We start from the raw sequence: 56,670 nt of genomic DNA, 5'->3' as shown, positions 1-56,670 counted from the left end.
CGCTCCTACTCGTCCTCGAGTTGGTCGCCGCCGAACTCGTGATCGCTCTGGATTCGGGAGGCTTGCGGGCCGGCCTGATCCTGGTACTTCGAGCCGCGCTCGCTGCCGTAGGGACGTTCGGCCTCGGTTTTGAGCTCCGTGAAAGTCAGCTGCGAGATCCGCATGCCGGGCGTCAACGCGACGGGAGCGGTGCCGAGATTCGACAGCTCGAGGGTAATCTGGCCTCTGTATCCGGGATCGCAAAGACCTGCTGTGGCATGGACTACCACGGCAAGACGCCCCAAAGAAGAGCGGCCCTCAACGTGAGCGATCAGGTCCGCCGGAATCTCGACGCGCTCGTGAGTCGTTCCGAGGACGAAGTCTCCCGGATGCAAGATGAAGTCGTCGTCTCCGTCGACTATCGTCTCGGTGACGTAGTCGTCGACCTCCTGTTCCGAGTTCGGATGGATGCAGGGAATGTTCGTTCGCTGGAACTCGAGGAACTCCCGGCCCAGCCGGAGATCGACGCTCGCGGGCTGGATCTGTAGCTCCGGTTCGTCCAAAGGATCGACGACGAGGTCGCCGTCCTCGAGGCGTGCGAGGATGTCCGCGTCGGAGAGGATCATATCGAAGACGAGCGCGCCACGGGGTCCTAAATCGTCCGATCCGGATTCGGAGTTCGGACTCGAGCCACGACGGATCCGGACGGCAGATGAGGGTCACCGGGATGACGGCGAATTTCGCGTCCGGCCCGAACCGATTTGTACGCTGTCGGTCGAAAGGCATTGTATGGCACGGCAGCAGGAACGGTTCCACGGCGATGCGGGCGTGTTGCACCAGCGGGCGGTCAGAATTCCGCTGCCCGACGAGGACGCCGAGCGGCTCTTCCACAAGAACGTCACGACGATCGTGGCATCACAGGAACGGAAGGCGGACCTGCTTGCCGATCCCGACGTCCCGCTGTTGACGGCCTACGAAGAAGGGCTCGACTACGCAGTCGAGAGCTTCGAACGGCGTCTCAGACAGATCGCGGGCGAAGACTACGAGGAGGTCGCGATGGCGTACTTCCGCGGCGAACGAGAGGACTCGATCGCCGAGGTCACCGCGTACTTCCTCGAGGGGATCTGGCGCATCCAGCAGTGGGCCACCGTCACGGAGATGGTGTACGCACCGTTGTTGGTTCGCTACCCCGACAGCTTCACGCTGAACATTCGCTTCGCGAGCGGGTTCACCGCACCCGGAGCCGTCCACTACGAGTCGCCCGAACACTGCGACGAGGAACTCCCCGACGCGTACCTCGAGCGGTATCACCAGGAGAGCCAGTACTCACAGCGCCGCGCAGCGGAGTATCTGCGATCGGAGACGGAACTCGCTCGCGAGGAGTTTCCCCACCCCGACGAAACGACCTTCGAGGAGCGCAAGTACGGCGGCATACTCACGGCGGGCGGACGGCGCGGCTCGACGTTTTCGGCCCTGTTCGAATCCGTCGACCCCGATCCGGATCGGTTCTCGGAGCCGGCAACCGAGCCGACCCTCGTCGAGGCGGGGCCGGAGGCCAGGCGAACGGAGCGACGGCTCGGACTCGAGAGCGAGATCGTCCACTGAAGCTGTTGTGGCGGTATGACGGCGATACGGCGTCTGACGTGCCGTCGCGCCTCGATCGAATCGACCCCTTCCGTCCCGTTACTCGAGGGCGTCCTCGATCGGCGCGGCGACCTGCTCGAAGGAGAGTTCCTGGAGGGTCACCTGTTCGCCGTCGACGAAAACGGTCGGTGTCCCCTCGACGCCTTCCGACTCCGCGTAGGACCGGTCGTCTTCGATCGTCGACTCGTGTGCCTCGTCTTCGGCGGCCTCGCGAACTGCCGAGCCGTCCGCGCCGACGTCGTCGGCCACCTGCTCGATTACGTCGTAGGAGTAGGCATCGAGGTGTTCGTAGATCTCGGTGGTGAACGTCCAGAAGTCGTCGCTACCCGACTCTTCGAAGACGTCGCGGGCCGCGTTGGCGACCGGCAGCGACCAGTTATCGACCGGAACCGGAAAGTTCCGGTGTTCGTAGCGGATCGTCTCCGGTTCGAGGTACGCCTCCTCGAGTTGCGGCACGATGTCGAGTTTAAAGTCACGACAGTACGGACAGGAGAAGTCTTCGTAGACGGTGACAGTCACGTCCGCGTCCGGATCGCCGGCGACCGGGGCCTCCGGGGGATCGCCACTGCCAAGACAGCCAGCGACGGTACCGAGTCCGGCGACTGCCGCCGTTCCCAGTACCGCGCGTCGCGTGTATCGCATACCGTCGGCTAACGACGCCCGATGCAAATACGTATCGTCCGCGGAACGCGGGCCGATTCATACGGTCTGCTGTAACGATTTACCGGAGCGACCACGCGCCCTCCTGCGGTCGCTCCGTCAATGACTTACAGCAGTCCGTATCAGACGGCGGCGAACACCGGCTGTGTAACTCGCTCTGACGGATCGCCGCCGCTTTATCGATCGGACTCGAGTGTCGGCGTATGAAACAGGCCATCGTCGCGCGAACCGACGTCGGAATGGGACAGGGGAAACTCGCCGCACAGGTCGCACACGCCTCGCTATCGGCCTACGAGAAGGCCGACGACCAGCTCCGCAGCCAGTGGAAACAGGGCGGCCAGAAGAAGGTCGTCCTCAAAGGTGAGAGCGAGCGCCAACTCCACGAACTCTCGGCGATCGCCGACAGCAAGGGAATCCCGAACGCGGTCGTCAAAGACGCCGGTCACACGCAACTCGAGCCCGGCACGGTTACCGCGCTGGCTGTCGGACCAGCGAGCGACGACCGGGTGGACAGCGTAACGGGCGAACTCTCCCTGTTCTGAGACGTACCGGGCCGAACGTCGACAGTCAGCCGACGGTCCCGGATCGCCGGAGTATCGCAAACAGTTATTTGTCTGTGATATCCTACAGTAGAATACAATGACCGTACTCTCCGAGACCGACGAAGGGAAGTTTCTGATGGACGTCCGCGGCGAACAGATCGGAATCGTCACCGAAATCGATCCCATCGAGCAGGTCGCGTACGTTGACCCCGAGCCGAGTCTCACAAACGCGTGGCTCCAGAGCCTCGGCCGCGGCAGCGCGGGCGAAGACGACCTCGAGATTCCGAGCGAGAACGTCGTGACGGTGACGGATTCGGAACTGCGCGTCGACGCCGACCTGAGCAGCGAGGCCGACGAGGACGAAAGCGAGGACCGCTCAGACGAGTAAGAGCGCCGCGCCGACGAGAACGGCCGAGACGACGATCGCACCGACTTTTCCAGCCCGTTCGTTCAGCGGCCCGTCGATACGCGAGAGCGCGAGCACCACGAGCGGCGCGAGGAGGAGTCCGAAGAGGAAACTCGAGTCCGGCAGGTCGCCGGTAGCGAGCGCGACGAGCGCGAGACCGACGGTGAAGCCGATCGCGAGACCGATGGCCTGTCGGATCGCTGTGACGTCCATACCTGACCGTTCGCACGATGCTCAATACGGATTTCGGTAGCGGTTCCGCTCGGACGATCCGAAGCCGACGATCAGCGCCGCCGAACCCGAATCTCCCGATCCGTCACCGCCTCGACGTCGTCGGTATCGAGGACGTACGTCTCCTCGTCCGCATCTCCCCAGCCGAGCGCCGTTTTGATACTATCCGTCACGTCGGGGTTGGGGTTGACGTAGGGCGTCCCCGCATCGACCGATTCAACGATACCGATCCGCTCGCCGTTGGCGTTGACGACCTGTTTTCCCTCGTCGTCGTCCGTGAAGCGCGCGCACATGGACTGACACCGACTGGACAAACGGTCTGAATCACCGTAACTTCGACACATGCGCCTGCGTGCCGCGGGGCTCGCTCGAGTGGCGTCTGTGTCGCGTTCGCCCCTCCGTCGCGTCTGCGTCCCTCTCGTCTCTCGGTCGCACCAGCCTCGAGTCGCCCGGTCGCCCGCGAGAACGAACCGATTTATTCCCGGCGGTCCAACCGCCGGTATCTACATGCGCCCGGCACACCCCACCGAGCAGGCCGTCGGCATGGACCACTACGTCACCGACGCCGACGGCGTCGGCGGCCACCTGCGCGAGGACGACGAGCACTTCCGCGTGCGCGAACTCGAGCGCTTCGACACCGAACCCGTCGACGCGACCACGGACGCCTACCCACATCTCGTCTTTCGGGCGACGCTGTCGGGCTGGGACACGAACGACTTCGCGAGTCGGCTTTCGGACGCGCTCGGCTGCTCTCGAGAGCGGGTCAACTGGGCCGGTACGAAGGACAAGTACGCGGTGACGACGCAGCTGTTCTCGGTCTACGGCGCCGATCCCGGAGACCTGCCGGACGTCGACGGCGCCGACCTCGAGGTGCTCGGTCGCGCCGGCCGATCCCTCGAGTTCGGCGATCTGGCGGGCAACGAGTTCGAACTGGTCGTCAGCGACCCCGACGCGCCCGAAAACGCCCGCGAGATCACGGACGAACTGCACGCGTTCGGCGGGCTCGACTCCGATTCGGACTCGGATGGAGTCTCCGTCGGCGTCCCCAACTTCTTCGGTCAGCAGCGCTTCGGCAGCCGTCGCCCGGTCACTCACGAGGTCGGCCTCGAGATCGTCCGCGGCGACTGGAAGGGCGCGGTGATGGCCTACCTCGGCAACCCGACCGACGCGGAACCCGAGAGCACGCAGGACGCCCGCGAGTTCGTCGAGGAGACCGAAGACTGGCAGGAAGCCATCGAGCGTTTCCCCAACCGGCTCCGGTACGAGCGCTCGCTCTGTCACGGGATGGCCGAAGTCGACGGCGAGCCCGAGCCCGCGGACTTCCGGGCCGCGCTCGAGCGACTCCCCTCGAACCTCCAGCGGCTGTTCGTCCACGCCGCCCAGTCGTACGCGTTCAACCTGATGCTCTCCCGGCGCCTCGAACGGGGGCTGCCGTTCGACGAACCCGTCGAGGGCGACGTCGCCTGTTTTTCCGACACCGACGCACCGGGCGACCTCGAGTTGCCCGACACCGACCGTCTCCAGCGGGTCGACGAGCGCCGGGTGCGGTCGGTCCGGCGCCACTGCGAGCGCGGCCGGGCGTTCGTCACCGCGCCGCTCGTCGGCACCGAGACCGATCTCGCCGACGGCGAACAGGGCGAGATCGAGCGCGAAGTACTCGAGGAACTGGGACTCGAGCAGTCGGACTTCGACCTGCCCGGCGAGTTCCACTCGACCGGCACGCGACGCGCGATCCTCGTCCGGACGCATCTCGGCCTCGAGACGGAGCCGTTGACGCTCGAGTTCGCGCTTCCGAAGGGGTCGTACGCGACGGTGCTCCTGCGAGAGTATCTGAAAGTCGATCCGGTCGACCTTGGCTAACGAGGTATGCGTTTCGCGTGCGATACGTTCACAATAGCTCGTCGAATAGGGGCTGTCGAATGGGGGCCGCGATGAATGGACGCACGACGACTCGTCCACAACGATGATCGGCACGAACGACGACCGCAGTCTCGTCGACTGGCGAAAACGCACGGTCGACGGCGAGACGGTGTACGAACTCGAGTACGACGAACCGATTTCGGAGCCGGCGGGACCCTCCCCGTGGCTGTTCGGCGCCAGCTCCGGCGGGACCGTTCCGGAACGGGAACAGGAGATCTGCCTCCCCGACGGCGAGCGTATTCCGGCGAGCGACGCCGTCTTCGAGGCCGACGGGACGACGCTTCGGATCCGTCGCGAGTCGTCGCTACGGGCTCGAGTGGGGCGGTATCTGCCGTTTTTCTAGCTGTGTTACCGGTTGTCCGAGTCGAGACTCTCATACGGTTTGCTGTCCGTCAGTTCCGGCGCACCCGCGACCCGGGCGGCGGTTGCGCCGATACATCGGGACAGCAATCCGTATCAGCCGGCGTAGTCCCGGATCACCGCACCGAAGCCCGCGGCGCCGATACACAGCGAGAGCAGGCCGCCGATCCCGGTCAGCGCGAGCGCGCCGCTGATCGTGGCGGCGACGAGCAGTGCCGGGAGCCAGCTGCCCGTCCGACCGATCAGCCGGTCGGCGATCGCGAGGTACGCGATTGCAGCGCCGATCGCCCACAACAGGTACGCCAGCAACATCAGCGGTAGGACGACCAGAATGCCGACGATCGTGATGACGAGCGCGAGGATCAAGAGGCCGAGGCCGAACAGCGAGACGATCCCGTAACCGAAAGACTCGACGGGCTCGGCAGCGATAGCCGCCATCAGCCGCTCGACGTAGTCGGGCGCGAGCGCGATCATGATGGCACCGACGACCAGCACGGTCGCGAACGAGCCGATAGCACCGCCGAAAAGGCCATCGCCGGTACTGACGTCGATATCCACGCCGGGATCAGTCTGTGCGACCGCTGTCAGCAGGCCGAACGATGCCGGGTCGACAGCGGTTGCGAGTTCGAGCACTGGCGGGCGGTACACCACCGGGAGCCAAACCGCTATCTCCGGGGAGCGACGCTCCGAAGTGAACCGGGTGCCCCGATCGTCGCGGTGGTGTTCGGTGATTGAGTCGATCGCTTCCGGGCGGATCGTCTCGAGTCAGACAGTTTAAGCGGCCTGACTGCTGACTTTTGGTCTCTCGAGTACTAATCGCCGCATGCGAAGTACGGATCTGCAACGACGAATCGACGACCTCGTGGCCGAGGGCTGGACGATCGAAGACGAGGACCGCGACCGCGTAGTGATGGTCGACCGCGAGTTCGGCTCCGTCGGATCGCACGTCCTCGTCGCGCTACTTACGATCTGGTGGACGATGGGGATCGGCAACCTCCTCTGGGCCGCCTACAACTACGTCTCGAACTCGCGGCGGACGGTGCTCTGGGAGGACCTGGCCGTCTGTCCGTCCTGTGGCGCCGACGTCAACGACGCGGCCGACTACTGTCACGTTTGTGGCGACGACCTCGAGGGGACGTCTCGAGGGACGTCGGTCGGCACCGGGAGCGACGCGATCGCCTGTCCCGAGTGCGAGGCCGTCGTCTCCGAGGGGTCGCGGTACTGTCGCGCCTGTGGAGCGAAACTGGCCGAAGCGATACCGACGTGAGCGAGTAAGCGTCATGCAGAATACATTCAGAATAGATACTCGTATCCACCGCGAGCCCTAACCCTGCTGGTATGCACGCGGACGATCAGCCAGAAATCCTCCTGACGAACGACGACGGGATCGACGCGCCGGGCATTCGGGCGCTGTACGACGCGCTCACCGAGGTCGCTTCGGTCACCGTTATCGCCCCCGACAGCAATCAGAGCGCGGTCGGGCGCTCGCTCTCTTACGGGCGCACGGTCTCGGAGGGCGACGACCTCGAACTGACGACCAGCATGGCCGACGGGATGTTCACCTCGCCGGTTCCCCACGTCGACCACGAACTGGGCTACGCCGTCCGCGGCACCCCCTGTGACTGCGCCATCGTCGGCGTCAACGCCCTCGAGACCGATCCCGACCTCGTCGTCTCGGGCTGTAACGCCGGCGCGAACCTCGGCGCCTACGTCTTCTCGCGCTCGGGGACCGTCAGCGCCGCCATGGAGGCCGCCTTCCTCGACACGCCGTCGATCGCCGTTTCGATGGACACGCTCGGCCTCGAGGGCGACCTCGAGCCGGCAGACTTCGAGCGCGCGGGCGAGGTCGCCGCCGAACTCGTCCGGGAGACGCCAGACACCGGCCTCTTCGATCGGATCGACTACCTGAACGTCAACGTCCCTCGACCGGACGTCGAGGCCGTCGGCTACGAGCTCACCCGCCCGACGGAGGTCTACGAGATGGACGCCGCGATGGAAGACGGCGGCTTCCAGCTGACCAACCGCCTCTGGCAGCAGATGGCCAACCGGGACATCCCCGACCCCGAGGATACGGACCGTCACGCCCTGCTCGAGGGCAACGTCTCGATTTCGCCGATGCGCGTGCCCTACGAGGTCGTCCAGACCGAGGCCGTCGAGACGATTCTCGAGAAGGTTTTCTGACGGACTCGAGGGTTTCGACGCCGAGTCCGACGACGCGAACGACCTCGAGGGTCCGAGGAGCGGTCGCGGTTCGCAACTCGGGGCGCCACCCACCGTCCGAAAACGCGCGGGTTTTACACCTCCCCCGACAATCACGGTCTAGGCTATGGAGTGTCGTCACTGCGCCTCGCCGCTCGAGAAACCCGGCGACTTCTGTCTCGTCTGCCGGGAGTCGAACACGGCGGCGATCGTCCTCGAGGCGGGGCGCGAGCGGGCGACGATTACGATGCTCGCGCCCGAGCCGGAAGACGGCGAGGCGCCCGCGGCGGCCGCCCGAGACGACGACCCCGTGCTCGGGCGGACGACGATCACGACGACGCCCGAGGAGGGTGAGAACGAACCCGTCGAACTCCGGAACTTTGCGGGGCTGATCGGCGACGAGATCCGACGCAAGCGCCCCGAGGAAGTCTACGCCGGCGGCGAGCGCGTCGTCATTCAGGCCGTCCGCGACGACGTCCACCACCCCTTCTACCGCGTCGCCGACGAGGAGCCCGTCGAGGACGTCCTCGAGCGCCGCGGCAACCGCGCTCTCGAGGTGGTCGAGACGCCGCCCGCGGAGAAGATCGGCGGCAGCCACACCACCCTCATCGGCGGCCGAACGGGAATGCGGGCGATCCACACCGTCGCGGACCACCCTCACGTCAAGAAGGTCATTCCGGGCCCCATCGACGCCGGCGGCAAGGGATCCCAATCCGGCCTCCGGGCGAAGGTCACCCGTGCCGACGACGGCGGCAACGTTCGCATGCTCCTCCGGGACGGCTCGAGCGTCCAGGAGAACCGCGTCGTGACGACGGCCTACGATCGCGAGATGGGCGAGCGCATCCGTGAGGACCTGAACGACGTATTGTCCAACGCGGAGTTCCAGTAACGGTCGGTTCGCCGGATCGGATCGCCGTCGCTCTCGACCACTTCCCCGCAAGTATTGTCTCCGACCGATGGAAGTGACACTGCCTGCTGGTTGTCAGCCCCTTATCCGACCGGAGGTAATGAGATATAATTAGCCATGCTCGAGCGAGCCGACGCCGTCCTGGCTGCGATTCCGATGCTCGCGCTCAGTGGGCTCGTCCTCCGAACGGCCATCGCAGCGACGGGAATCGGCACGGGGCTACTCGCCGCTCCGCTGGCTCCCGCCGGCCCGGTCGCTGCGCTCGCGTTCGTCTTCCGAGAACTCCTGACCGGCCCGGTCGCCGAACGGGCCGAGCGGGTCGACGACGAAGCGACGTAACTCAACAGGTTTAAGAATCCGCTAGCGATAGTTAGCCCTACTATGGCCGATAAAGGAAAAGTCGGTAGCGCGGGCCGCTTCGGCGCTCGCTACGGTCGCGTTGCCCGACGCCGCGTCAGTGAGATCGAAGACGACATGCAAAACGCCGAGGTCGACGGCGACTCCGTCACCCGCGTCGGCACCGGCATCTGGAAGAACGAAGAGACCGGCGAGGTCTTCACCGGCGGCGCCTACCGCCCACAGACTCCCGCCGGCCGCACCGTCACGCGCTCGATTCGCGCCGCCCTCTCCGAGGACGAGGACGAATAACACCCCTTTCGATCCAGTATGAGTTACAAGTGCTCTCGCTGTAAACGCGACGTCCAGCTCGACGAGTACGGTGGCGTCCGCTGTCCCTACTGCGGCCACCGCGTCCTCCTGAAAGAGCGCAGCCGCGACGTCAAGGAAGTCGGCGTCAACTAAGCCCGCGCGTGTCTTCTCACGACGCGACTCTCGAGTTCGACTACGAGACGCCGTCTCGAGCTCGACTCGTCGCCGACAGCGTCACCCGCGAGATCGGCGAGATCGACGACGAGCGCTCGCGGACGACGATCGACCGCGAGGGTGCGTCCGTCCGGATCGAGATCGACGCCGCGGACGTGATCGCGCTGCGAGCGGCACTGAACACGTGGGTTACGCTGATCGACGTCGCCGAACGAACGGCCGAGGCTGGCGACGCAACACTCGAGTTTTGAGGGCGCCGGTGCAGTCGCCGGTTCGTGACTTTTGACGCTCGCCGTCTTCGAATCCGTATGGCGACGAGGACCGACGCGCGGAACCGACTCCTGCTCGCGGCCGGGACGATCGGCTTCGGCTTCGGCGCGGTCATCGACACCGTGATCTTTCACCTGACGCTCCAGACGCATCACCTCTTGTCGGGATTCTACGATCCCTACAGCCTCGATGGACACCAGACGAACGTCATGTTCGACGGGCTGTTTCTGCTGGCCATGCTCACCGTCATGGCCGTCGGCTTCGGGCTGCTCTGGCGGCTCGTCAACGGCACCGACCGTCGGTTCTCGACGACGTATCTCGTCGGCGCCATCGTCGTCGGAATGGGCGTCTTCAACGTCATCGACGGCGTCGTCAGCCACTACGTGCTCGACCTGCACAACGTGGTCCACGGCACCGAGGCGTGGAATCCACACTGGCTCGTCGTGAGCGTCCTCATGCTCGCTCTGGGGCTGTGGATCCTGCGCGCAGCCGACGGATACACGTCGATGTGAGACGTCGCCGACTGTCGACTACCACCTGCCACCCGCCGACCGTCGAGCGATCCGACTCAGAACGCTTCGAGTCCGATCGTCACGCTATCCGCCTCGAGAAAGGCCGTCTCGTACCCCTCGTGACGCGAGAGCTGTGGCGGCGTCTCGAGGTCGATTCGCAGTTCGTCGCCGCGCTCGAGGAGGGTCGGCTCGACGGGGGTTCGGTAGTGGTGACCGACCCGGGGACCGACCGTCTCGGAGAGCGATCCGCCGGCGATTCGCTCACCCGCTCGAGAGACCGTCGCTGAGAGGGAGGCGAACGGAAGCGGATACCGATTGTAGGCGGTGCGCGCCGTCACGACGAGCGCAGGGTCGGAGTCGTCGCCAATTTCGGCCGTTTCGGCGTTGCCGTCGGTCGCTTCGAAACGCACCGCGGTGTAGTCGACGTCGCCGCTCGTCGCGGATCCGACTCGAGTCGCGGCGTCGTGCTCGTGGTCCGACTCGTTCGATTCGGGGCCGTGGTCGTCGTGCTCGCCGTGGTCGTCGTGCTCGCCGTGGTCTCCGTGCTCGTACCCCATCGGCTCGAGCGCCCTACGTTCGCCGCGACCCTCGTCTTCGTCGAACAGCCGCCGCCCGAGCCCCTCGATTTCGGCGGCTTCGAACTCGAACTCGAGTTCGACGGTCGCCGATTCCGAGAGTTCGCCAGCGCTCGGGCCGCGTACGTCCGCGCTCGCCGCGCCGACGTCGATCGTCGCTCCGTACGTGCCGTCGCCGTCGAGCGGGACGTTGTCGCCGTAGTGGGCGCCCATCGGCTGCGAGAGCATCGGCCAGAGCGTCCGCTCGTCGGCCCAGTCGCCCTCGCGAACCTCGAGCGTCGTCGTGACCGGTGCCGGGAGAAACGCCCCCGTTTCGGCGTCGCGGACGTCGACCATCAGATGGACCGCGTGTGGCGATCGGACGCCCGCTCGCGTTCGCTCGCCGTCGGCGACGACCCAGAAGGAGTGCGGACGCGTCGCCATCAGCGACAGTTCGCGGCCGGCTGCGGTCGCCGTTCCGTACGCCACCATCTCGTCGGCGTGAGACGGGATGTAGACGCCGCCGGGTGGGTCGACGACGAGTTCGCGCCAGGCGTCGTCCCGGCGAAGGCTCTCGAGGTCGAGACAGCCGGCCGACAATCCCGCGAGCGCCGAGCCGCCGACGGCCAGCGCCGTCCGCCGTCGCATACCCCTGCCCACGCGGTCGGCGTCGAAAGCCGTCCGGGCTGCGCTCGCCGGCCGCCTGATCGACGACAAAGCTTGGCTTTATCAGTCCGGAGGGCGACGGTCGAGATATGCAGGGTAATCTGCCGCCGGAAGCACAAGAGAAAATCGAACAGCTTCAGGATCTTCAGGAGACGGCCCAGCAGGTCGCCGTCCAGAAACAGGAGGCCGAATCGAGCCTGACCGAAGCCGAGAACGCCCTCGAGGAACTCGAGGAGATCGACGAGGACACCCAGATGTACCGCAAGGTCGGCGAACTTCTCGTCGAGACCGGGTACGATCAGGCCGAGGAAGACCTAGACGACAAGGTCGACTCGCTCGAGATCCGACTCGAGACGCTCGAGAAGCAGGAAGACCGCGTGCAGGATCAGTTCGAGAGCCTGCAGGGCGAACTCGAGGACCTGCTCGGCGGCGGTGGCGGCATGGGCGGTCCAGCCGGCCCAGGCGGTCCGGGCGCCGGCGGCGCGTAAATGCCGACCGACGAACCGACTGACGACGAGGTCGTACAGACGGCCTCGGACGCCGCGGAAGGGCTGATCTTCTCGCGGTACAAGCAGTCGGACGTTCGCGACTGCGACGTTACCGTCACCTTCGAGGAGGGCGTCCTCGAGGTCGACGTCTATCTGAACGTCCCCGACGCCGAGGACGGTCCCGGCCCCGGTCCGGAGGAGGTCGCCGACGCCGCCGCGCGAACCGCACGCGAGGCGGTCGACGAACTGTTCGAGGAGCGGGCGTAGTCACCACGGATCCACGGGACGGATCCCACGGCGGACGGTTCTTCACGTCGTTTCCGCGTCGAACAGCCGGCAGCTCGCCGACCGAGACGACGGCCGCCTCCTCCGCTTGCTCTTCTTTTCCCACCTCGCTTCGTCGTCGGAGTCAACGACGCCACGTACGCTTCTGTCAGTCGGAGTTGCCTCCCTCGAGAGTGATCGTCGCCAGATAGGCGTCGAGTTGGTCCCGAACCGCGGCCATCCACTCGCGATCGGCCGACGTCCTTCCGAGCAGCGACGCTCCCTCGAGGACGACGTACAGCGTCGCGGCGACGGCGGCGGGGTCGACGTCCCTGAACGTGCCCTCGTCGATCCCCTCGCGGACCAGCGCTGCGAGGCGCTCTCTGATCATCGCGTCGAGTTGCTGGAAGCGGGTCCGATACCGCGGGTCGGTGAGGGCCCGCGACCGCATCTCGAGGTAGACACGATCGACGTCGGTCGCGTCGTCGCCGTCCGAATCCGATCGTTCGCCGTCGACGTCGCCGAACAACGCGAGGTCGAGGAGCCGTTCGACCGCCGTTAGCGCGTCGTCGGTCTCGCCACCGACGAGCGAAACGTACCGCTCGAGGTAGGCAATCGTCAGTTCCGAGGCGAACTCGAGTGCGAGTTCGTCTTTGTTCTCGAAGTGGTGGTAGATGGTCGACTTGCTCAGGTCGGCCTCGTCGGCGATCCGCTTGATCGACAACGCGGCGTAGCCGTCCTCGTAAACGACGCGATACGTTGCCCGGAAAATGGCGTCTCGGCCGTCAGCCGACCCGTCGAACGGCGTTGCGGGCGCGTCCATACCGACCGAACGTTCGATCGGTCCGTATAGCTGCTGCCGGCGATTGCGTCCGTCGTTCGGGCGGTCCGACTCGTCCCGTCTCGAGCGAGTTCATCCACTTACCGCTCGGGTGCTATCATCTCGATCGGGTGAGGAACGTCTCGCTCGAGCAGACCCTCGAGCTGGTCGCCACAGGAGGTTCCGGAGGCGACGACCGTCTCGGCGTCTTCGAACTCCGTCGCCAGGCGCTCGCCGACGTCGACGCTCAACTCGTAGTACTCGCGCTTGTAGCCGAACGAGCCCGCCATGCCACAGCACTCGGCGGTCGACGTCCGCAGTTCGTAGCCACAGCGCTCGAGAAGGGCCGTCGTCGGCGCCTCGAGGCCGAGCGTGCGCTGCTGGCAGTGTGAGTGGTAGGCGATGGGATCGCCGCGATCGCCGCGGTCGTCGCTCTCAGCCAGCGCGGCGGACGTCGACAGCGCGGTCGGATCGCCGCCGTTCTCGAGCAGTCCGTAGACGTACTCGCAGACCTCGTAGCTGTGCTCTCGCAGTCGTTCGAAGGAGCGTTCGGGCAGGAACCGTTCGTACTCCCGCTGGAACGCCGCCAGATCGGAGGGCTCGATCACGACCAGATCGCGGCCGGCGTCGAGATCCTCCGCGACGGCGCCGTAGAGCGCGCTCGCGCGCTCGTCGGCCGTCGCGACCATCCCCTGGGACAGCGGCGCCCGACCGCTCTCGGGGAGGTCGGGAACGCGAACCGGGATTCCGAGGGCCTCGAGCGTCCGGACAGCGGCTTTCCCGCGGTCCGTATCGACGTAGTTCGTGTAGACGTCCGGGTAGAGAACGGCCTCGCGGTCGACGTCGGCGGCGTCGCCGCGACTCGCGGCCCGGTCGGCTCGGCGTCTCGAAGCAGCCTCGCCGCCTCGCTTCTCGAACCAGTCGACGAGGCACTCGCGCTGGAAGGTCGGCAGGTCGCGGCGGCGGTCGATGCCGAGAGTGCGCTCGAGCAGGTCGCGCACGGGGCCGGCGTCGGCGAGCCAGTTCGAGACGGGCGCCGTCGCGCTGCCGAGCTTTGCGACGGTGCCGATGTTGCCGAAGAACCGCTTTCCGGGGTCGAGGCCGCCGGTTTCGGCGTTCGGCGTGAGCCCGTCGACGAGGGCGTCGTACGCTTCTGGTTCGGCGTCGCGGTTGATGCGATCCCTGACGACGGTGTTGATCCACGGAATGTCGATCTTTACCGGACAGGCGTCGACGCAGCGGCTACAGCCGGTACAGAGGTCGTTAAACTCGGCCGCGGAATCCTGTCCGTGGACGCCGGCCTCCCAGCCCGTGGCGATACCCCCGGAGTAGGTTTCGCCGCCGAACCCGTGGCCGCCGACGGACTGGAAGTTCGCACACGAGTTCGAGCACGCGCCACAGCGGATGCAGTACAGCGTCTCACGTAACTGGTCGTCCTCGCGCATCGCCGTTCGACCGTTGTCGAGCAAGACGAGGTGGAACTCGCGGTCGTCCCCGTCCTCGTCTTCGTCCTCGAGTTCGGCGATCGGCTCGTCGGACGCAAAGTCGAGCGTCGGCGACTCGACGGGCGGCGTCAGCAGTGTCACGTACTGCGAGATCGGTTGGCCCGTTGCGCTCTTGGCGATGAGGTCGACGAACGGCTCGAGGTCCCGGACGGTCGGGAGCAACTTCTCGACGCCGGCGACCGTGACGTGGGTGTCAGGGGTCACCGCGCACTTGCGGGCGTTCCCCTCGTTCGTGATCAGCGTGAGCGTCCCGCTCTCGGCGACGACGAAGTTCGCGCCGGTGATCCCGATGTCGGCCTCGCGGATGCGCTCGCCGAGGTAGTCGCGGGCGAAGCGGGTCAACTCCTCGGCCGTCTCGAACGGCTCGTCGGGGTCGAATCGCTCGGTGAACAGGTCCGCGATCTCCGCCCGGCTCAGGTGCATCGCCGGGCCGACGATGTGGGAGGGGGTGTCGTCGGCGACCTGCAGAACCCACTCGCCGAGGTCGGTCTCGTAGACGTCGGCGCCCTCGCGTTCCAGAGTGTCGTTGAGATCGATCTCCTCCGTAGTCATCGACTTCGATTTGACGACCGTCGGCCCGCTCGCGCCGGTTGCGTCGGTCGCGTCGCTCGTGGCCTCGGTGGTTCCGCCGGCGCTTTCGCCGCCAGCATCCTCGACCACGTTCGCGACGTACTCGTTTGCGTCCGCAGCGTCCTCGGCGACGTAGACCGTCCCGCCGTTTGCCTCGACCGCCTCGCGGACGGTCTCGATCAGCTCCGGAAGCCGTTCGATCGCGTCCTCCTTGATCGCCCGCGCTTTCGTTCGCAGTTCCTCGAGGTCGTCGGTCTCCTCGTAGACCTGCGCCCGTCGGACGTTCGAGACGCTCGCCTGGGCGTGAACGGCTTCGCCCTCGGTCTCGAGGAGGTGTCGGATGCGCGCGGCAGCCTCCTCGCGGTCGCGGTCCCGGGTGCGCGGTTGCGTTCGCGATGCGTGTGGATCTGAGTGTGAGTTGGCTCGCTCTGCCATCGCGATCACCGGTCCTCCAGAACGATCACGTGTACCGCTCCGGGGCCGTGGACGCCGTGTACGAGGTCGCCCATGTCCGCGGTCGCGCTGCGGCCGGTTGCGAAGACGAGGCTCTTCGCGCCGCGGAGGTGACCCTCGAGGCGTTCGAATGCAGCCCCGAGATCCGGGACGACGTCGCTGGCGGCGACGACGGCGACGTGGAAGTCCGGATAGAGCGCGACCGGTTCGTCGCCGTCGGGTCGGGATTCGATCGCGACGGTTCCGTACTCGGCGATGCCGAAACTGGCCGGCGTGACGCCCGTTTCCGCGGCCGCGAGTTCGGCCGCCGTCGGCTCGGTGGTCACCCCATCGGGCTGTGAGACGCCGTCGTAGGGAAGTTCGGTGCCGACGGCGGGCGCTTCGAGTATCGATGCGATCCGCTCGCTCGCATCGGCCGCAGCGACGCGCTCGAATCCGACCTCGAGGTCGGAGAGCGCGCGTTCGAATCGGCCGACCGTATCGGTTGCCATTGACACACGCATCTATGTGGACGGTGAATACTCTGGTGGTCAGACGTGACGGTGAGACCGCGGCGTGGCCGAGTCGGCAGCCGAACGTTGCGGCGAAAGATAACGATTGGCGGTGCGCGTCTCTGTCGCGAGACCTACTGTTCGCAGATCTCGAGGAAGTTCTCGAAGATCTCCTCGCCTTCCTCGGTGTGGGCGACCTCGGGGTGCCACTGGACGCCGTAGAGGTCGCGGTCGGTGTCGCTCATCGCCTCGACGTCGCAGACGTCGCTGCTGGCCGTCAACTCGAAGCCCTCGGGGAGCTCTTTGACCTCGTCGGCGTGGCTCGCCCAGACGCGGGTTTCCGGGTGGAGCGAGCCGGTCAGCGGGTCGTTTTCGTCTTCGATTTCGACCGTCACGTCGGCGTAGCCGCCGTAGTCGCCGCCGCCGACGCGCCCGCCCAGTTCGTCGGCGATCAGTTGCATCCCGAGGCAGATGCCGAGGACCGGAACGCCGGCCTCGAGGTAGTCGGCGGAGTGTCCAATTCGGTCCATGTCGGGGCCGCCGGAGAGGACGACGCCGTCCGCGTCGACCTCCTCGGGCGGTGTCTCGTTGTCGATCAACTCGGTGTCGACGCCGAGGTCGCGAAGCGCCCGGCGTTCGAGGTGGGTGAACTGTCCGTGGTTGTCCACCACGACGATTTTCGTCATTGACGGTGCCTAGCCAGTCACTCGGTAAAAACGGTCCGGAAACCGTACTCCAGGCGAGTCGCCTCGAGTCCCGTACAGACCGATGGGTCTCGTCGAGCGACAGACCTGTCTCAGGAGAACGTTTACATTCTGGAAGAAAAACGAGTTTAACTCCAATATGTAGAAGACATGGGCGAATAGTACCAAGTGTTCAATTACGGGATTGGGTAGAAACGAAACGTTCATACATGCGGCGAATCTATCGACAAATATGACACTCGAGGCCAATGCGGTCGGGAGTCAGTTGGCGGCCGACGCCGACGTCGTCGCGGCCGTCGACGAGATCGACGGGCAGTCACACCTCGTCATCGCCGATATCGGGCGAGACGACGTCTGGCTCTCGATGCCCGAGCGGGACGCGATCTCACTCGAGGCGTGGCAGTAACGGCCCACTTTGGCGGTGATGCCGCCGGTTGCGTTTGGCACGGGACGGTAACCGTCCACTCCGACTCGAGTAATTTTGGGTCCGGTCATCTGTCACACGTTCCGGTACGTTTATACTCGTCTCACCGGACGGTACGCGTATGGCAGTTGATCTCAGCGAGTTCGACCATCCGTCGTGGATCACCGCGGCCGGCACCGGCATCGGGTACCTGTTGATTCTGGCCGTCTTGACGGTCGCGCTCTTTATCGTGCCGTGGCTGATCTTCGCGGCGCTGTAACGTACGGCCCGTCACACGCGAATCCGAACTCGTTTCTCGAGCGATGCGATACTGACGCTGCGGTAGTTCGTCGGTTCGGCTTGCCCATTCCAACTGACGCTGGGGACGACCGACCGCTGCGTCGCCGCTATCGTGAGTTGCCACTATCGTGTGTTCACTGCTGTCAGTCGGTGCGTTCCGTGTGACCTCGAGTGAGTTGGCTTGCGTTCCTCGCAAATCGTAATCGAAACTCGTAACTCAAAACTCGTAACTCGTAACTCGAAGTGTCTTCTCGAGTGAAAGATCGAAGAGAACGAAAACGGCAGGAAAGACGTTGCTGCGACTCAGGCGAAGGTCTTCGAGACCTCGTCGGTCTCGTCGGAGTCGGCCTGAACCTTGTCCCAGGCGCTGCGGAAGTCCTCCGTCTTGATCTCCGTGCGGTCGTCGCGAATCGCGAACATGCCGGCCTCGGTACAGATCGCCTTGACGTCGGCGCCGGAGGCCGCCTCGGCTTCCTCGGCCAGTTCGGCGAAATCGACCTCGTCGGCGACGTTCATGTCGCGGGTGTGGATCTGGAAGATGAGCTCCCGGCCCTCGGCGTCGGGTTTCGGGACCTCGATGAGGCGGTCGAACCGGCCCGGGCGCAAGATCGCGCGATCGAGCATGTCGAAGCGGTTCGTCGCCGCGATGATGCGGATCTCGCCTCGTTCTTCGAAGCCGTCCATCTCGGAGAGCAGCTGCATCATCGTCCGCTGAACCTCGGCGTCGCCGGAGGTCTTCGACTCCGTTCGCTTGGCGGCGATGGCGTCGATCTCGTCGATGAAGATGACGGCGGGTTCGTGTTCGCGGGCGACGTCGAAGAGGTCGCGGACGAGTTTCGCTCCTTCACCGATGAACTTGTGGACCAGCTCGGAGCCGGCCATCTTGATGAAGGTAGCGTTGGTCTCGTTGGCGACGGCCTTCGCGAGCATCGTCTTGCCCGTTCCTGGCGGTCCGTAGAGGAGGACGCCGCTTGGCGGATCGATCCCGACGTCGTCGAACATGTCGGGCTTCTCGAGGGGCATCTCGACCGTCTCGCGGACTTCCTGCATCTGTTCTTCGAGGCCGCCGATATCCTCGTAGCTGACCTCGGGGCTTTCGGTGACCTCCATCACGCGGGCGCGAACGTCAGTCTCGTTCGAGAGCGATTTGACGATCGACAGCGAGTTGTTGACCGCGACGCGGTCGTCGGGGTCGAGTTCCTCGCGCATCTCCTCGGTGACTTCGGTGAGGGCCTCCTGATTGTTCCCGTGTTGCTTGATGATGACGCCCTCGTCCGTGACTTCCTGGACCGTGGCGACGAACAGCGGGGACTGCTTGAGCTTCTTGTTCTCGTGGGTCAGCCGCTCGAGTTTCTGCTGGTACTTGTTGTTCTCGGCGTTGGCATCGAGGAGCTTGTCACGCATCTCCTCGTTTTGCGTCTCGAGGACCTCCAGCCGTTCCTCGAGCGCCTGGATCTTCTCCTGTTGGGACGCCTCGTCCTCGTCGTATGGGAGGTCGACGTCGTCCACAGTGTCGCTCATCACCCGTTCTTTGGGTGTTGCCTCTTAAGAGACTTCGGGTAGGTGCATCCGTCACACGGTATAACTGGGAGGCATTTTAGCAAACAGAAAATATTATCACCCCGTATTCGGAATGGTGGGGTAATGAGTGCTCCAGAAGCGGTCCACCGAGAGTCAGAATCGCGGGGAACGTGGGACGACGTCCGCGACCTCCCGCCAAGCGCCAAACTCGTCGCGAAGGTCCTCGAGTACAACGACACGATGACCCAACAGCAGATCGCCGACGAGACGCTGCTGCCCGCCCGCACCGTCCGCTACGGACTGAACCGACTCGAAGAAGAGAACGTGATCGACTCGCGATTTTCCTTCTCCGACGCCCGGAAGCGACTCTACAGCCTCGAGATCGCCGACTGATCGCCGGTCCGTTTCGAGCCGCACCGATCTTCCGACGCGACTATCGATTCGACGCATTCTGTCGGCTGGGTCGGCGTCAGTTCGAGCCCCTCGAGCGCGTCGTGTGCTCCGCGTTTCGACCGTGATCTCCGCGTCTCGAGTCGAACACGCTGGTTTTCACCTAGTTGGTCAAGCCATCCGTATCCGCGACCGCCAGGGTAGTTTGCCGCGGCTCGAGCCGTCGAAGACGTGTTTTGCCGAGGAACACGGCGGCCAGTGTGACGGCCTGTGCCGGAAACGCGAGACCGGCGACGAACCGGTCGACCACCGTCGCTGTCGCGTCACTCGAGGCCAGTACGCCGCTCGAGTGTGAGCGATCGTTGAATCAACAATATCTGGCAGCCGACATTCACGCGGTGGCGCGCGCTGAGCCGCGGCGAGCGCCCAGCGAGTCGCGGGTCGACACCGTGCGAGGGATGAGCGAACGACTGAAGGGAGTGAGTGAGTCGGCTGGGGAGGACGTGGAAACCCTAGTTGCCAGTGTGAGTCGCTGTCGACGGCCTCGAGGTCGAGCCGTTCGAGGATCACCGATTCTCGTGAACCGATTCTCGTGATCACGGAGATCGGAGATTTCCAGACGACCCTCTGGTATCCGCCTCGAGTAGCGTAAAGTACCGCGGGCACGGTAGCCCGAGGCTCTCTGCCTGCTACTAACGTAGACGAGCGTCTTGCTCCCGTGGACACTATAGTAGCCACTGAAAGTCAATGCACACCTGATCGCAGTATGGCGTTGCGATCAGTGTGTAAATCGTTTCAGTGGCTACTATAGGACTTCCACGTCCTCCCCAACCGATTCGTTCAGTCGCTTCGCTTCTTCACTCATCCCTCGCACGGTGGATCGGCCTCCCTCACTATCGTTCGGACGGCCGATGGCGCGCGCCACCGCACGAGAAACGCTCACGCTACCAGCTGAACGCTACCGGGCGATCGACGCTATCCGCTGCTCCTGTGTCCGCTACCGTATAGCCGGCAACTATCGCGACCCGTCGTTTCACTTTCACGTCGCTCACGGAACCCCTTTAGGGAGCGCTTCCCAACGGGGTGACAATGACGCGGGTTATCCACACGGGCGATACCCACATCGGGTATCAACAATACAACTCCCCCGAGCGACGCCGGGACTTCCTCGAGGCGTTTCGCTCGGTCGTCGCGGACGCGGTCGAAGACGACGTCGACGCCGTCGTCCACGCCGGCGACCTCTTTCACGACCGCCGGCCGGGGCTGATCGACCTCCAGGGAACCGTCGAGATCCTCCGAACGCTGTCCGACGCCGACATCCCCTTCCTGGCCGTCGTCGGCAATCACGAATCCAAACGCGACGCCCAGTGGCTCGACCTCTTCGCCGACCTCGGGCTCGCGACGCGACTCGGCGCCGACCCCGTTCTCGTCGGCGACGCGGCCTTCTACGGACTCGACTTCGTCCCCCGCTCGAGACGCGACGACCTCGAGTACGACTTCGCCCCCCTGCCGGACGACGCCGACCGCGCGGCGCTCGTGACACACGGTCTCTTCGAGCCCTTCGCCCACGCCGACTGGGACACCGAACGCCTGCTCGAGGAGTCGACGGTCGAGTTCGACGCCGTCCTGCTCGGCGACAACCACAAGCCCGACACCGCCGAGGTGCTCGACACCTGGGTCACCTACTGCGGGTCGACCGAGCGGGCGAGCGCCAGCGAGCGCGAGGACCGCGGCTACAACCTCGTCGATTTCGGCGACGACGCGGTCGGGATCAGCCGCCGCGGACTTCCCGACACCCGCGAGTTCGTCTTCGTCGACGTCGACCTCGAGGAGGGCGAAGGCGTCGACCGCATCCAGGAACGTGTCCGACAGCACGACCTCGAGGACGCGGTCGTCATCGTCACGATCGAAGGCGACGGAAAGCCGATCACGCCCGCGACGATCGAGGAGGCGGCCATCGACCGCGGCGCGCTCGTCGCGCGCGTCAACGACCGTCGTGAGCTCCCCGACGAGGCCGAGGAGGTCTCCGTCAGTTTCGCCGACCCCGACGCTGCGGTCCGCGAACGCGTCCGTGACCTGGGGCTGAGCGACGCCGCCCGAAGCATCGACGAGACCGTTCGCAACGGCGACCTGCCGGACTCGAACGTCCGCGAAAGCGTCGAGAATCGGGTTCGTGACCTGCTCGAGGACGACGCCGACGCGTTCGCCCCCGCGCCGGAGCGCAGTCCCGACGACGAGGACGTGACGACGGTGGCCGACGAACTCGCCGTCGACGCCGACGAAGCCGACGGCGCAGACGGTACCGACGAGACGAACGCCGAAGCCGACGCTGCGGTTGCAAACGGCGGCGACGCTGCATCGACTGCCTCGAGCGCCGACCGAACCGAGACGGCCGCCTCGAGCGACGGCGACGATCCGGAGCCACCGATCGCCACGGCCGAAGACGACGACGGCGGGACGGGTGGAACGAACGGAGACGACGACTCCGCGGAGAGCGACGACGACCCCGCAGAACCCGACGATGACCCCGCAGAACCCGACGACGACCACGCAGAATCGGACGACGAACCCGCAGAGACCGACACCGCCTCGCTGGGTGATTTCGCGTGAAAGTCGACCGACTCCGCCTGCTGAACTTCAAGTGCTACGGCGAGAGCGAACTGGGACTCGAGCGCGGCGTGACCGTCGTCCACGGCGTCAACGGTAGCGGAAAGTCGACGCTGCTCGAGGCCGTCTTCTTCGCACTGTACGGCTCGAAGGCTCTCGACGACCGCACGCTCGACGACGTGATCACGACCGGCGAGGAAGACTGCGAGGTCGAACTCCGGTTCACCCACGACGGCCGGAGCTACCGCGTCGAGCGCCACCTCAAACTTCGCGGCGACCGCGCGACGACGACGAAGTGCGTCCTCGAGACGCCGACGGAGACGATCGAGGGCGCTCGCGACGTCCGCCGTGAGATTACGGAGCTCCTGCGGATGGACGCCGAGGCGTTCGTCAACTGCGCCTACGTCCGCCAGGGCGAGGTCAACAAGCTCATCCACGCCTCGCCGAGCGACCGCCAGGACATGATCGACGACCTCCTGCAACTGGGTGCCCTCGAGGAGTACCGCGAGCGAGCTAGCGACGCCCGCCTCGGCGTCAAAACGGTCCTCGACGGCCAGCGCGAGGTCGTCGAGAACGTTCGAGAGCAGGTCGAACAGAAGGAAGAAAAAGACCTCCACGAACGGCTCAACGGCCTCGAGTCCCGCCGCGCCGACGTCGTAGAGAAGATCGATCACTACGAAACCCAGCGCGAGCAGGCCCGGGAGACGCTCCAGGCTGCGGAAGACGTCCTCGAGCGCCACGAGGAGACCCGCGAGGAGATCGACCGACTCGAGGGGGAGATCGACGACCTGCGCTCGAAAATCTCCGAGACCGAGGCCGATCGCGAGGACGCGAAAGCGCGAATCAGAGAACTCGAGGAGCGACGGGCGGAACTCGCGACCGAGCGCGACGAACTCGTCGCCGAAGTCGACCTCGAGGGCGACGCGGATGAGCCGGGCAGCGCAGGCGACGAAACCGACGCGGACGCCATCGCGGAACGGATCGAGACCCTCGAGGCCCGCAAGGAGGAGCTTCGCGACGAACTGGAGGCGGTCAAGGTCGCGATCACCGAGAGCAATGGCGAAATCGAGCGCCTGCGAGAGGAGGCCGACGACCTCGAGGGGCAGGCCGAGCAGGCTCGGGCCGACGCCGACGAGCTCGCGTCCGCGCTCGAGGCCGACGAAGAGTCCATCGAGAACCGGGAGACGAACCTCGAGGAACTCGACTCCGAGATCGAATCGGAGCGAGAGCGATTCGTCGACGCACCGATCGAGTTCGGTGACGCGGCCGCTCACCTCGAGGAACTCGAGGCCGAGCGCGACGAACTCACGGACGAGATCGGCGACGTCACCGCCGACATCAGGGCCGTCGAGAACGCGATCGAGGAGGGCGAACGGCTGCTCGAGGAGGGGAAGTGTCCGGAGTGTGGCCAGCCCGTCGCGGACTCCCCTCACGTCGACGCTCTCGAGGAGAAACGCGAGGAACGCGACGCCCTCGAGGCGACGCGCGAAACCCTCGAAGCGGACCGCGCGGAACTCGACGAACGCATCGAACGCGCCGAGGCGTTGCGCGAGGCCGAGCGGCGCGTCGAGCAACTCGAGGGGAACCGCGACAACGTCGAACAGCTACTCGAGGAAAAGCGCGAGACGCTCGCGGAGCGACGCGAGCAACGCGAGCAGTTGCTCGAGGACGCCGACGAGTACGAGGCCGAGGCCGCCGAAAAGCGCGAGACGGCCGCCGATCTCGAGGACGAACTCGGCGAGAAGCGGGCCGAACTCGGCCGGATCAACACCGAGCGCGGCGAGGTGAGAGACGCCCTCGAGACGCTACGCCGGATCGCCGAGATCGACGACGAGCGCGCGGATCTCGAATCGAAGATCGAAACCCACCGCGACCGCCGTCAGGACTGGCAGACGATGAACGACGAGCGCCGCGAGACGCTCTCGAGCAAGCGCGAGCGCAAACGCGACCTCGAGTCGGAGTTCGACGACGAACGCGTCGAAACGGCCCGCGACGACAGGGAAAACGCCCAGGCGTACATCGGTCAGGTCGACGACAAACTCGAGGAACTCGAGGAAAACCGGACGAACCTCCAGAACGCCATCGGCGCGGTCGAACGCGAACTCGAAGAACTCGAGGAGCTTCGCGAGCGCCTCGAGGCCGTCGAGGAACGCTGTGCCCACCTCGAGTCGCTGTACGACGAGGCGGAGACGCTGCAGGCGACCTACGCCGACCTCCGCTCGGAGCTGCGCCAGCGCAACGTCGAGACCTTAGAACGGCTGCTCAACGAGACGTTCGATCTGGTCTACCAGAACGACTCCTACGCCGGGATCGATCTCGACGGCGAGTACCGGCTGACGGTCTACCAGAAAGACGGCGAAGCCCTCGAGCCCGAACAGCTCTCCGGCGGCGAACGGGCGCTGTTCAACCTCAGCCTGCGGTGTGCGATCTACCGCTTGCTCGCCGAGGGCGTCGAGGGGGCGGCGCCGATGCCGCCGCTGATTCTCGACGAGCCGACGGTCTTCCTGGACTCGGGGCACGTCACCCAGCTCGTGTCGCTGATCGAGTCGATGCGAGACCAGGGCGTCGAACAGATCGTCGTCGTCAGCCACGACGAAGAACTCGTCGGGGCGGCGGATTCGCTCGTTCGCGTCGAGAAGGATACGGTCTCGAACCGGTCGCGACTCGAAGCCGGAGAGCCGCCGGAAATCGAACTGCTCGCGTCTGACTGACCGACTTGATCAGGAGCGCTTTTCCGCCGATTCGCCCGCCGTTTCGGGGCCGATGCTCGAGACGAGTTCGTCGTCCGGGACGTCGGTTCGAATCGCCTCGAGCGCGCGCTCGCAGTCACCGGTAATTCGGTAGCCGCGCTCGCCGGCGACCTCGGTCTCCTCGAGCAGTCCGGCGGCCGAAAGCACCGTGAGTCGGCCGTGGAGGTCGCTCTCGCAGACGTCGTAGCTGTCGAGCAGCGTTCGAACGCCGAGCGGGCCGCGGTCGGCGAGTTCGAGCAGGAGTCCGAGCGTCGTCTCGTCGTGGACGTTCGTCAGCAGCGTCCGGACCGGATCGGCGACGGTCCGGGCCGCGGTCTCGAGCGGCGATTCGTCGACGTCCTCGAGGCGGTCGTTCTGGACGTAACACTCGTTGCCGCTGTCCGGGTCGCGGACGAGACTCGCGTGTTCGGACCGCTTGAGAAGCAGATACCGTTTTCCGGTGTCGTCTTGAACGGTTTTCATGATCGGGCTGGATCGTCCGATATCTGGTGTTGAACGAGCGCCACTGAAGTAGTTTCGGCTGCGACAATCAGCTTACGGTTCGGAATCGCGTTCGTCGGGTCCCTCGGTGTGTTCGTCAGAACCCCCCGCACGTTCGTCGGATCTCTCGGCCCGTTCGGCACATTCGTCGTCTGCTGCGTCCTCCTCCGCCGGGAAATCGTGTCGCTTGACGTATCGATACCGCCTGATCAGGAATCCGGTGAGAGCGAAGCCGGCGGCGAGAAGGTAGGCGGCGTAGGTGGGCTCGCCCTCGATGAACAGAAACATCGCGGCGAGCGCGTAGGCGAGGACCGCGAAGTTGAGCACGAGCACCAGCGCCCAGAACTGCTTTGCGAGTTCGGGATGGACATCGGTTCCCGGCGTCGGAACCTCCGACGACGACGTCGAATCGTCCTCCTCATCCGAATCCATCTCCGAGCGGATGTCCTCTCGGAGCGTCGAACCCGCCTTCTCGGTCGGGACCTCGGGAATCGTGAGGGTGTCGCTATCGGGGTCGCGAAACTCCGCTTCAGGGTCGTACTCGCCGAGTTCGGATTGCGGCTCGTCCTCGACCTCGTCGTCGGACCGATCGTCTCCCACGTCTCGAGGGAGGGTGAGCCACCAAAAAAAGCGTTCGCGTTCGAGGCGGTCGGAGGGCGATTCGGGGCCGCGCCGCGGGTCGATAGCTCAGGCCAGTTCGGTAAGCGTGAGAGTGCGGGAGGTCTCCACCCACGCGAGCGGATTCTCGGCGTCATAGAAGACGACGCCGTCGTCCGTTTCGTAGGATTCGATCGTTTCGGTGCCCTCGCGTTCGCTGCGCGGTTCACTTCGATCCGTCGCGTCGTCGGCTGCGTCGATGGACACTTCGATCACCTGACTGCATGGTATGTGTTACCACATTATATGTCTTGTTGCTCTCGCAATACTGCCTGGTTTCTCGCGAGCGGAACCGGTCGAAGTGTGTGGGTTTTTATCCGGTCACTCCCAAGCCCGATATCATGACTGAGTCGGGCCAGAGCGGACTCGCGGATTTCGGCGCCGAGTCCGACGACGCGGACGAGCGACCGGAGGCGGAGGCGGCCCACATCGCGGGCAACGGCGGCTCGAGCGCCGCCGAGGTAATCGACGTCATCGAGGAGACGCTGCCGGAGCCCGAGGGCGACCTCGAGCTCGCCGTGATGCAGGTCGATTACACCATCGCCGGCTACGGCGACGAGGAGCGACCGATCATGCACGTCTTCGGCCGGACGCCCGATGGCGAGCTAGAACACGTCCAGGTCGTCGGCTTCAAGCCGTACTTCTACGCGCCGACGGAGAGCCTCGAGCGACCGCCCGAAGAGCAGTACGATCGCCTGACGGGCAGCCGCGAGGTCGACGAAGACGGCGAGCCATACGAGAGCATCCGAGGCGAGAAGCTCACAAAGATTTTCGGCCAGACCCCCCGCGACGTCGGGCAGATTCGAGACGATTTCGAACATTACGAGGCCGACATCCTCTTTCCGAATCGGTTTCTGATCGACAAGGACATCCGCAGCGGGATGCGCGTCCCCGAACGACGCGCCGAAGACGACTCGCTGGTCGTTCCCCACGACGAGGTCGAGGCCGCCGACGTCGACGCCGAACCGCGCGTGCTGACGTTCGACATCGAGGTCGAGGACCGCCACGGTTTCCCGGAAGATGGCGAGGAACCCATCGTCTGTCTCACGAGCCACGACTCCTACCGCGATGAGTACATCATGTGGGTCTGTGCAGCCGACGAGGGTCACGGCAACATTCCCGACGAGATCACCGAGTACGAACCGATCGAAGGCGAAATCGATCACGAGGTGCGGGCCTTCGAGGCGGAGGAAGCGATGCTCGAGGCGTTCGTCGACTACGTCCGTGAAACCGACGGAGACGTCATGACCGGGTGGAATTTCGAGGATTTCGACGCCCCGTACTTCCTCGACCGCCTCGAGGAACTGCAGGGTCCTCACCACGACTACGACCTCGAGATCGACCGGCTCTCGCGGGTCGACGAGGTCTGGCGCAGCAACTGGGGCGGCCCCGACATCAAGGGACGAGTCGTCTTCGACCTGCTCTACGGCTACCAGCGGATGGTCTTCTCCGAACTCGACTCCTACCGGCTGGACGCCGTTGGAGAGGCCGAGTTGGGAGTCGGGAAAGAACGGTACGCCGGCGACATCGGCGACCTCTGGGAGGACGATCCGACGCAACTCCTCGAGTACAACCTGCGTGACGTCGAACTCTGCGTGGAACTCGACCGCCAACAGCAGATTATCCCCTTCTGGGACGAAGTGCGATCCTTCGTCGGCTGTAAACTCGAGGACGCCCCCACGCCGGGCGACGCGGTCGACATGTACGTCCTCCATCAGGCCCACGGCGAGTTCGCGCTGCCCTCGAAGGGCCAACAGGAGGCCGGCGAGGAGTACGAAGGTGGTGCCGTCTTCGATCCGATCACGGGCGTCAAAGAGAACGTTACCGTACTGGACTTGAAGTGTTTCAGTGGGGACACGGAGGTGATGACACCAGGTGGTCCGAAAAATATCAAAGATCTCGAAATCGGCGACGATATGTTTACGCTCGACCCGGACACATTCGAGTGCGAGATCACGCCGGTAGCCGAAACACACGAGTACGAAAATCGATACGGTGAGTTACACCACGTGAGCGGGAACACGCACGATCTGAAGGTGACTGAAAATCACCAGTTCCTGGTCTCGAACACGCGTGGCTGGGACGACCTCGGGCCGGACGATTTCGAACTCACTGAATACCGAAACATCCCCGAGACCGATCGGTTCGCATTCCCGAATCACGAACCGATGGCGGGAGCGACGCCTGACACGTTCGAACTCCACGAAGAGGTCGCAAGTGGGCACGTCGTCGTCTACACCGATAACGATCTTCGATCGTTCCGCCATTCGATGCCAGAACCCGTCGAATCGACCCTCGATCTCGTTCACGGATCGTCTGCAGCGATGGGCATCCAGAAGACGGTCGGAAAATACCTGATTCCGCTCTCGACGTTCCACGATTACGAATCGATAATTCGGGAACACGCTGGCGATCTCTTCTTGCAGTACGGGAGACAACACCGCGAGACGCCACTCTCGTTCGAAATGGACGACTGGCTCGAGTTCCTCGGCTGGTTCGTCACCGAGGGTAGTCTCGATCAGGCTGCCGGTCGGTTCACGATTCATCAGTCGAACGGTGCTCATCGTGAGCGGATCTGTTCGCTTCTCGATCGGATGGGAGTCAATTACAACGTCGACGATCGAGGGATCAACGTCTCGAACCGATATCTCATCGAGTGGCTCGAGGACCATTGCGGCGACGGGTACGCCGAGAAGTGTCTCCCCGAGTGGGTATTCAGTCTCGACGCCGAGTATCTCTCGATACTCCTCGAGACGATGATCGACGGTGACGGAGACCGCGCGGACTCCGGTCTCGGGAAGTTCTGGACGAAAAGTGACGAGCTTATGCGAGCCATTTCCAGAATCGCCGTTCAGTGTGGGCACAAGCCGACGGTGTCGAAACAGAACGACGGTACCTGGTACGTGTCTGTCGGGAAACGGGGATCGTTTACGAAGTCGAACGAGACCGTCGAGCAACACGATGGGAACGTCTACTGTGTCACTGCAGCCGAAAACCACGTCATCCTCGCCGGACGAAAGGGGAACTTCCAGTGGGTCGGTCAGTCGCTGTACCCGATGTGCATGACGACGATCAACGCCAGCCCGGAGACGAAGGTCGACCCCGAGACGTACAACGACGAGACCTACAAGGCGCCGACGGGGACCCACTTCCGGAAGAAACCCGACGGCGTCAACCGGGAGATGATCACCGAACTCCTCGCCGAGCGCGAGGAGAAAAAGGAACTGCGCAACCAGCACGAACCCGGCACGCCCGAGTACGAGCAGTACGACCGCCAGCAGGGTGCGGTAAAGGTTATCATGAATTCGCTGTACGGTGTATCGGGATGGGATCAATTCCGACTATATGACAAAGAAGCAGCATCGGCAATCACTGCTACTGGGCGCGAAGTGATAGAGTTCACCGAAACTGCTGCAACAGAACTGAATTATCAGGTTGCCTATGGAGACACCGATTCGGTTATGCTCGAGCTCGGTCCCGACGTTTCGACCGACGACGCGATCGAGCACTCTTTCGATATCGAGGACCACATCAACGGACGGTACGACGACTTCGCGCGCGAGGATCTGAACGCCGAGTCTCACCGGTTCCAGATCGAGTTCGAGAAGCTCTACCGGCGATTCTTCCAGGCCGGCAAGAAGAAACGCTACGCTGGCCACATCGTCTGGAAGGAAGGTAAGGACGTCGACACCGTCGACATCGTCGGCTTCGAGTACCAGCGCTCGGATATCGCACCCATCACCAAGGAAGTCCAACACCGGGTCATCGAGATGATCGTCAAGGAAGGCGACATCGAGGGAACAAAGGAGTACGTCAACGGCGTCATCGAGGACGTACAGTCGGGCGACGTCTCCCTCGAGGAGATCGCCATTCCGGGCGGCATCGGCAAGCGGCTGGACAACTACGACACCGACACGGCCCAGGTTCGGGGCGCAAAGTACGCGAATCTCTTGCTCGGGACGAACTTCCAGCGCGGGAGCAAACCCAAACGGCTCTACCTCGATCGCGTGGATCCCGCCTTCTTCCGCCGAATGGAAAGCGAAGAGGGCCACGACCCGCAGCGCGATCCGCTCTACGGGGCGTTCAAGCGCGACCCCGACGTCATCTGTTTCGAGTACGAAGACCAGATTCCAGACGAGTTCGAAGTCGACTACGACACGATGCTCGAGAAGACCCTGAAAGGGCCGATCGAGCGCATCCTCGAGGCACTGGATGTCTCGTGGGATGAAGTCAAAAGTGGTCAGGAACAGCAAGGTCTCGATCAATACTGGTAGGTCCGTACGACGGGGAGTCAGTTCCCCCAACCTCAAAAGAAAGGTTTTGGTTCAATAACTGCTGTATAAGGGGAGGATATAACACTGAACTGACTATTATACTACAGCAATAAGTGGTCGTATGGACAACCAATCGGTGCAGGTGATGGAGAGACGCTCTTCTGTAGCGTAGCGGAACCTGCCCACGAGTATTACCACCTACGCTCTTCCGTAGGAGATTATCAGTCGATCACATTGGTTTGAGTGAAAGTGTCTGCTTGTAGAAGATGTGCAACCAACACAAGCAGACAGCGAGATAGAAGAAGAGCACCTGCTTAATTTTGTCGTCAACAGCCTCGGTGATGACCTTCCAATTGACCTCGGAGAGAACGTCGAGGTAACGACGGAGACGTTGTACGAGGCCCTCGCCGGCGCCAGCGCCGGCGGGACCTCGATCAATCACGTCTGTGAGACGACCGAGGACTCGCCACACGCCAATACCGTTCGAGGACACCTTACCGATCAGTTTGATCTTGAGACCGTCGAGACGGTCGGAAACACACTACTTCAACGGGATGTCCTTGAGACGCTCCCAGATCGACCGGTGGAGGTCGTCGCCGACCTCCACCTCGATCCCTACTACGGTGAGGAAGACGAGACAGAGGCGTTGTACTTCTCGCAGGCGAAACGAGGTACCACTGCGTTCCATGCTTACGTCACGCTGTATGCGCGGGTGCGCAACAAGCGGTACACGCTGGCGGTTCGCCAGCTGGTCGCTGGCGAAACCACCAGCGATGCCCTCGGTGAGTTCCTCGAACTCCTCGACGGCCTTGACCTGCGCGTCAAGGCCGTCTATCTCGATCGCGGATTCTACAACAGCACTTGCCTCGAACTACTGTACACGCACAACTACGCCTACGTCATGCCGATCGTCAAGTGGGGCGAGACGATTCAAGACGAACTCAGCAGCGGCTGGAGTCGCGTGATCGAACACGAACTCGCTGGGCGGGTAACGTTCCCTGTGTTCATCGACTGTGTCTACCAGCGAGGACGATACGACGAGCACGGGGTGGCGCGTCACGGCTACGCCGCTGACGCGCCGTTCATCGACACACCACAGGATGCACGGGAACACTATAGCAAGCGCTTCGGCATTGAATCGAGCTACCGGTTAGGCAACCAGAGCCTCGCTCTCACCAGTTCTCGGGACGCCGGGCTCCGGCTGTTACTGTTCGTCGTGAGTCTGTTGCTGCAGAACGTCTGGCGGTATCTCCACTGGATGTACGTGGCGGCGCCCCCCACGGCGGGGCGCCGCCTCTGGGAGTGGTCGTTCATGGAGTTCTGTGAGATGGTGGTTCGTGCTGCCTGGACAGCTCTTGGCGTACGCAGAGCTGTCCCAGCAAATCAACCACTCGACGACCGGTTCTTCCGGTAGCTGTCCCTGAGTTGGGGCAGCGGTCGTGAGTGGCGACACTGTCGCGTCGGCGGCGATTCGCCGCTGACAGCGACTCTCCAGTGCCGAAACTTACCGCCGCCATCTCTTCGAGACGGGCCGAGCACAGTTCAAGCAGATTCAGCGCCTATTGAACGAGATAGTGCGGCTGTCGATGTGATCGACTGATTATTGATCCAGTTTCGTTGCTCGTCTGCATGACTGAGATCTACGTGTAGAGCGATTCCTGATCGATGGATCAGTTCATAGCAATCAGCGCAAAATTGCAAGAGGCCGCACCATCAACAATGTGCTACAAAAGAGCGTACCACCTGTACACGTGGGGCACCGTTCTATGATTCGGAGCTCGCTCCCGACGAGTTCCTCATCGCGTTCATTCTCTACGCCGAAACGTTACTCGGCATCAATCAAGTCGCATACCTCCTCTAACTATGTTACGAGACGCTTCACGACCAAATTAGGGAGTTTGAAACCGACTTCCTCCGAGGCTTTCCAACTGTCTGGGATCGAATCTCCCAGACAGTCGGTGGACCGACACAGGTCGATGAAACCCAGCTGGTATGTCCCGACTTCAAAGGCCAATATCCGCCGCGGGAAGGGCTCAACCGTGGCGGTTCACCTAAAGGAGGACGAACACGATAGACGGGAGAACAGAGAGATGAACCGACGCTCGTCGCGGCCTGCCGCGACGTGCTTCGAGTGGTGTCTGCTAAGGAGGGAACAAACTACGCGATGAACTTGGGTTCGTGATTGAGGAGGTAGATGACCTCTCCAAGCCGCTGGAAGAGGTCTGGATCGATGAGTTCCGGCCTACCAAGCTATGGAGCATGAGCATCGAACCGTCCTTCACGGCAAAGAATACGTTTCGGAAGACGGCGTCCATACAAACTAAGCAGAGTGTCTCTGGTCGTTGCTCCAGCCGTGGTTGGCAAAATTCTGCGACCTGTCCAAGCAGGCCTTGAAGCAGGCCGCTCAAATCTACGGCTTCCTCCGGTCATTAAACCTCACTGGAGAACCGATCCACGGCCCATTGATTGTGCCGACGTCAATTCATCCCGCGATTCTATCGAACATCATACTTCTTTTCCTCACTAGTGTGATTGTATGTCCAAAATAAATGGCATAGGTCACCCATATTTGGGATAGTCCTAGACAGTACCTCACGGTATAGAACATCAATAACCTGTAATCTCCTATAAATAATAAAGTTTTATATTCTAATATATAAAAACTTATTTTATCCTATGTTATTGTGTACTTTGATGTCGGATCAAAATTCCGGAAGACGGCGTCGCAACGTTTTGAAATATATTGGTGGAGCTGGCGCGACCACAGCTGGGCTTGGTGCGTCCTCGATGAGTGCTGTTGCCAAGATAGAAACTGAATCCGCCGAGGCTGAGACGGCACGCAAGTTCCTCAACGAACCACCAGTTCAACATTTTATCGAATCGTACGATTTCCTCGACAGAGAGAGTTTTTCCCTCGAGGAGGCCACGGTGGCTCATGCTTCGCTTGGGGACCGAGAAGAACGGCTCGTTCTCATCCCGTACCAGACTTCCGAGGCCGAGGAAGCAGAGCTTTCCATTCTAGGAGATAGCTACGTAACAGCCGCCCACCAGTCCAAGAATTCCGATGGGAGCACCGATGTTACGTACTACTTCCCACCCACGAAAGACGGAGAAGAGGTTTCCTTCGAAACTACCGTTCGAGACGACGACATTCCCAACGGCGTCGCCACCCAATCAATGGACATTACGCCGACCAGTCCGCTAATATGTCCAAGTGGATTCGTCAATCTTTCTTGCGTATATGATTGGGTAGAATCTAACGAAGAAGTGTCTAGGTCTTGTTCTCTATTCGTCACGTCTGCACCGGCTGCCAAGACCAAGGTTGGAGCCATCCCGGTTATTGGTGCGGGAATCTGGTGTGCGTGGGACATAGCTCACGAAGACATCGATCCCCAGGGCTGCGATTTATGTACCTCCGATCTCGACGAGGCGACTGGGGCCATTCCGGTCGAACCTGAGTGGTACGAAGACCAACTCGATGTCGAGTTTGAGCGTCCCAGTGCAGACGACCTTCCTAGTCTCCCAAGCTGTGGGTCCGTTCCGGGACTCGACAGTTGTCCGAGTCTGCCGAGCCTTTAGCACGTCCACCGAAGATAACGGCTATCCGAAACGATAGGTAGCAAGTGTATCGATAACCCGAATCCAGTACTTCTGGAAAGTGGAAGGTACCAAACCATATTATTTTATGTGAAATACACACACTCAGCGATTGCATACTCTACCACATTCGCTACAAAATAAAAGTATACAATATATAGTAACAAGTTAATATCCATATTGAAACAATCCAAGACAATGATTGATCCGATAGCTGCAAAGAACCGTGATACGGATCCGCTTACCGACGAACAGATTGAAAACTGCCTAAGAGCCACCGAGATGGACTGGACACTTGAACGATCAGAAGCTATCTCGGAAGGCTCTGAAACTACCTACCAAATAGAAGTTATCGACGAAACGAACGCCACAACTGAAGTGATTTTCAAAACAGCCGGACTTAGTTCCACTTCCGAGTTCGTTCACGAACCACGGATACACAGATTTGTCGCCACTGAGACCAACATTCCGGTCCCCTCGATCTATACAGCCGTTACCGATCCCGAACTGGTGGACCGACCCTTCTATCTAATGGAGTACATCGATGGGTCGTCACTCGAATCAGACGAGGAATGGATTGGGACACTTGAAGCCGATTGTGGACCAGACGCCTTGGCAGGTCTGGCACGCACCGCTGGGCGCCATCTCGCTCAGTTGCACGAGTTGGGTCCTGTCGAGGGCGTTGGTAAGCTCACAGTTGGCGATGATGGGATTGTAATTAAAGATAACAGCACAGCCTGGGGTGACTGGATGCGTGGTTCACTCGACTCTCCCTATCTCGAATACCTAGGAGAGATCGAGTCGGATGTTAGAGACTACATCCGTGAGGCGACGGCAACGCTCCCGAAGGTCCCTCTAGTACCGATGCATTACGATTATCGGCCTGGGAACCTGCTCGTCGATGCGGATACCTACGAACTCAAAGCGGTGTTGGACTGGGGTGCTGTTCGCAGCGGCCACTACGAGTACGAACTCGTACTCTGCGAACAGTATCTCACGCAATGGAGCTCCTACGATGCAGAGCGTCGATCTATTGTTCGGGAGAATCTCTACGCAGGATATGAACGCTATCGCACACTCGATCGGGATGCCAAGTTTCGCGACCGTCGGCATCTATACCAGCTCGTGACACGGATCAGCGCACTGCATGTGCTCCCGTATTATTCCGAGACGAAACAAGATCGGTTGTGGAGTCATCACTGGCAGTTCTTCAAAGATGTCGTCGACATAATCGAGACGGCCAGTTGAGTAACGTTATACTACTGTCAGCAGTTCTTTTCGAAGAGTATCGTTGCTCACAGGCCACGATACGAGTGCAGTACACCGTCGGTGTGGCGTGTTCACAACGACAACAGTTATCGATGGAAAATTCCAACTGACGAGTCAAATACTCTGTGCCACCGATGCTCGCGCTCGTCGTCGCGATCGCGGGCGTAACCTCGAAAGCTATCCGAGAGGATTTAATATCGACAAATCGTCGGGTCACGTCGCAGTCGACAAAACGGTTATTCAACTAACTGACCAACGGTACTAGCTGTACGCTGCTGTCGATCCAACTACAAACGAATTTCCGCACGTCGGTTGTACCCGACGCAGTATGGTGATTCACCAGAACAAAAAACATGCGAAAGGTCTATAATACATTGGCCATAATACATGAATAGATATATGAAACCATCACAAACGACATTCATGTCAGGATTGTTCCGCAAGGTGAAACACATTCTCAAAGATGCTGTGAAAGTGGGTTCAGTAGTCGGCCTTGGAATCATTCTGTTGTGGACTGCCCATACACATTATGGTATTTTCCTTGATGACGGTATCCAGGCTGTCATCGCAACCCCTGCGTTTGCAGTATACGTGATTGGACTAATCGCTATATTAGCTATTGCTACTAATTACCTAGAGCGACCGCGAATAGCGAGTGCCCTCTTTGCATTCGCGGCAGCCGTGATCGGTGTCGGATACCTGTTAGAGCCCGCAGGCAGTCAGCTCATGATGAGCATCGTTTTTGGCCTCGGCGCAGTGTACAGCGGTTTCAAATCATATACCGAGGGATGATCGGTATCATAGCCACACTAAGTGGAATTGTGTGAGATTAGCTCGGCCGAAATCTAGATGTACATCATATCCGTCCAATTCGTGCGTTCTCTAGGCCATCTGATGCACATACGATGGATAACCTATTCCAACTCTGTCGTCTCTGCCATACGTTCATGGAGCATTTGCCAGAAGATCAGCAGAGAGCCCTTTTGGAGGGAAATGGTCTGATATTCGGTGGAGATATCGGAGGGCAAGTTCTTGAAATGGCTGAGTAGGCCCTTACACTATCACGCATCTCTGTTCCTGATCATGGAAATTATTTTTGCGATGGGAGACCGTATCCAGTTGGATACGAAACCGTTATCAGTCAGACGACCCACCGTTCACACGACAGAGTACTATGGCACGTCTCGAACTGAACAACCTGCACGCGGAAGTAGCGGAGGGCGACGAGAAGATTCTCGAGGGTGTCGATCTCGAGGTCGAGTCGGGCGAGATCCACGCACTGATGGGTCCGAACGGCTCCGGGAAGTCGACGACCGCCAAGGTCATCGCCGGTCATCCCGCCTACGAGGTCACCGAGGGAGAGGTCCTGCTCCACCTCGAGGAGGACGAATTCGGCGACGAGATCGAAATCGACGAGGACCAGCGCAGCTGGAACCTCCTCGAACTCGAACCCAACGAGCGTGCCGCGCTCGGCGTCTTCCTCGCATTCCAGTATCCCGCCGAGATCGAGGGCGTCACGATGACGAACTTCCTCCGAACGGCGCTCAACGCCAAGATCGAGGAGCGAGAGGAACTCTTCGAGGACGACGAGGGCGAGGACGAGGAAGAAGAGGACGACGGCTTCGAAACCTCGCCGATGGAAGGCCCCGCGGACGAGGGCGAGGTCGGCGTCGCCGAGTTCCAGCAGATCCTTCAGGAGAAGATGGAACAGCTGGACATGGACGAGCGATTCGCCCAGCGCTATCTCAACGCCGGCTTCTCCGGCGGCGAGAAAAAGCAAAACGAAGTGCTGCAGGCGGCAATTCTCGAGCCGTCGATCGCTGTCCTCGACGAGATCGACTCCGGACTGGACATCGACCGACTCCAGGACGTCTCCGACGGCATCAACGCACTGCGCGACGAGCAGGGCACCGGCGTCCTCCAGATCACCCACTACCAGCGGATCCTCGACTACGTCGAGCCCGACCACGTCCACGTGATGCTCGACGGCCAGATCGCCAAAAGCGGCGGTCCCGAGCTCGCGGCCGAACTCGAGGACAAGGGGTACGACTGGGTCCGCGAAGAGGTCTACGGCACGGCGTAACCGAATCCGGCTAGAACAACGGTAATAACCCTACAGCCGTAACCACATACACAATCAAATCATGAGTTCCGAACAAGATCACCTCAAAGAAACTGACACTGAAGCGCGGTTCGAGTTCAAGAAAGAACAGAACGCCGCGGTGAAGTCCGACAAGGGCCTGACCGAGGAGGTCATCCGCATGATCTCCGAGGACAAAGACGAGCCCGACTGGATGCTCGAGCGCCGCCTGCGCGCGCTCAAGCAGTACCACAACATGCCGATGCCGACGGACTGGCCCGGCCAGCCGGACCTCTCCGAACTCGACATCGAAGAGATCGTCCCCTACATCCGCCCGGACGTCGACAAGCGCGAAGGCGTCGACGACTGGACGGAACTGCCCGACGAGATCAAAGACACCTTCGACAAGCTGGGTATTCCGGAAGCCGAGAAGAACGCCCTCTCGGGCGTCGGCGCCCAGTACGAGTCGGAGGTCGTCTACCAGAACATGCAAGACCAGTGGGAGGAGAAGGGCGTCATCTTCATGAACATGGACCGCGCGGTCCAGGAACACCCCGAGCTCGTCAAAGAGTACTTCATGACGACCTGTGTCCCGCCAAGCGACAACAAGTTCGCCGCACTTCACGGTGCTGTCTGGTCTGGCGGCTCGTTCGTCTACGTCCCAGAGGACGTCACCGTCGAGATGCCAGTGCAGGCGTACTTCCGCATGAACTCGGAAGGGATGGGCCAGTTCGAGCACACGCTCATCGTTGCCGAGGAAGGCTCGGAAGTCCACTACATCGAGGGCTGTTCCGCACCGAAGTACGGCTCGCACAACCTCCACTCGGGTTGTGTCGAGGTCTTCGTCGAAGACGACGCGCACGTTCAGTACTCGACGGTCCAGAACTGGTCGAAAAACACGTTCAACCTGAACACCAAACGCGCCATCGTCGAATCGAACGGCACGATGGAGTGGGTCTCGGGCTCGATGGGCTCGAAGGCAACCATGCTCTATCCGTGTACGATCCTCAAGGGTCGGGGCGCGACGGACACCCACATCACCATCGCCTTCGCGGGCGAGGGTCAGGACATCGACACCGGCGCGAAGGTCTACCACAACGCGCCCGAGACGTCCTCGACCATCGAGTCCAAGTCGATCTCCAAAGACGGCGGCCGCACCAACTACCGCGGGCTCGTCCACATCGCCGACGGCGCCGAGAACTCGAGCACCGCCGTCGAGTGCGACGCGCTGATGTTCGACAACGAGTCCACCTCGGACACCATGCCGTACATGGAGATCGAGGAGTCGAAAGTCGACGTCGCCCACGAGGCGACCGTCGGCAAGATCGGCGACGAGGACATCTTCTACCTCCAGAGCCGCGGTCTGGACGACGACGACGCCAAGAAGATGATCGTCGCCGGCTTCATCGAGCCGATCACGGAGGAACTGCCGATCGAGTACGCGGTCGAACTCAACCGCCTCATCGAACTCGAGATGGAGGGAAGCCTCGGATAATACCGAGTCCGAGAATCAGACATGAGCACGCAGGTACACGCTAATCTAACGGAAGAACAGGTACGCCAGATTTCGGGTGACCTCGACGAGCCCGAGTGGCTGCTCGAGACCCGTCTCGAGGCACTCGAGGCGCTTTCCGACCTCGACATGCCCGACGTCATCCGGACGCCGGGTCGGGACTGGACGAACCTCCACGAGCTCGACTTCGAGTCGCTCGTGGACCCGCTGAACGCGGCGGAGAACAAGGATCAGATCGGTCCCGACGAGGTCGAGGTCCTGCCGTGGGCCGAGGCCGTGTCCGAGCACGAAGCGCTCCTGAAAGAGCAGTTCGGCTCCGTCGTCGACCCCCAGGAGAACTACCTCACCGCGCTCTCGACGGCGCTGTTTAGCACCGGGACCGTCGTCTACGTCCCCGAGGGCGTCGACGCCGAGGACGTCACGATCCGCACCGAGCAAAACTCCCGCTCGCTGTTTAACTACACGCTCGTCGTCACCGAGGAGTCCTCGTCGGTCACGATCTTAGAGCGCCAGTCGACCGGCGAAAAGCAGGACGAACAGTACTACAGCGGCATCGTCGAGGTCGTCGCCGGCGAGAACAGTTCGGTTCAGTACGGCAGCCTCCAGAACCTCTCGGAGGACGCCTACAACTTCTCGCTCAAGCGCGGCGACGCCGACACGTACGCGACGATCAACTGGATCGAGGTCAACCTCGGCACGCAGCTGACGAAATCCGGCGTCTCGACGGAGCTCAACGGCGACTCCTCGGAGACGCAGATCGTCGGCGCGTTCTACGGCCACAACGACCAGCACTTCGACATCGACGCGAAGGTCTGGCACAAAGCCGAACACACCACGGCCGACCTCGTCACCCGCGGCGTCACCGACGACGTCGCCCGCTCGGTCTACGAGGGCGTCCAGGACGTCGGTCGCGAGGCCTGGGACACCAGCTCCTACCAGCGCGAGAACACGCTGATGCTCTCCGACGAGTCCGAGGCCGACGCCTCGCCGAAGCTGATCATCAACAACCACGACACCGAAGCCAGCCACTCGGCGACGGTCGGCCAGATCGACCAGGAGGACCTGCTCTACATGACCTCCCGCGGCGTCGACCCGCGCGCCGCGCGCAACATGCTCGTCGAAGGCTTCTTCGTCCCCGTTATGGAGGAGATTGCGGTCGACGAACTGCGCGAGGACCTCGAGGAGCTCGTCGCAGCGCGCCTTCGCGAACGAAGCGAGTAACGCCGACGCTCCCGTTCGGTTTCGGGTTCGATTTTTCGCCGTCGATTGCTCTCGCATCGTATTCACGTCGAGAGTCGAAGTCGAGAGTCCCGACCGAGCCGCGGCGACGGCCGGCGACGCGTCTGACGACGACTTTTATACCATGATCTGGTACCGGGAAACGACAGACTATGCGGGCTCTCTCCATCGAACTCGAGGACGAAACCGTCGACGCGCTCGAGGCCGAGCGGGAACTGTTCGGTTTCGAGAGTCGCGGGGCGTACGTCCGGTGGATCGTTGCGAACCGCGGCTCGATCGAGGCCGAGCGCGAGCCCGACCGCGAGGCGACGCAGGATCGAGTGCTGGCCGACCACGGCGAGCGCATCGCCCGACTCGAGGAGCGAGTGTCGTCGCTCGTCGCGGCGCTCGAGGACGATGGAACGGAGGCATCGACGACGAACGGCGAGCCGGTGGCGGAGCACCCGTCGCCGGAGCCAAACGACGCCTCGAGCGACGAGCGGACGGCCCGCGAACCGACCGACGAGACGGCCCCGGACGATCGCGACTCCCGCCTCGAGGTACGCGGCGCGCCACGGACGGTTCGGCAGGGACCCGACTCCCGAATCCGGCCCGACGAGCCGGCTACGGGAGCGCGACAGAGCGCCGACGGCGTGACGAAGGCGGCAGAAGCGACGAAACCGGAGCAGGCGGAGACGAGCGACGACGGCGGAACGAAACCGCCGTCGACAGGCTCGATCACGCCGGAACGCGTCGCCCGCATCCGGGAGGACCCCGTCCACGAGGACGCCGGCGTTCTCGGAACCGTCGAGTCCGAACGCCTCGACGAACTCTCCCGACGCGCGGTCGCGACGACGCGAAAACGCCTCGATCGGGACGTTCAAACCGGTCTCGAGTACACCTCGTCGACGCGACTGGCCGGCGCCGGCGTCAGACCTGGCGAGGATATCGCCGACCTCGATGCGCTCTCCGTTCCGGGTCGATCCGCGGAGACGCTCGAGAACCGTCGCCGCGCCGTCGGCCGCGCGCTCGCCTTCCTCCGAGACGAGGGCCGGGCGCGGCGCTCGGATTTCGTCGACGCGCTCTACGCGGAATGTCCGGCGGGCTACGAGACGGCCGACGGCTGGTGGGGGTGTCTCAAGGAGGGACTCAAGCAGGTCGACGCCGTCGACGGCGGCGAAGGGACCCGCGTCTGGCGATATCACGGCTAGCGTCTTTCGAGACCGAACCGTCAAGCAGATTGTCTTACGGTTTCGTTCCGTGCCCAAAGTCCGTGAAAATCGCCTCCAGCGCGGGCGGTGTAGAGAGCACGTCGAGCATCCGAGCGAGCGCAGCGAGCGAGGGTCACCGACGGTGAGGCCGACGGCCGATCCGTCGGCCTTTTTTACCGTAGATTTTTTGCGCCAGCGCGGGACCTTCAGTCCCGCGAGCCGTGCGAACGGGAGCGATGCTCCCGTGAGCAGAGAGCGGTGAGCGAGCAAAGCGAGCGAACCCGAGCGGAAAAAAGGTACGTGGACACGAGTAGGGAGCGTTAAGTATCAGCGGCCCGGACGGCGTGGTATGAGTCTGGGACAGCGCGTCTCGAACGACCACCAGCTGGCACGACTGCTCCAGATCGGCGTCGTGCTGGAGGAGGTCGTGGAGTCACGCGCCGCCCACCACCTCGACTCGCTGCCGCCGTCCGAACAGGCGGCGCTCGACGAGGAGGTACGTGAGTTGCTCGAGGAGGCCGCCGCCGAATCGGCCGACCACCGCGAGCGACTCGAGGCGCTGATCGACGATCTCGACGCCGAGACGGTCCCCTACGAGGAGATCAACGCGTTAGTCGACGCCCGGTACGGTCCGCCGGAGGACACCGACGGCGTGCTCTACGACCAACTGGCGAACGAAGAGACGGCCTACAAGTTCTACGACGACCTCATCGACGCAATCGAAGCGTCGGAGGGTGAGTTCGCCGTCGACCGCGATCGGTTGCTCGAGACGCTGTACGAGATTCGCGCGGAAGAACGAGAGGGCGCCGAAGAGGTGACCGAGCTCATGGAACACAGCACATGACCGGGGCGAGTGCGACCACGGAACGCCGGTGTCGACGCCGGACTCGAACTCGAGTCGAGAGTCGCGGTCCGAGTCGATCCCGGTTTCGACGCCGATCGCGAGGCGCACAGCCACTACCGACGACCGCCGCGCCGGCGGCAGACACCGACGGAGGGACGCGATGAATACGGCAGACCAGTATCTCAAGGCGATCTATCTCGCACAGCGGATCGAAGAGGGCCCCGCATCGACCGGCACGCTCGCGGACTTACTCGAGGTCAGCCCGGCGAGCGTCAACGAGATGATTGGGAAACTCGAGGACCGCGACCTCGTCGAACACGAGAAGTACAAGGGTGCGAGCCTGACCGACGAGGGACTCGAGCGGGCCCACAACGCGCTCCAGACGTACTGTATCATCGAGCGCTTCCTTGCAAACGTCCTCGAGGTCGAGGAGTTCCGCGACGAGGCCCGCGCCCTGGAAAGCGTCATCGACGACACGGTCGCCGAACGCCTCGATACGATCATCGACCGACCGAGCGAGTGTCCCGACTGTTTCGATCCCGAGCGAGATTACTGCGAGCGACTCGAGGCCGGTGCGGACGGCTGTGTGAAGTAGGCGTCGGCGTGGGAGTCACTCGACCACCACTCTTCGTCTCGCGTTGCTATCGGTCGCGTTCAGCGGGAGTAGGGTCGCCGAACCGCACGTAGCGTCGACCGACGACAGCGGCGAGTGCCAGTGCGACGACGACGGTTGCACTGAGTCCGAACGGAAGCGTCCACCGATCGTCGTCGCCCGTCCAGTCGGCCTCGAAGACGGCCGCGTAGTAGGCTGCGATCTCGGTTCCGTACAGCGCAACGAGCACCTCGCGATTGTTCTCGAAGGCGTTATCGTTCCAGTTGGCGCTGCCGACGACGGCGACCTCGCCGTCGATCACCGCGCCCTTGGCGTGGATCTTCTCGAAGCGATCGGTGTCGTCGACGAGACGAACCGCAAGCGACAGCGATTCGTCGTCCGCGATTCGCTCGAGATCCCGCGCCAGCGCCTCGTTCTCGTCGTCGTGGTACCACGACGAATCGAGCAGGAGTCGGACGTCGACGCCGCGACGGGCGGCCTCGAGCGTCTCCTCGAGGACGGCGGTGTCGTCCGCGACGCTGGCCTGTTTGACGAGGAGTTCGTCCTCGGCGGCGGCGAGCAGGTCAGTCAGCCGAGGTTCGGCGTTGTCCGGTGCGAGCAGAAGTTCGACGCCGTCGACGGGAAGCGTGGTCGACTCGTGTTCGGTCGAAAACGACGGCGGTGGCGTCTCGAGTCCGTCGCTATCGTCGACGAAGGTCGCATTCGTTCGAAAGGACTCGCTCGAGTGGGTGTCGGGACCCGCGTAGTCGGCTTCGAACACGTCGCCCAGGTCGTTCGCGACTCGCTCGTCCTCGAGGACGACTCCCCAGCCGCGGCTCGATTCGCCGCCGACGCCCGAGGGCTTCCAGTTCTCGCTGGTGATCAACGCCGCGTCGTCGGCGACGGCGTACTTCGGGTGGTGGTACCGATACCGGGACCCCTCTCCACCGATCGCGCGGACGTCGACGCCGCCGTCCGCGAGCGCGTCGAGTACGTCTTCGGTCGCCGCGGGCGTCCCGCCGACGGGCCCCGACTCGAGGAGGACCCTGACGTCGACGCCCCGATCGGCAGCCGCGACGAGGTCGTCGGCGATCGCGTCGGACGTGATCGTATACCCCGCGAGCAGGAGTCGGTCGTCGGCCTCGCGGATCGTTTCTCGGGGAACGTCGGGGCTGTCGGGGAGGACGAACGCCGTCGCCTCGTCGACGTCGACGTTCGAAACGGGGAGACACGTTGCGCCGCGGGGGTGCCAGTCGCCCCGGACGGGTGCGCTGTCGGGATCGACGGCTCTGTCGTCGGCTTCGGTTCGGTACCAGCGTTCGGCCTGCGGCGCACGATCGTAGGTAACCGTATCGACCGTCGTCGAGCCGTTTCGAAGTTCGAGGGTGTCGCCGTCGGCGGCGAGTCGCAGGTGTCCCTCGAGTACGGAGACGGGATCGTCGGTCAGGTCGGCGGTGACGTCCGGATCCAGACTCAACGCGAGTCGGCCCGAGACGGTCTCGTTCGGCAACGCCGCGGTCGTGTGGCCGTCGGTTACCGTCCAGTTTTCGAGGGTGGTCTCGGGTGGCGTCTCGAGGACGAGGTACTCGCCGACGTTGCCATCGGTCGTCGGATTCGGGTACAGCTCGACGATCCGTGGCGCCGGCGCAGGGTCGTTTCGCACGTCCGACGCGGTCGTCGGCGATGCCGTTTCGTTCTCGTCGGCCGCGGTCGCCGAGCCGACCGTCTCGACGGGACAGGTCGGTGCCGACTCGAGCGGCGGTGGATCGACGGGCGCGTCGCTCGAGTCGGCCGCGTCGGGAGACAGGGACTCGGCGCTGGGTGCTGCCGTTCCGCCCGCGAGGACGGCGAGCACGACGAGCGCGAGGCCGACGGACAGCCGCTGATCCATCGGTCCGTCTGGCCGCGTACTGGTATGTAAACCCTCGGCCGAAACCGCGTGGTCGATGCTGGTGAGTAGCGAAAACGCGATTGCGAGTACAGAAGCGGGCGGGCGAGCGGGGCCGTCGAGAACCTTAGGCTGCGGGCTCGATCGTCGCCTTCTCGGCTTCGGTCTGGACGAGGTAGGCGCGGTCGTCGGCGTACTCGGCGACGATCTCGAGGGCGTCTTCGGTGCCGATCTGGTTGAGCGCCCACGCGGCGCTGGCGCGGACGCGGTCGACCTCGTCGTCGGCCAGCACGTCCGCGAGCGGGTCGATCGCGCGAGTGTCGCCGATCAGGCCGAGCGCGCGTGCGGCCCAGCTTCGGACGTCTGCGGTGTCGTCGACCAACTGCTGGGCGAGCGGTTCGACGGCCTCCTCGGCGCCGATCTCGCCGAGCGCTCGAAACGCCGGCTTCTGGAGGTCGGGGTTCGTGTCGACGTAGTCGACGAGCGTCTCGACGACCTCCTCGTCTTCGACGCCGATCGTTCCGAGGACGCGCATCGCGGCCTGGTCGCGGCGGTTTGCCTTCTGGAGCATCGCGTCGGTGGCCTCCTCCGGCCCCATTCGCTGGAGGGCCTCCATACAGTGTTCTTCCATGTAGTCGGAGTCGAACGTCTCGAGTGCGAGCAAGATCATGTCGACGTTGCCGCGTTTCTCGTGGACCTTCAGCGCGTGCCACTCCGGCGGGAAGTCCTTGACGTGATCGAGGACGTCGTAGTAGCCCTCGCGGCGGAGCTGTTCGCGGATCTCGAGATCCGTCCACTCCGTCGAGTCGTCGATCCCGGACTCGAGGTCGTCGGCGGCCTCGAGCAGGCCGGCGATCGTCTCGGCGTCGTCGTCGGCGTCGAGGTCGGCGTCCTCGACGGCGTCGACGGCCGAGTCGAGGGTTGCGTCGAGTTGGTCGGGCACGTCCTCGCCCTGGTTGCTCAGCGTGACCGACGTTCCGAGCAGGTCGTTCAGGTCGTCGAGGAAGTCGTCGACGACCTCGATCAGTTCGGCGCGACCCTCCTCGGTCCAGCGGGTGCCGGTGATCGTTCCGCTGGCGCCGTTGAGTTCGCTGACGACGTCCTCGCCGTAGGGTCCGCGCTGGTCCTCGAGGTCGGACTCGAGGTCGTCGAGGTCGGACTCGATCTCGTCGGAGCGCTCCTGAAGCTCTTCTTCGGGCGTGATCTGGTCTTCCTCGTCGTCTTCTTCCTCGTCCTCGTCGGGCTCCGGCGGCTCCGGAATCTCGATCGTCTCGAGGTCGTCGCGGACGGCCGCGATATCTTCCTCGACGACGTCCAGATCGTCCTCGGTTTCGGCCGCCTCGAGATCCGACTCGAGGGAGTCGACGTCGCCCTCGAACTCCGCGAGGGCCTCGCGAATGGCCTCGAGATCGACGGGTTCGGGTTCGGATTCGCCGTCTGCCGTCTCTTCTGTACCGTTGTCGGCTGCCTCGTCATCGCTCATGGTACCACCTGGATTCGAACCGGGAGATAACGCCGACGCGTGGCAGTGTTCATACGTAACGGTCGTTTCAGGAGCGCCCTAAGCGTTTCCATGCGCTTCGGCATCTGTGCGCCGTTCGCGTTCGCCCCAGTAGACCCACGGGCTGAGAAGCATGTACGCGATCCCGAGCGTCAGGAGTGCGTACGGGAAGGTTCGACCGGCGACGTTGGGGACCAGGATCGCGAGCGCGTGGACGACCCCCATGATGCCGGCGTCGCGGACGAGCAAGTCGGGATACTCGATGCGCGAGACCATCAGGTAACAGAACGCGCCCGTTATCGCGAGGACGAGCCACGGGTTGGTTTCGCCGGCGAGAATCGCCGCCCCGAGGATCGTCGCCGCGAGCGTCGTCTGTATTCCCTCGGTGTAATCGCCCTCGACGTCGTAGGCCGTGTACATGCCCAGTCGCGTGACGGCCATCGCGACGAACAGCGCGCAAATGGCCGTCACGAGGACCAACTCGGCGGTGACGGCGTCGTAGCCGATCTCGAGACCGTTGGGGCCGTCGGTGACGACGACGAACGCGAGGACCGCGGGGGCGATCGCAAAGGAGGCGACGTCGGCGAGCGAGTCGAGATAGGGGCCAGCGTCGGTGCCGCCGTATCGGCGGGCGAGGATCCCGTCGAGGCCGTCGGCGATCGCCGCCAGCAGGATGAGTCGGGCGGCGAGTTCGATATCGACGAACGCGGTGACGACGGCGACGAACCCCAGCGACGCGTTGGCGATGGTGACCGCGTCGGCGATTCCCAGTCGGCCGACGAACCGGGGGAGCATACTCGCGGAGTCGACGGGGAGTGACCTTACGTGTTTTCGTTTCGTCGACACGCGTTCGCCGAGACGCGGTTTCGCGCGCCGTCAGTACGCGGCGTGCCGTTCGGTTCGCTGCGGTCGCGGACGATTCTCACTTTCGAAGACCGAACCGGGGCGGTTATATCCGGATACTCCCAAGCCGCCCGTATGAACCGGCGCGTCTATCTCGCCGCCGTCGGAACCACGATTTCCGCCGGACTGGCGGGCTGTTCGACCGTCCGAAGCGCTTTCGAGGACGACGACCCGTGTAGCGGCGACGAGTGCGACATCGGGATGACCAGAAACGAGTTTATCCCCGAAGAGTACGAGGCGAGTGTCGGTGAGACGGTCGTCTGGAAGAATACGAGCGGCGCTGACCACACCGTAACGGCGCGCGAAAATTCCATTCCGGACGACGCGGAGTACTTCGCCTCCGGCGACTACGAGGACGAAGAGACCGCGATCGACGCCTGGCACGAGTACCGAGGCGGCCGACTGGGAACCCGCGAAACGTACGAACACACGTTCGAGGTCCCTGGCGAGTATCTCTACATCTGCGAACCGCACGTCAAAGGCGGCATGATCGGAACGGTCGTCGTCACCGAGTGACGGGTTCAGACGAGTCCGAGTAGCGGGAAGAGCAGTGTGATACTGCCGGCGATCACCCCGTAACTGATCAACACCATGATCACGTATCCCCAGATGTCGCGAACCTGCAAGCCGACGATCCCGAGAACGGGCAGCGCCCAGAACGGATTGAGCAGGTTCGTCCAGACGTCACCGACGGTGTAGGCCGAGACGATGGCCGCGTGTGAGACGCCCATGCTCTCGGCGACGGGGTGGATGACTTCCGCGGTGACGATGTACTGGCCGCCGCCCGACGGAACGAACACGTTGACGATTCCCGTCATCAGCCAGGTGAAGAAGGGGAACGTCTCCGCCGAGGAGACAGCGGTTATGGAGTCGACGAGAACCGCTGTGAGCCCGGTTCCGATCAAAATCCCCTGGATACCGCCGTAGAACGGGAACTGAAGGATCACCTGCCCGCAGCGCTCCGCGCCGTCAGTTATCGCCTTAGCGTAGCTAACGACGTTCCCGTGCAGGGCGATCCCGATCGTGAGGAAGATCAGGTTCATCGTATTGAGTTCCAGCATCTCGAATGCGCCCTGGGTGGCGATCAACCAGACGGAGATGGAACCGCCGAGCAGGACGATCCCGAGATTGAAGACGCGGGAGTCGTTGAAGCGACCCGCGAGCGTCGTCGAATCGAAATCCGTCTGATATTCCGGGAGCAGTTCGTCTACTTTCGCATCGGGAAGCGGTTCGGTGTTCTCCTGGGTCGGGTAAATGAAGTAGATGATGACGAGCAGGACGACAAATACGCCCCAGACGATCGACAGGTGGAACAAACTAAATATCGTCTCGTTGAGTGGTATTCGGCCGATCTGGTCCTCCATGAAGTGGCCCGGCGTGTTCACCAACAGCGGGGCCGTCTGCGAGATTGAACCGGCAGAACCGACCGTCGCGGCGGCGTACGCCATCGCAACCGAGAACCCGAAATCGACGTCGTCCCGTTCTTTCCCCAGGAAGATCGTATAGAGGGACACGGTCACCAGCCCAAGTCCCCAGTGGACGAGGGTAACGAAGAACCCGAAAAATGCGATCGAGAGATACGCTTGCAGGGGCGTGTTCGGAACGCGAACCAACCGATTGATCGCCCGTCTCGTCACGGGCGCGGAAGCGATCCCGTATCCCGTCACGATGATGATAACGAGTTGCATCGCGAACTCGAGGAAGCCCCAGAACTCGTTGTTCCACTCGATGACTACGTCACCGGGGCCGGTCGGCGTCAACAGGAGTGCAGCCCCACACGCGATGAACGTGAGGATAATCGCGAAAACGAACGAGTGTGGCATGTACTTCTCGACGCCGACGCTCAATCGTTCTGCCGTTCGTTTGAGTATGTTTGTCACAGACGCACCCTAACTGAAAGTTCATATTAAATGTTAGTGTACCACCGGTGTGTTTCTGGATATTCAATCCATATGTCGCATATAATAATACTCATATTATGAGAATATTGCCAGACGAGTTCCACAATTCTTCGAATCCGACCGTTCGGGAGATCTTCACCGCCACCCGCGATCGATCTCAGCGAGACGGACCCGCCGAACCAACACACAAATTTGGGGACACCGCGACAGCAGTTCGCGAACTGATGAGTAACAGAATTATTTTCGATTCGAGTACCTTCTCGGCCATATGTGTGAAATCAGAGAGCTATAGCGGATTCGCGAATTTGTCCGATAAGAGGACTCTATATCCGTAAACAGCAAATTCTCTGTCCGTTGTGAGGGATGATGTGACACACTGCGAGAAGAAACCTCCATGTTTATACATCGCGCTGTTGCTGCATTAGGTATATGTCCGAAACCGGGGCGGAAACCCGTCCGCTGGTCCGACAGCTTCCCGATCCGAAAACCGCGTCGAACGTTCGGTACAATCCGTCGCTGGAGGAGCTTCGTGACCTCGCGACCGACGACGAGACGACGACGGCCTTCGGGTCGCCGTCGTACGTCAGCGAGTATCGCTCGCGAAGCGCAGATCGGACGAAAAACACCGTCGACGACGAATTCACCGCCGACGACCACGGACTCGTCGACGACGCGATCGACCGCGCGGCCGACCGCGAGATGCTCTGTGTCGATCGACTCATGGGTCGTCATCCGGACGCCACCTTCTGCTGTCGCCTCTTCGTTCCCGTCGACCACGCCCGCATCGCACTCGCGTGGGCGAACCTCTTCGAGCCGACCGACGGCCGAGAGCCCGACCTCTACACCGTCCAGGACCCCGACTACGACGAGACCGCGATCCGCGTCCTCCCCGACGAGGGCTTCACCGCGGTGCTCGGCAGCGACTACACCGGCGAGGCCAAGAAGTCGTTCCTCCGCCTGTTCATGTACCGGATCAAAGAACAGGGCGGTCTCGGTCTCCACGCCGGCAGCAAGCGCGTTCGCGTCCGCGACGCCGACGGCGACCTCCGCGACGTCGGACAGGTCTTCATGGGCCTTTCGGCGACCGGCAAGTCCACGCTGACCTCCCACGGCTGCTGGCTCGAGGAACCCGAGGACGCCAAGATGCTTCAGGACGACGTCTGCGGGCTCCTGCCGGACGGCTCGGTTCCCGGCAGCGAGGGCGAAGGCCTGTTCATCAAGACGATTGGTCTCGACGAGGACGAACAGCCCGAACTGTACGCGGCCGCGACCGACGAGTCGGCCATCCTCGAGAACGTCGCCGTCGACGACGACGGCACCGTCGATTTCGACGACGACGAGTACACGTCGAACTCTCGGGCGATCGTCCAGCGCGAGGAACTCGAGAGCGCCGACGAAGAGATCGACCTAGACCGGATCGACCAGGTCTTTTTCATCACGCGCAACCCGCTGATGCCCCCGGTATCGAAACTCGACGACGAGGAGGCGGCCGTCGCCTTCATGCTCGGCGAGTCGATCGAGACCAGCGCGGGCGACCCCTCGCGGGCCGGCGAATCGATCCGCGTCGTCGGGACGAACCCGTTCATTATCGGCTCCGAGGGCGAGGAGGGGAACATCTTCCGGGATCTCATCGACGAACTCGACGTCGAGTGTTACGTCATCAACACGGGCTATCTCGGCGAGAAGTCCCAGGACATCGGCGTCGAGGAGTCGGTGACGATTCTCACGGAGACCGCCCGCGACACGATCGAGTGGACCGACGACGACCGCACCGAACTGACGATCCCCGAGTCCGTTCCCGGCCTCGAGATCGAGGACTACTACGTTCCCGATCACGTCGACGACTACGACGACGCCGCCGCGGAACTGCGCGCCGAACGACGCGCGTACCTGGACTCGTTCGACGATCTCCGCGAGGAGATCAGAGACGCCGTCTACTGAGACGGCCTCGAGAATCGCGCGAGTCCCACGTTGAATCGGTTTCGGACTGCCACAGCGCGCCGAGAAGACTGCGGTATCCCGTTGTTTTGCACCGTCGTTTTGCATCGATCGCGGCAACCGTTCCCATGCGCCGATGAAATCGACGCGAAGCGTCGGTGAATCGACCGAAATACTATTTACTCAGTGCCGAGTTTACAATGTATGACCTGGCAAGATCTCGTCTTTCTCGCCTGTAGTTTGCTCACGATCATCGCGTTGTTCCCCGCGCTCAGGAATCTAAACGCACAGATTCCACTTCGGACGAGTCTCCCCCAGTTTGGCCTCGCTGTCGTCTACACCGCGACGTTTTACTCGCTGGGAATGACGTTTTCAGCGGCCGGACTGTTCGGCACTGCCGTTATGTGGTCGCTGATCGCGCACTATCGCTCTCCCAACGGCGTCCTCCCGATTGCCGCCTCGAGTATGGGTGCCGCGAGCGGTTCGACGGATCGAACGGCGGTCACCGAGACTACCGCCCAGCAGCAACTCCGAAACGACAACAATCGGTTCTGACCGTTCCCCAGCTTTCCCGAGGACTATCGTCCCGAACTGGACACTCTTCGTTATTTTCTGATTGTAGTTTTGAATTTATGATCGTGATATACATTGGTCGGGCAGAAGTTGCCGCACAAGAATAGTGTTATATGCGTCCAGTTCCCACAACCGGTAATGAGCGCGCAAGTACAACCGCCCACGGTTCGCATCTGTGAACGGTGTGACCGAACCGAGCGATGGGACGACGACCTCGAGGCCTGGCAGATCGCCCGCGACGACGGCGAAAAGCAGGTCGGAAACCCTCACTGCATTCACGAGTGGGACATCAACGGGGCGTTCAGTCCCGTCACCGGCAACGTCAACGCCGACTGATTCGCCGATCGGCAGCGAGACACACCCGCGACGCCAGCGACTGCAGTCTTCTCCGGTCTCTCTTACGGCCTCTCGAGCGCCCCGACGGCGAGGACCTTTTGACCGTCTCGAGCGTAGCCTCCGCCGTCATGCCGACCGTCTACATTACGACGCCGCCGTCGGCGGCCGACGAGATCGCCGAAGCGCTCGTCGAGGACCGACTCGCCGCCTGCGTCAATCAACTCTCGACGACGTCGACGTATCGCTGGGAGGGTGAGATTCACCACGACGACGAGATCGTCCTGCTCGCGAAGACGACCGACGAGGCCTACGACGCGCTCGCCGAGCGCGTCCTCGAAGTGCACCCCCACGACGTGCCGTGTATCGAACGTTTCGAGGAGACGGCCGTCTTCGAGTCGTTCGCGGAGTGGCGAGCCGAGACCGTCGACGGCGAGTGACCGTCGGTCGCCGAACGCGTCAGGTGCGACACAGCCTCACAGACCCGACTGCCCGAAAAAGCAACCCTTAAAACTCGCGCACGGGTTGTGACGGGTATGGCTGGAACCATCGAAGTGCTCGTTCCGGGTGGCCAGGCCAACCCTGGCCCACCGCTCGGTCCCGAGCTCGGACCGACGCCCGTCGACGTGCAGGCGGTCGTACAACAGATCAACGACGAAACCGAAGCGTTCGACGGCACCGAAGTGCCCGTCACCGTCGACTACGAGGACGACGGCTCGTTCTCGATCGACGTCGGTGTCCCACCGACGGCCGAACTCGTCAAGGACGAAGCCGGTTTCGACACCGGCAGCGGCGAGCCCCAGGAGGACTTCGTCGCGGATCTGTCGGTCGATCAGGTCAAACAGATTGCCGAACAGAAACACCCCGACCTGCTCGCCTACGACACCAAAAACGCCGCGAAGGAAGTCGTCGGCACCTGCGCCTCGATGGGCGTTACCATCGAAGGCGACGATGCCCGCGAGTTCAAGGAGAAAGTCGACGCCGGCGAGTACGACGACACGCTCGGCGCGGACGCCTAAGTCCGCCCAGCGCTTCCGCTCTCGGAAACGGACGTCGACGCCGGACGAGACGATTTTTCCGAAACTGCTTCTCGAGAGCGACGGCTACGCCCGTCGCGGCGCCCGGGCCAACACGTCGACGTTGTGAACGACCGCGACGAGCGTCCCGTCCTCGAGTTCCCCGCGCCGACGCTCGAGCCATCGATCGAGTTCGTCGGCAGCCACCCGCTCGGGCACGAACGTCGACAGGGCGTCGTCGATCGTCTCGAGGAGGTGGGCGAGAAACTGCCGCTCCGACGCGGGGTATCCGCCGGCACCGGCCTCACCGCCGGCGTCGCTCGTCGGCCGAACCACCCAGTCTGACCCCCCTGCCGCGAGGACGGTCCAGTCGCGCTCGGGTAGCGCGGCCAGCAGTTCGCGTCCGGCCCGGCTGCTTCCGCCGTCTCGAACGTCGTCCATGTGCCGGTGATACAGGCGCTCGAGCGAGTCGTCCTCCGGATCCGACGGCGCGAACGCGGTCCCGCCGTCGAAGGTGATCGGCGCGTAGAGCACGCCCTCAGGCGAGAGGAGGTCCTCGACAGCCGGAATCGCCCGTTCGAGGGAGACGAGATCGAGGATGGCAGAGCCGATCACCGCGTCCGCGCGGGCGTCGATTGCGAACGCGTCGGCCGTCTCGAACGCGAGTTCGAGCCGAGACGGTCCCGCGTCTATCGCGGCCACCCTGTCGGGCACTCGCTCTCGAGCCCGCTCGATACAGGCCCGATCACGGTCGACGGCGCGGTAGTGCACGCGGTCGGGAAGGACGCCGCGCGCGACGAGGCGCGGGATCATCGTCCCGACGCCGGCGCCGATCTCGACGATCCGAACGGGTTCGCCGTCGTCGGCGGCGTCCGCGCGGGCGGCCAGCGCGGCCGCGAACCGATCGAGCACCCGCCGGTTCAGCGCGCGGTCGTCGACGGTCCGCTTGGCCTCGAGAAACGACAGCTTCGCGTCGGTCACCTCGAGTCACCTCCGACTACGCTATCGCCACCGCCACCTCCGCCTCCGTCCACGCGTTCACTTGCACCCGCACCCGAACCCGCGTTCGCGCTCGTGCGATCAGCTTCGGACGCGCTTGCGGCCCGGAACCGCTGCTGCCGACAGAACGCGCGCACGGTCGCCATCGTCTCGTCCCAGGTCGGGTGCGCCGCCGCGGTCGCCAGCGCCCTCCTCCCGAGGCGCGCGAGCCGATCGCGGTCCGAAGCGAGGCGCTCGAGTCGAGCGGCGACCGCGTCCGAATCGGTCGGATCGACGACGGCGCCGTTGCGTCCGTCCGCGACGAACTCGTCGGCGCCGCCGACGCCGCTCGCGATCGGGACGACGCCGTACTCCATGGCCTCCAGCGCGACCATGCCGAAACTCTCGTAGCGCGAGGGCAACACGAGGACGTGTGCGCGCTCGAGGATCGACTCGAGGCGGTCGGTCGCGACGCGGCCCTCGAAGCTGGTGCAGTCGTCTACGCCGCGCCTCGCCGCGTGCTCGCGAACCGTCTCGGCGTAGTCGGAATCGACCTCGAGGCTGCCGACAACGGTCAGGCGCCAGTCGCCGAGGGATGGGCCGGCGTCGGCGAGCGCCTCGAGGAGCGTCTCGAGGTTCTTTCGCGGGACGACGTTTCCGACGAACGCGATCCGGAACGGCGAGACTCGAGCGCGCTCGCCGACAGCCGCGGCCGACAGGGCGGCCCCCTCGTGACGGCCAGCCGGTGGGGCGACGGCCGTCGGAAGCTCTCCCACCGGCACGCTAACGAGAGACGTCACGCGCTCGCGCGTGTCCGCACTCGGACAGACGACTCCGTCGACCGTCTCGAGGTACCGGCGTTCGCGCTCGCGAACGGCGTGGTCGTCGGTCGCCGGGTCGTCCGTCCCCAGGAGGTGGACAAGCGAGACGATGGTCCGCGGGCGCTCGAGCCGCGGGTTGTGCTTGAGCAGCGTCGGGTGACAGAGCGCGTCCTGCAAGAGCACGTCGTAGGGGCGGTTCAGTTGCGCGTGGGTGGTCTCGTTCGTCGGTCCGTTCGAGTCGCTCGTCTTCATCTTCATCTTCGTCTTCGTCTTCGGTTCCGCCGCGCTCCCGGAATCGGTACGCCGCGGAACCGAGACGACGTCGACGTCGTCGCCGCGATCCGCCAGGTGCTCGACGAGCCGCCGGTCGTAGCGGTACCCGCCCGACGTCTGCTCGATGTCGCCTTCGACCGCGAGTCCGACGTACATGGTCTCGTTAGAGCGTCCGCTCGTGGGCCACGCGGGCCACGTCGTCCTCTTCGATCTCGATCCGAAGCTCGGTGACGCCCTCGGTCTCGAGGCGCTCGAGCAGGCGGTCGCCGAAGACGCGGGCGAAGCGCTCGGCGCTCGGGTTCGCGCCCTCAAAGGCGGGAAGCTCGTTGAGCGTGCGATCGCGGTAGAATTCGGCGAGATCGTCCATCGCCGCCGCCAGCGCGTCGATATCGACGAGGTACTCGTACTCGTTCAGTTCGGGACCGCGGACGGTCGCCTCGATCGTGAACTTGTGGGAGTGGCGCTCGCCTTCCGGCCCCGGATCGGGAACCGTCAGGAAGTGCTGTGCGATGACGGTTCGTGAGACGGAGACCGCGTACATGGGGCTCGATACGACGGCGGACGGCTAAGTTCCCGCCCTTCCCTGCAGTTCGTGAGACGTCTCCGCTTTTTCCTCGAGTCCGAGTGCCGAGTGTGACTGTGCAGGAGCTACTGGTACGTCAACAACACCTGTACCGCCTCGTCGGGCCGTTCTTCGAGCAACTCGTAGGCGTCGGCGGCGTCGGCAAGCGGTATCTCGTGGGTGAGCAGCGACGAGACGTCGAGACGCTCGAGCCAGTCCCAGGTGAGTTCGTGACGGCGCTCGCGAGACCAGCGACCGGAGAGGCGCGGATCGATCGTACTCACCTGCGTGCTCCTGACCTCGATTCGGTCGCGGTGAAACCGTCCGCCGAGTTCGAGCGTCGTCGGCTTCGTCCCGTACCACGAGCCGACGAGCACGCGGCCGTCGAAGCCGGTCGTCGAGATGGCGTCGTTCAGCGCGTCCGGGTCGCCCGAGAGTTCGTAGGTGAGGTCCGTTCTGTCGCCGGCGACGTCGCGAACGACCTCGCGGTGATCGCAGTCGCGCGGGTCGACCGAGCGGTCCGCACCGAACCGTTCGGAGAGCCGCCGTCGCTTCGCGTACGGCTCGAACGTGACGAGCGTTTCGAGCGAACTCCGCGCCAGCAGCGCCGTCGTCAACAGCCCGACGGTCCCCTGGCCGAAGACGGCCGCGCGCTCGCCGAGCAGCGGTTCGCCGTCGAGGACGAACGTGACCGCCGTCTCGAGGTTGGCGAACAGCGTCGCCTCGCGAGCCGAGACGCCGTCGGGGACCGGGAGCAGGTCCGTCGGTCGGGCGAGGAAGTGACTCTCGTGGGGGGTGTACGCGAAGACGGTCCGGCCGCACCAGTCGTCGTCGACGGCGTCGCCGACGACGGTGACCTCGCCGACCGCCGCGTAGCCGTACTGAATCGGAAAGGAGAGATCGCCGCCGAGGGACTCGAGTTCCTCGTCGGCCGGCAAATCCGCGGGCGCTTCGCCGCGGTAGAGCAGCCCCTCGGTGCCGGCGCTGATGGCCGATGCAACGGTGCGGACGCGAACTTCCTCGGGGTCCGGCTCCGGGACGGATTGAGGCCTGACGGAGACCGTTCGCGGAGCCGTAAAGGAGAGTGCTCGTCCCGTCATCGATATCTGCCCCAATTGTTCGCAGTCGCCTCGGCGTCGCGACCTGGTCGCGTAGCCGGGGGTTGTCTGGAGTAACGAACGTTCACGGTACCGGTCCGTTCAACAGGCAATCACTTGGTCGTTCGCTCTTGTGTAGCACTTTGTTGATTTCACAGCGTTGCTTTGACAGCGTGTTTGAGCGCTTCTCTCCCTGGTTTTCGCAGTAACTTT

General features: G+C 63.3%; 59 protein-coding genes and 2 pseudogenes. 39 read left to right on the top strand and 22 right to left on the bottom strand.

Translation table 11 applies throughout. The features are described 5' to 3' along the window. Positions 1–5: 5 nt before the first annotated feature. Positions 6–605, bottom strand: a complete 600-nt coding sequence (gene dcd / locus C493_RS02035) for a dCTP deaminase (RefSeq protein ID WP_007257728.1) — start codon at positions 603–605, stop codon at positions 6–8. A gap of 163 nt (positions 606–768) precedes the next feature. Between dcd and C493_RS02030 the strand changes: the two genes are divergently transcribed. Continuing rightward, positions 769–1,584, top strand: coding sequence for a hypothetical protein (locus C493_RS02030; RefSeq protein ID WP_007257727.1), 816 nt, complete (start codon positions 769–771; stop codon positions 1,582–1,584). 78 nt (positions 1,585–1,662) lie between these two features. Here the strand turns inward: C493_RS02030 and C493_RS02025 are convergent, their stop codons facing one another. Continuing rightward, a complete protein-coding gene (locus C493_RS02025) occupies positions 1,663–2,265 on the bottom strand; it encodes a DsbA family protein (protein ID WP_007257726.1) in 603 nt (200 codons plus the stop codon). A gap of 221 nt (positions 2,266–2,486) precedes the next feature. Here C493_RS02025 and pth2 point away from each other — a divergent pair, with 221 nt between their 5' ends. After that, a complete protein-coding gene (gene pth2, locus C493_RS02020; RefSeq protein ID WP_007257725.1) occupies positions 2,487–2,825 on the top strand; it encodes a peptidyl-tRNA hydrolase Pth2 in 339 nt (112 codons plus the stop codon). Between the two features lie 97 nt (positions 2,826–2,922). After that, entirely contained in the window at positions 2,923–3,213 is a 291-nt protein-coding gene (locus C493_RS02015; RefSeq protein ID WP_007257724.1) for a hypothetical protein, read from the top strand. Here C493_RS02015 and C493_RS02010 read toward each other — a convergent pair. Further along, entirely contained in the window at positions 3,202–3,444 is a 243-nt protein-coding gene (locus tag C493_RS02010; protein ID WP_007257723.1) for a hypothetical protein, read from the bottom strand. The two genes, C493_RS02015 and C493_RS02010, sit on opposite strands and share 12 nt — an antisense overlap. Before the next feature lie 71 nt (positions 3,445–3,515). Further along, positions 3,516–3,755, bottom strand: a complete 240-nt coding sequence (locus tag C493_RS02005; RefSeq protein ID WP_007257722.1) for a hypothetical protein — start codon at positions 3,753–3,755, stop codon at positions 3,516–3,518. 214 nt (positions 3,756–3,969) lie between these two features. Here C493_RS02005 and truD point away from each other — a divergent pair, with 214 nt between their 5' ends. After that, positions 3,970–5,322: a tRNA pseudouridine(13) synthase TruD gene (gene truD, locus C493_RS02000; protein ID WP_007257721.1), complete on the top strand. Its 1,353-nt coding sequence runs from the start codon at positions 3,970–3,972 to the stop codon at positions 5,320–5,322. A 103-nt stretch (positions 5,323–5,425) separates the two neighbouring features. Beyond that, the gene (locus C493_RS01995; protein WP_007257720.1) at positions 5,426–5,725 is read left to right on the top strand and encodes a hypothetical protein; all 300 of its coding nucleotides are present in this window, start codon (positions 5,426–5,428) and stop codon (positions 5,723–5,725) included. A gap of 113 nt (positions 5,726–5,838) precedes the next feature. Here the strand turns inward: C493_RS01995 and C493_RS01990 are convergent, their stop codons facing one another. Continuing rightward, on the bottom strand, positions 5,839–6,375 hold the full coding sequence (locus C493_RS01990; protein WP_007257719.1) for a hypothetical protein: 537 nt from the start codon (positions 6,373–6,375) through the stop codon (positions 5,839–5,841). Positions 6,376–6,565: 190 nt separating this feature from the next. Between C493_RS01990 and C493_RS01985 the strand changes: the two genes are divergently transcribed. The 8 genes from C493_RS01985 (at position 6,566) to C493_RS01950 (ending at position 10,452) form a co-directional block, all read left to right on the top strand. Continuing rightward, positions 6,566–7,009: a zinc ribbon domain-containing protein gene (locus C493_RS01985; RefSeq protein ID WP_007257718.1), complete on the top strand. Its 444-nt coding sequence runs from the start codon at positions 6,566–6,568 to the stop codon at positions 7,007–7,009. A gap of 71 nt (positions 7,010–7,080) precedes the next feature. Then, on the top strand, positions 7,081–7,923 hold the full coding sequence (gene surE / locus C493_RS01980) for a 5'/3'-nucleotidase SurE (RefSeq protein WP_007257717.1): 843 nt from the start codon (positions 7,081–7,083) through the stop codon (positions 7,921–7,923). Positions 7,924–8,068: 145 nt separating this feature from the next. After that, a complete protein-coding gene (locus C493_RS01975; RefSeq protein ID WP_007257716.1) occupies positions 8,069–8,830 on the top strand; it encodes a DUF2103 domain-containing protein in 762 nt (253 codons plus the stop codon). 135 nt (positions 8,831–8,965) lie between these two features. Further along, the gene (locus C493_RS01970; protein ID WP_007257715.1) at positions 8,966–9,187 is read left to right on the top strand and encodes a hypothetical protein; all 222 of its coding nucleotides are present in this window, start codon (positions 8,966–8,968) and stop codon (positions 9,185–9,187) included. Between the two features lie 42 nt (positions 9,188–9,229). Further along, entirely contained in the window at positions 9,230–9,496 is a 267-nt protein-coding gene (locus C493_RS01965; RefSeq protein WP_007257714.1) for a 50S ribosomal protein L37ae, read from the top strand. An 18-nt stretch (positions 9,497–9,514) separates the two neighbouring features. Further along, a complete protein-coding gene (locus tag C493_RS01960; protein WP_007257713.1) occupies positions 9,515–9,649 on the top strand; it encodes a DNA-directed RNA polymerase subunit P in 135 nt (44 codons plus the stop codon). A gap of 8 nt (positions 9,650–9,657) precedes the next feature. After that, entirely contained in the window at positions 9,658–9,921 is a 264-nt protein-coding gene (locus C493_RS01955) for a KEOPS complex subunit Pcc1 (RefSeq protein ID WP_007257712.1), read from the top strand. A gap of 57 nt (positions 9,922–9,978) precedes the next feature. Next, positions 9,979–10,452: a DUF2243 domain-containing protein gene (locus C493_RS01950; RefSeq protein WP_007257711.1), complete on the top strand. Its 474-nt coding sequence runs from the start codon at positions 9,979–9,981 to the stop codon at positions 10,450–10,452. Positions 10,453–10,508: 56 nt separating this feature from the next. Here C493_RS01950 and C493_RS01945 read toward each other — a convergent pair whose 3' ends face one another. After that, the gene (locus C493_RS01945; protein WP_007257710.1) at positions 10,509–11,654 is read right to left on the bottom strand and encodes an iron transporter; all 1,146 of its coding nucleotides are present in this window, start codon (positions 11,652–11,654) and stop codon (positions 10,509–10,511) included. 107 nt (positions 11,655–11,761) lie between these two features. On the opposite strand from C493_RS01945, the gene C493_RS01940 reads away from it, so the two are divergent. Then, the gene (locus tag C493_RS01940; protein ID WP_007257709.1) at positions 11,762–12,160 is read left to right on the top strand and encodes a prefoldin subunit beta; all 399 of its coding nucleotides are present in this window, start codon (positions 11,762–11,764) and stop codon (positions 12,158–12,160) included. Continuing rightward, positions 12,161–12,427 (top strand): DUF3194 domain-containing protein, encoded by a 267-nt coding sequence (locus C493_RS01935; protein WP_007257708.1) that lies wholly within the window; start codon positions 12,161–12,163, stop codon positions 12,425–12,427. A gap of 166 nt (positions 12,428–12,593) precedes the next feature. On the opposite strand, the gene C493_RS01930 is transcribed toward C493_RS01935, so the two are convergent. From C493_RS01930 to C493_RS01915, 4 genes are all read right to left on the bottom strand, one after another. After that, the gene (locus tag C493_RS01930; protein ID WP_007257707.1) at positions 12,594–13,247 is read right to left on the bottom strand and encodes a TetR/AcrR family transcriptional regulator; all 654 of its coding nucleotides are present in this window, start codon (positions 13,245–13,247) and stop codon (positions 12,594–12,596) included. 98 nt (positions 13,248–13,345) lie between these two features. Further along, positions 13,346–15,754 (bottom strand): LUD domain-containing protein, encoded by a 2,409-nt coding sequence (locus tag C493_RS01925; protein ID WP_049889084.1) that lies wholly within the window; start codon positions 15,752–15,754, stop codon positions 13,346–13,348. Positions 15,755–15,759: 5 nt separating this feature from the next. Further along, positions 15,760–16,263, bottom strand: a complete 504-nt coding sequence (locus tag C493_RS01920; RefSeq protein ID WP_007257705.1) for an LUD domain-containing protein — start codon at positions 16,261–16,263, stop codon at positions 15,760–15,762. A gap of 134 nt (positions 16,264–16,397) precedes the next feature. Then, on the bottom strand, positions 16,398–16,949 hold the full coding sequence (locus tag C493_RS01915) for a GMP synthase subunit A (RefSeq protein ID WP_007257704.1): 552 nt from the start codon (positions 16,947–16,949) through the stop codon (positions 16,398–16,400). A gap of 250 nt (positions 16,950–17,199) precedes the next feature. Between C493_RS01915 and C493_RS23320 the strand changes: the two genes are divergently transcribed. Together C493_RS23320 and C493_RS23315 are read left to right on the top strand one after the other, a co-directional pair. Then, complete coding sequence (locus C493_RS23320; protein WP_007257703.1) at positions 17,200–17,373, top strand: DUF7556 family protein; 174 nt, start codon at positions 17,200–17,202, stop codon at positions 17,371–17,373. A 139-nt stretch (positions 17,374–17,512) separates the two neighbouring features. Next, positions 17,513–17,650: a hypothetical protein gene (locus C493_RS23315; RefSeq protein ID WP_007257702.1), complete on the top strand. Its 138-nt coding sequence runs from the start codon at positions 17,513–17,515 to the stop codon at positions 17,648–17,650. Between the two features lie 323 nt (positions 17,651–17,973). Here the strand turns inward: C493_RS23315 and pan1 are convergent, their stop codons facing one another. Beyond that, positions 17,974–19,191, bottom strand: a complete 1,218-nt coding sequence (pan1, locus tag C493_RS01910; protein WP_007257701.1) for a proteasome-activating nucleotidase Pan1 — start codon at positions 19,189–19,191, stop codon at positions 17,974–17,976. A gap of 123 nt (positions 19,192–19,314) precedes the next feature. On the opposite strand from pan1, the gene C493_RS01905 reads away from it, so the two are divergent. The 3 genes from C493_RS01905 to rad50 all read left to right on the top strand — a co-directional run bounded on the left by C493_RS01905 (position 19,315) and on the right by rad50 (position 24,899). After that, positions 19,315–19,584 carry a MarR family transcriptional regulator gene (locus C493_RS01905; protein WP_007257700.1) on the top strand — a complete coding sequence of 90 codons (270 nt, stop codon included), beginning with the start codon at positions 19,315–19,317 and terminating at the stop codon, positions 19,582–19,584. 1,086 nt (positions 19,585–20,670) lie between these two features. Then, positions 20,671–22,191, top strand: coding sequence for a DNA double-strand break repair protein Mre11 (gene mre11, locus C493_RS01900; protein WP_007257699.1), 1,521 nt, complete (start codon positions 20,671–20,673; stop codon positions 22,189–22,191). Next, the gene (gene rad50, locus C493_RS01895; RefSeq protein ID WP_007257698.1) at positions 22,188–24,899 is read left to right on the top strand and encodes a DNA double-strand break repair ATPase Rad50; all 2,712 of its coding nucleotides are present in this window, start codon (positions 22,188–22,190) and stop codon (positions 24,897–24,899) included. The genes mre11 and rad50 overlap by 4 nt, the downstream gene beginning before the upstream one ends. A gap of 9 nt (positions 24,900–24,908) precedes the next feature. On the opposite strand, the gene C493_RS01890 is transcribed toward rad50, so the two are convergent. The 3 genes from C493_RS01890 to C493_RS01880 all read right to left on the bottom strand — a co-directional run bounded on the left by C493_RS01890 (position 24,909) and on the right by C493_RS01880 (position 26,291). After that, positions 24,909–25,400 carry a DUF7346 family protein gene (locus C493_RS01890; protein WP_007257697.1) on the bottom strand — a complete coding sequence of 164 codons (492 nt, stop codon included), beginning with the start codon at positions 25,398–25,400 and terminating at the stop codon, positions 24,909–24,911. A 72-nt stretch (positions 25,401–25,472) separates the two neighbouring features. Then, positions 25,473–26,018: a DUF7322 domain-containing protein gene (locus tag C493_RS01885; RefSeq protein ID WP_007257696.1), complete on the bottom strand. Its 546-nt coding sequence runs from the start codon at positions 26,016–26,018 to the stop codon at positions 25,473–25,475. Positions 26,019–26,105: 87 nt separating this feature from the next. Then, positions 26,106–26,291 (bottom strand): DUF7331 family protein, encoded by a 186-nt coding sequence (locus tag C493_RS01880; protein ID WP_007257695.1) that lies wholly within the window; start codon positions 26,289–26,291, stop codon positions 26,106–26,108. Between the two features lie 125 nt (positions 26,292–26,416). Between C493_RS01880 and C493_RS01875 the strand changes: the two genes are divergently transcribed. The 13 genes and pseudogenes from C493_RS01875 to C493_RS01825 all read left to right on the top strand — a co-directional run bounded on the left by C493_RS01875 (position 26,417) and on the right by C493_RS01825 (position 42,676). Beyond that, entirely contained in the window at positions 26,417–30,349 is a 3,933-nt protein-coding gene (locus tag C493_RS01875; protein ID WP_007257694.1) for a DNA polymerase domain-containing protein, read from the top strand. A 268-nt stretch (positions 30,350–30,617) separates the two neighbouring features. Continuing rightward, entirely contained in the window at positions 30,618–31,763 is a 1,146-nt protein-coding gene (locus C493_RS01870; protein WP_007257693.1) for an ISH3 family transposase, read from the top strand. 321 nt (positions 31,764–32,084) lie between these two features. Next, positions 32,085–32,876: pseudogene (locus C493_RS21975) on the top strand (IS1595 family transposase); the annotation flags it as partial. 260 nt (positions 32,877–33,136) lie between these two features. After that, positions 33,137–33,928, top strand: coding sequence for a hypothetical protein (locus tag C493_RS01865; RefSeq protein ID WP_007257692.1), 792 nt, complete (start codon positions 33,137–33,139; stop codon positions 33,926–33,928). 216 nt (positions 33,929–34,144) lie between these two features. Further along, on the top strand, positions 34,145–35,194 hold the full coding sequence (locus tag C493_RS01860; RefSeq protein ID WP_007257691.1) for a phosphotransferase family protein: 1,050 nt from the start codon (positions 34,145–34,147) through the stop codon (positions 35,192–35,194). 444 nt (positions 35,195–35,638) lie between these two features. Further along, the gene (locus C493_RS01855) at positions 35,639–36,007 is read left to right on the top strand and encodes a hypothetical protein (RefSeq protein ID WP_007257690.1); all 369 of its coding nucleotides are present in this window, start codon (positions 35,639–35,641) and stop codon (positions 36,005–36,007) included. A gap of 62 nt (positions 36,008–36,069) precedes the next feature. Next, a pseudogene (locus C493_RS21970) lies at positions 36,070–36,264 on the top strand (hypothetical protein); the annotation flags it as partial. A gap of 125 nt (positions 36,265–36,389) precedes the next feature. Beyond that, positions 36,390–37,298, top strand: coding sequence for an ABC transporter ATP-binding protein (locus C493_RS01850; protein ID WP_007257689.1), 909 nt, complete (start codon positions 36,390–36,392; stop codon positions 37,296–37,298). Between the two features lie 61 nt (positions 37,299–37,359). Beyond that, positions 37,360–38,790, top strand: coding sequence for a Fe-S cluster assembly protein SufB (gene sufB / locus C493_RS01845; RefSeq protein WP_007257688.1), 1,431 nt, complete (start codon positions 37,360–37,362; stop codon positions 38,788–38,790). Positions 38,791–38,811: 21 nt separating this feature from the next. Next, the gene (gene sufD / locus C493_RS01840) at positions 38,812–40,029 is read left to right on the top strand and encodes a Fe-S cluster assembly protein SufD (protein ID WP_007257687.1); all 1,218 of its coding nucleotides are present in this window, start codon (positions 38,812–38,814) and stop codon (positions 40,027–40,029) included. Positions 40,030–40,199: 170 nt separating this feature from the next. Then, complete coding sequence (locus tag C493_RS01835) at positions 40,200–41,237, top strand: hypothetical protein (protein WP_007257686.1); 1,038 nt, start codon at positions 40,200–40,202, stop codon at positions 41,235–41,237. Positions 41,238–41,586: 349 nt separating this feature from the next. Next, the gene (locus tag C493_RS01830) at positions 41,587–42,081 is read left to right on the top strand and encodes a ferritin-like domain-containing protein (protein WP_007257685.1); all 495 of its coding nucleotides are present in this window, start codon (positions 41,587–41,589) and stop codon (positions 42,079–42,081) included. Positions 42,082–42,241: 160 nt separating this feature from the next. Beyond that, a complete protein-coding gene (locus C493_RS01825) occupies positions 42,242–42,676 on the top strand; it encodes a metal-dependent transcriptional regulator (protein WP_007257684.1) in 435 nt (144 codons plus the stop codon). Positions 42,677–42,722: 46 nt separating this feature from the next. Here the strand turns inward: C493_RS01825 and C493_RS01820 are convergent, their stop codons facing one another. From C493_RS01820 to C493_RS01810, 3 genes are all read right to left on the bottom strand, one after another. Further along, on the bottom strand, positions 42,723–44,564 hold the full coding sequence (locus C493_RS01820; RefSeq protein WP_007257683.1) for a phospholipase D-like domain-containing protein: 1,842 nt from the start codon (positions 44,562–44,564) through the stop codon (positions 42,723–42,725). Between the two features lie 124 nt (positions 44,565–44,688). Next, positions 44,689–46,044 (bottom strand): HEAT repeat domain-containing protein, encoded by a 1,356-nt coding sequence (locus tag C493_RS01815; protein WP_007257682.1) that lies wholly within the window; start codon positions 46,042–46,044, stop codon positions 44,689–44,691. Positions 46,045–46,122: 78 nt separating this feature from the next. Continuing rightward, positions 46,123–46,857: a protein sorting system archaetidylserine synthase gene (locus C493_RS01810; protein WP_007257681.1), complete on the bottom strand. Its 735-nt coding sequence runs from the start codon at positions 46,855–46,857 to the stop codon at positions 46,123–46,125. A gap of 183 nt (positions 46,858–47,040) precedes the next feature. Here C493_RS01810 and C493_RS01805 point away from each other — a divergent pair, with 183 nt between their 5' ends. Next, positions 47,041–47,481, top strand: a complete 441-nt coding sequence (locus C493_RS01805) for a cupredoxin domain-containing protein (RefSeq protein WP_049889078.1) — start codon at positions 47,041–47,043, stop codon at positions 47,479–47,481. A 5-nt stretch (positions 47,482–47,486) separates the two neighbouring features. Here C493_RS01805 and C493_RS01800 read toward each other — a convergent pair whose 3' ends face one another. After that, positions 47,487–48,845 (bottom strand): short-chain fatty acid transporter, encoded by a 1,359-nt coding sequence (locus tag C493_RS01800; protein ID WP_152421077.1) that lies wholly within the window; start codon positions 48,843–48,845, stop codon positions 47,487–47,489. Between the two features lie 450 nt (positions 48,846–49,295). Here C493_RS01800 and C493_RS01795 point away from each other — a divergent pair, with 450 nt between their 5' ends. The 5 genes from C493_RS01795 (at position 49,296) to C493_RS01775 (ending at position 52,729) form a co-directional block, all read left to right on the top strand. After that, entirely contained in the window at positions 49,296–50,807 is a 1,512-nt protein-coding gene (locus C493_RS01795; protein WP_007257678.1) for a phosphoenolpyruvate carboxykinase (ATP), read from the top strand. 201 nt (positions 50,808–51,008) lie between these two features. Next, on the top strand, positions 51,009–51,359 hold the full coding sequence (locus tag C493_RS01790; protein ID WP_007257677.1) for a hypothetical protein: 351 nt from the start codon (positions 51,009–51,011) through the stop codon (positions 51,357–51,359). 156 nt (positions 51,360–51,515) lie between these two features. Then, complete coding sequence (locus C493_RS01785; RefSeq protein WP_007257676.1) at positions 51,516–51,713, top strand: HEWD family protein; 198 nt, start codon at positions 51,516–51,518, stop codon at positions 51,711–51,713. A 128-nt stretch (positions 51,714–51,841) separates the two neighbouring features. Further along, positions 51,842–52,150: a divalent-cation tolerance protein CutA gene (gene cutA / locus C493_RS01780; RefSeq protein WP_007257675.1), complete on the top strand. Its 309-nt coding sequence runs from the start codon at positions 51,842–51,844 to the stop codon at positions 52,148–52,150. Positions 52,151–52,246: 96 nt separating this feature from the next. Beyond that, on the top strand, positions 52,247–52,729 hold the full coding sequence (locus tag C493_RS01775) for a 50S ribosomal protein L11 (protein ID WP_007257674.1): 483 nt from the start codon (positions 52,247–52,249) through the stop codon (positions 52,727–52,729). Between the two features lie 84 nt (positions 52,730–52,813). Here the strand turns inward: C493_RS01775 and C493_RS01770 are convergent, their stop codons facing one another. From C493_RS01770 to C493_RS01755, 4 genes are all read right to left on the bottom strand, one after another. After that, positions 52,814–53,707, bottom strand: coding sequence for a class I SAM-dependent methyltransferase (locus tag C493_RS01770; RefSeq protein WP_007257673.1), 894 nt, complete (start codon positions 53,705–53,707; stop codon positions 52,814–52,816). Continuing rightward, complete coding sequence (locus C493_RS01765; protein ID WP_007257672.1) at positions 53,704–54,954, bottom strand: glycosyltransferase family 4 protein; 1,251 nt, start codon at positions 54,952–54,954, stop codon at positions 53,704–53,706. The genes C493_RS01770 and C493_RS01765 overlap by 4 nt, the downstream gene beginning before the upstream one ends. A gap of 7 nt (positions 54,955–54,961) precedes the next feature. After that, positions 54,962–55,339 (bottom strand): 6-pyruvoyl trahydropterin synthase family protein, encoded by a 378-nt coding sequence (locus C493_RS01760; RefSeq protein ID WP_007257671.1) that lies wholly within the window; start codon positions 55,337–55,339, stop codon positions 54,962–54,964. A 107-nt stretch (positions 55,340–55,446) separates the two neighbouring features. Continuing rightward, complete coding sequence (locus C493_RS01755) at positions 55,447–56,460, bottom strand: zinc-dependent alcohol dehydrogenase (protein WP_007257670.1); 1,014 nt, start codon at positions 56,458–56,460, stop codon at positions 55,447–55,449. Positions 56,461–56,670: the final 210 nt, after the last annotated feature.

The organism is Natronolimnohabitans innermongolicus JCM 12255 (genome assembly GCF_000337215.1).
Taxonomy (GTDB): Archaea; Halobacteriota; Halobacteria; order Halobacteriales; family Natrialbaceae; genus Natronolimnohabitans; species Natronolimnohabitans innermongolicus.
The sequence above is the reverse complement of the archived record's forward strand: the minus strand, read 5'-3'. Positions and strand labels throughout refer to the sequence as shown.

Coding starts and splice junctions, on each gene's coding strand:
- C493_RS01945 (WP_007257710.1), bottom strand. CDS start 11,654: ATGCGACGGCGGACGGCGCTGGCCGTCGGCGGCTCGGCGCTCGCGGGA.
- C493_RS01810 (WP_007257681.1), bottom strand. CDS start 46,857: ATGCTCCCCCGGTTCGTCGGCCGACTGGGAATCGCCGACGCGGTCACC.
- dcd (WP_007257728.1), bottom strand. CDS start 605: ATGATCCTCTCCGACGCGGACATCCTCGCACGCCTCGAGGACGGCGAC.
- C493_RS01820 (WP_007257683.1), bottom strand. CDS start 44,564: ATGGATCAGCGGCTGTCCGTCGGCCTCGCGCTCGTCGTGCTCGCCGTC.
- C493_RS23315 (WP_007257702.1), top strand. CDS start 17,513: ATGGCAGTTGATCTCAGCGAGTTCGACCATCCGTCGTGGATCACCGCG.
- C493_RS01760 (WP_007257671.1), bottom strand. CDS start 55,339: ATGTACGCGGTCTCCGTCTCACGAACCGTCATCGCACAGCACTTCCTG.
- surE (WP_007257717.1), top strand. CDS start 7,081: ATGCACGCGGACGATCAGCCAGAAATCCTCCTGACGAACGACGACGGG.
- C493_RS02010 (WP_007257723.1), bottom strand. CDS start 3,444: ATGGACGTCACAGCGATCCGACAGGCCATCGGTCTCGCGATCGGCTTC.
- C493_RS23320 (WP_007257703.1), top strand. CDS start 17,200: ATGACACTCGAGGCCAATGCGGTCGGGAGTCAGTTGGCGGCCGACGCC.
- C493_RS01975 (WP_007257716.1), top strand. CDS start 8,069: ATGGAGTGTCGTCACTGCGCCTCGCCGCTCGAGAAACCCGGCGACTTC.
- C493_RS01860 (WP_007257691.1), top strand. CDS start 34,145: ATGATTGATCCGATAGCTGCAAAGAACCGTGATACGGATCCGCTTACC.
- C493_RS01835 (WP_007257686.1), top strand. CDS start 40,200: ATGCGGGCTCTCTCCATCGAACTCGAGGACGAAACCGTCGACGCGCTC.
- C493_RS01775 (WP_007257674.1), top strand. CDS start 52,247: ATGGCTGGAACCATCGAAGTGCTCGTTCCGGGTGGCCAGGCCAACCCT.
- C493_RS01905 (WP_007257700.1), top strand. CDS start 19,315: ATGAGTGCTCCAGAAGCGGTCCACCGAGAGTCAGAATCGCGGGGAACG.
- C493_RS01795 (WP_007257678.1), top strand. CDS start 49,296: ATGTCCGAAACCGGGGCGGAAACCCGTCCGCTGGTCCGACAGCTTCCC.
- C493_RS01850 (WP_007257689.1), top strand. CDS start 36,390: ATGGCACGTCTCGAACTGAACAACCTGCACGCGGAAGTAGCGGAGGGC.
- pan1 (WP_007257701.1), bottom strand. CDS start 19,191: ATGAGCGACACTGTGGACGACGTCGACCTCCCATACGACGAGGACGAG.
- C493_RS02015 (WP_007257724.1), top strand. CDS start 2,923: ATGACCGTACTCTCCGAGACCGACGAAGGGAAGTTTCTGATGGACGTC.
- C493_RS01995 (WP_007257720.1), top strand. CDS start 5,426: ATGATCGGCACGAACGACGACCGCAGTCTCGTCGACTGGCGAAAACGC.
- cutA (WP_007257675.1), top strand. CDS start 51,842: ATGCCGACCGTCTACATTACGACGCCGCCGTCGGCGGCCGACGAGATC.
- C493_RS01890 (WP_007257697.1), bottom strand. CDS start 25,400: ATGAAAACCGTTCAAGACGACACCGGAAAACGGTATCTGCTTCTCAAG.
- C493_RS01985 (WP_007257718.1), top strand. CDS start 6,566: ATGCGAAGTACGGATCTGCAACGACGAATCGACGACCTCGTGGCCGAG.
- C493_RS02030 (WP_007257727.1), top strand. CDS start 769: ATGGCACGGCAGCAGGAACGGTTCCACGGCGATGCGGGCGTGTTGCAC.
- mre11 (WP_007257699.1), top strand. CDS start 20,671: ATGACGCGGGTTATCCACACGGGCGATACCCACATCGGGTATCAACAA.
- C493_RS01930 (WP_007257707.1), bottom strand. CDS start 13,247: ATGGACGCGCCCGCAACGCCGTTCGACGGGTCGGCTGACGGCCGAGAC.
- C493_RS01915 (WP_007257704.1), bottom strand. CDS start 16,949: ATGACGAAAATCGTCGTGGTGGACAACCACGGACAGTTCACCCACCTC.
- sufD (WP_007257687.1), top strand. CDS start 38,812: ATGAGCACGCAGGTACACGCTAATCTAACGGAAGAACAGGTACGCCAG.
- C493_RS02005 (WP_007257722.1), bottom strand. CDS start 3,755: ATGTGCGCGCGCTTCACGGACGACGACGAGGGAAAACAGGTCGTCAAC.
- C493_RS01755 (WP_007257670.1), bottom strand. CDS start 56,460: ATGACGGGACGAGCACTCTCCTTTACGGCTCCGCGAACGGTCTCCGTC.
- C493_RS01815 (WP_007257682.1), bottom strand. CDS start 46,044: ATGAGCGATGACGAGGCAGCCGACAACGGTACAGAAGAGACGGCAGAC.
- C493_RS01965 (WP_007257714.1), top strand. CDS start 9,230: ATGGCCGATAAAGGAAAAGTCGGTAGCGCGGGCCGCTTCGGCGCTCGC.
- C493_RS01785 (WP_007257676.1), top strand. CDS start 51,516: ATGAGCGCGCAAGTACAACCGCCCACGGTTCGCATCTGTGAACGGTGT.
- sufB (WP_007257688.1), top strand. CDS start 37,360: ATGAGTTCCGAACAAGATCACCTCAAAGAAACTGACACTGAAGCGCGG.
- pth2 (WP_007257725.1), top strand. CDS start 2,487: ATGAAACAGGCCATCGTCGCGCGAACCGACGTCGGAATGGGACAGGGG.
- C493_RS01940 (WP_007257709.1), top strand. CDS start 11,762: ATGCAGGGTAATCTGCCGCCGGAAGCACAAGAGAAAATCGAACAGCTT.
- C493_RS01950 (WP_007257711.1), top strand. CDS start 9,979: ATGGCGACGAGGACCGACGCGCGGAACCGACTCCTGCTCGCGGCCGGG.
- C493_RS02025 (WP_007257726.1), bottom strand. CDS start 2,265: ATGCGATACACGCGACGCGCGGTACTGGGAACGGCGGCAGTCGCCGGA.
- C493_RS01790 (WP_007257677.1), top strand. CDS start 51,009: ATGACCTGGCAAGATCTCGTCTTTCTCGCCTGTAGTTTGCTCACGATC.
- C493_RS01925 (WP_049889084.1), bottom strand. CDS start 15,754: ATGGCAGAGCGAGCCAACTCACACTCAGATCCACACGCATCGCGAACG.
- C493_RS01805 (WP_049889078.1), top strand. CDS start 47,041: ATGAACCGGCGCGTCTATCTCGCCGCCGTCGGAACCACGATTTCCGCC.
- C493_RS01970 (WP_007257715.1), top strand. CDS start 8,966: ATGCTCGAGCGAGCCGACGCCGTCCTGGCTGCGATTCCGATGCTCGCG.
- C493_RS01830 (WP_007257685.1), top strand. CDS start 41,587: ATGAGTCTGGGACAGCGCGTCTCGAACGACCACCAGCTGGCACGACTG.
- C493_RS01825 (WP_007257684.1), top strand. CDS start 42,242: ATGAATACGGCAGACCAGTATCTCAAGGCGATCTATCTCGCACAGCGG.
- C493_RS01765 (WP_007257672.1), bottom strand. CDS start 54,954: ATGTACGTCGGACTCGCGGTCGAAGGCGACATCGAGCAGACGTCGGGC.
- C493_RS01865 (WP_007257692.1), top strand. CDS start 33,137: ATGAGTGCTGTTGCCAAGATAGAAACTGAATCCGCCGAGGCTGAGACG.
- truD (WP_007257721.1), top strand. CDS start 3,970: ATGCGCCCGGCACACCCCACCGAGCAGGCCGTCGGCATGGACCACTAC.
- C493_RS01875 (WP_007257694.1), top strand. CDS start 26,417: ATGACTGAGTCGGGCCAGAGCGGACTCGCGGATTTCGGCGCCGAGTCC.
- C493_RS01935 (WP_007257708.1), top strand. CDS start 12,161: ATGCCGACCGACGAACCGACTGACGACGAGGTCGTACAGACGGCCTCG.
- C493_RS01920 (WP_007257705.1), bottom strand. CDS start 16,263: ATGGCAACCGATACGGTCGGCCGATTCGAACGCGCGCTCTCCGACCTC.
- C493_RS01960 (WP_007257713.1), top strand. CDS start 9,515: ATGAGTTACAAGTGCTCTCGCTGTAAACGCGACGTCCAGCTCGACGAG.
- C493_RS01855 (WP_007257690.1), top strand. CDS start 35,639: ATGTCAGGATTGTTCCGCAAGGTGAAACACATTCTCAAAGATGCTGTG.